Genomic DNA, 57,671 nt, shown 5'->3' with positions numbered 1-57,671 from the left:
GATGGGAACAAGGGAGGGTGTTCCGTTTCCTGCCATAATAGAAGCACTGATAATGGAAGTAGCAATCGAAATTTTGAGGGAAGCGGGTCTTCGCTTGCCTAAACCCATTGGCGCAACAATGGGAATCGTCGGTGGATTAGTCATTGGGGAAGCTGCAGTGCAAGCAGGGATTGTTAGCCCAATTATGGTGATAGTAGTTGCTTTAACTGCCATCTCTTCCTTTGCCATCCCTCAATACAGTGCAGGGATTACATTACGTATGCTTCGTTTTGGAGCTATGTTTTTCGCTACTATGTTTGGATTATACGGAGTTGTTTTATTCTTCCTCTTCCTTTGCAGCCATTTGGTGAAATTGAAGAGTTTTGGTGTACCTTATGTAAGCCCTACGGTTCCTTATCGAGCAAGTGATTGGAAAGACTTTATGGTTCGCATGCCACTTATGATGATGAAACGTCGTCCGAAGATGCTGCATACGAAAGATTCTATTCGTAAAGATTAATCACTATGAAAGGAAATAAGCCAATCATGCTAATCAGTTCAAATGACAAAATTACTACCTCCCAAGCATTAGTTATCCTCGTTAATTATATACTTGCAACTGGAATTCTGACTCTACCCCGCACATCTGTAGAGCAAGTCAAAACACCGGATGTATGGATTAGTGTATTTTTAGGAGGACTTATAGCGATGATTGTCGGGGTAATTATTGTGAAATTAAGCCAACAGTTCCCGGAAAAAACTTTTTATCAATACAGTCAAGATATCGTGGGAAAATGGATGGGAAGGGTTCTTAGTTTACTTATTATAGTTTACTTTTTTACAATTTCAGCATTTGAAGTTAGAACAATGGCGGAAGTAACAGGTCTTTTTTTACTGGAAGGCACCCCTACTTGGGCTATTATCATGCCTTTTATGTGGGTAGGACTCTATTTGATTATTGGTGGAGTAAACCCGATTGCTCGACTGTTTGAGATTATATTCCCTATTACGATTGTCATTTTTTTGATTGTAACCTTTATGAGCTTAGGAATATTTGAAATAGATAATGTCCGCCCAGTACTAGGGTTAGGCATGTTACCAGTGTTAAAGGGAATAAAGACAGCTACACTTGCATTTTTAGGCCCTGAAATTATGCTACTCATTGTAGCGTTTATGAAGAAGCCGGACAAAGCCGTGAAAGTAGTTCTAGTTGGATTATCCATCCCTTTAATATTTTACGTCATAACAGTTGTAATGGTGATAGGAGCCTTATCAATCGATGGAGTGGTTATGAAAACATGGCCGACGCTTGAACTTATGCGAAGTTTTGAAATACCCGGATTGATTTTTGAACGCTTTGAGTCTTTTTTACTTGTGATTTGGATTATGCAAATATTTGCTACCTTTACTATCACCTTCTATGCAGCTTCTTTAGGGCTGGCTCAACTCTTCAAAAAAAATATTCATCCATTTATGTATGGCTTGCTACCGATTATTTATATCATTGCTATGATTCCAAAAAATATCAATGACTTATTTAAATTTGGAGATATGATTGGTAATATCGCATTATTTTTATTTGGTGTACTACCACTAATGTTACTGCTAATTTCAAAATTGAAGGGTCGAAAAGTATGAAACTAAATTATTATAATATACGGCTCCTCCTAGGTTTGCTTTTATTTCTGATGATTCTGCCACTTACTGGATGCTGGAGCAGTAAAGAAATTGAAGATTTAGGCCTTATTGTTGGCACAGCGTTGGATATAGAAAATGATGGGGATTCTTGGGAGGAACAAGATGGCGAGTATTCTAACAGAGATCTGATAACTATCACCAATCAGTTTGTTACTTCAGAGACTATCGGTACTGGAGCAAAAGAAGGTTCAACACAACAAAAAGCTTACAAAAACGTTTCTGAAACAGGAGATGCAATACTCCCGACCTTACGAAATATGATATTGAAAATAGACAAACGTGCTTTTGCTGAACATTCAAAAGTACTAGTCATTGGAGAGGATCTTGCAAGTACTGTGAATATGCAACAGCTTTTGGATTTTTTTCTTAGAGAACTAGAGATAAGACCAAGTAGTACAATCCTAATTGCGAAAAACCGAGCGAGTGACACGCTAGAATCGAAAGAAACAGTTGAAATTCCAGCGATCCAACTCGTAGAAATTATAAAAGGTTACGAAAGAACCACAAAAATTTTGCCTCCTATGACATTTGCGAAATTAGACGGGAAATTACATTCAGGATCTAGTTTTCTTTTGCAAAACGTTGTGTCAGAGAAAGGAGAAGTGAAATTTGCAGGAGCTGCCGTAATTGAAGGAAAGACGAAGAAACTAATCGGTGTTTTAAATAATAAGGAATTAGAGGGTATAACGTGGATCACCGGGAAAGGGAAAGGCGGATTGGTTAAAAGCTTGGATGAAGAAACAGACCAACCAATTATTTACGAGGTATTATCAATGAAAAGTAAAATTATACCTCATGTAGATGGGGACAATATCTCATTTGATGTCAATATTGAATCTGAGGGAAGAATTGCTGAACACTGGGTTCTCTCAGAGAAACCATTTAATAATGAATTTCTCAAAAGGGCAGAAAAAGTTAGCGAAAAAGAAGTGGAACATTTGGTGAAGAATACATTAGATAAAATCCAAAAAGAATATCAAGTAGACGTTTCTGGATTTGGAAACAGGTTGAGAATAGAGTACCCTAAAGTATGGAAAAAAGTAAAAAAAGATTGGGATCAAATATTTAGTGAGGTTCCAATTAAGTGTAAGGTGAAATTAACCATCAAAGACTATGGGACGTCAGGTTATTAAGACCTTATAATATTGTAACATGACATTAGTCGATTATGATTAATGTATTCTGGCTTGTGGCTTGTAGCTTGATGATGAAGTGAGGTAGTAATGTGGTGACCAATTTCTCTTTATTGAAAAAGTAAGTAATTCCACTGTACTTCAATATTCTTAACTCATTTATCCGGTAGGAAAATTATTCTCAGTATAATCTCTATCTGATTCCCAATACTAAAAGTGTTTAGAGTAAAAGGAAGGAGCTTTCTTAATGAGGTTTATAACATGGTGTATAATCGGAATAGCTGTTTTTTATGTAGTTAAAGGGGTAAAGAAAGGTACTTTTCCACAAGTAACAAAAGAAAACTTTAACGAATTAAACTCACGGTACACACAAGAAGAACCAATTACTCGTATGAATCAACATTTACAAGCTGTTGCTAACAATCCCTTAACCGGTAATTTTCCAACTCAGAATGGCATTTGAATACTCAAATGCTTATTGAAATAAGCGCCTAAAAGTGAATAGGAAAATCGTTTATATAGGCATTTTATTATTTACTATTAACTAGAGAATTTAATTTATACTTGGAAATGTTAACTAGAGTTTAAAGAAGTAAAAACAATACGAATACTTGAAACAACAAAGTCTTGGTATTTAAACAAGCACAAGGAATGTCTTGGGAGCAATGAATCGATGTTGGTTGAAAGTGGACAACTTATAAAATTGTCTAGAAAAGATTAGCAATCTAAATAACCAAGGCTCATAATTTGACTGAGTCTTGGTCTTTTTTGAATTTGCCTTGGAGAATTTGTCTATGAAGCGTATTAGCTCCAATAAAGAGGGAAATAGCACCACCAATTCTCAAAACTAAATTTTTCATCATAGCATCATCGATCGTTATGCCTTTTAGTAAACTACCAAATTATCATAAACCCTATATACCTCATTATGCTGCCTCCTTATAAAAAAGCCACACCATTTATCTAGATTGGATTTTCCATTCTGTTTTTTCTTTTATGTGCAGCTCTCAAGAGGTGAGCGAACTACATCTAAATTTACCCTTAATTGTTTGTAATCCTATCAATCGCTTATTCCATCTCTTCAAAACTAGTATAGATAATGCCATTCTTGAGCGGAATGGAATACTATTGCCTAGGTTGTTATCATTACAAAAATCCTAACATAATTTCGCCTTGGTTAATATTAGAATTTAAAGAAGAATAGAATGGAAGGACGTAAGAATAAAAGGGGATGAGAATGGTTGTCAAATTATGTACAGCATGCAGTATTTGAACATAAGTTTTGGTTAGAAATATTGAAAGACCATGGTCAATTTATTCATGATTCTTTGTATCCATCAGAGGTGGAGGATATTAACACAGCAAATTCATTTATTCATCAATTTGCCCAGTTACTCGCTTTTGCAAATACACTGAATGCTTCCGATGAAGCCGTTACCTTTGCACTTACTGTTGATGAGACTGTTGAACAGTTCAAGCAATTTAAGTTTCATATTCTTAGACGCCAATTATCAGGGAAAATTGGGATACATTTAACGCCTACCTTTGTCAATCATATGGTCAATGAATTAGAGGAGTATCAAAATGTTCTCAGCTATTTGAAAAAAGGTGAAATCCCCCCTATCTTTCATGAACTACATCATCACTTACTCTGGCTTTTAGATGCATCAGGACATGCTGGTGTCATCAATGATGAGTTAGATGGAGTAGAAAAAAGACTGAAACAAAAGAGTAATACGTTTGCCCAACATTTCGAACAATTTTATTTAAAGGCAGTAGAGTTAACGGGTTATTTACGTTCAAATATCCAGTCATTTCCGGCATTAACACGCTTTAATAAAGATGTAGAGATCGAAATGACTTTATTTAAAGCCTTTTTACAGGAGTTAGAGGAAATGGACCTAAGCGCTGAAGTATTAGGAACATTCACAGCTCCAATGGCAGATCATATGTGGAGGGAGGAACAGTATTATTTAATGAAGCTTGCCCATGCAAGTGGTGGAGAAGTATAAAGTTCCAAACTTTAAAGAATTCTTTAGAATAGACTGCTTTGCAAATAAAGCATTAAAAACACAGATAGCCTTACTGTAAGTCATCAAATAACCAGGTGCTCATTTATAGTGAATCCCAGGTTATTTGATGACTGTTTGCGCGCTTTTCTCTATGTCGTTCGGGATATATCCGTGTAACCTTTCGGCAGTATCATGTGCTTACTTGTGCGTTCACAGAAATTGTGACCTGCTGTGTGCCTTTTTGAACAGTTAAAATAGCTTGACCACTTTCAATTAACACACTGCTTGAGTAAATTGCAGAGAATGCTAATTTAGTAATTCTTGGTGTTCTTTTTGACAATATTCTAACGATTTTATAGCTTTGATTTCTCTCTCGACTGTAAGTGAAACTTTAGTAATTTGATTATTGTTTTATGGTCTAATACATCTATACTAATAATTAGTAATGAAAAATGAGGTGAGAAAGTTGGACAAAGTTTCATATTTTATCGTCAATTCTTTTACTACAGAACTTTACAAGGGAAATCCAGCTGCCGTATGTTTACTAGAGTCAACAATTCCTGCGTTGACCATGCAGAAAATAGCTCAAGAGATACCTGTACCAACAACAGCTTTTATTCAAAAGGTGGATAATGTCTTTTTTCTTAGATGGTTTACGCCAGAAATGGAAATCCAAATTTGTGGACATGGAACAATAGCTGGTGCTTTTCTACTCTGGCACCAAGGAATTTTGCCAGTAGAATCTTCTATTACATTCCAGACTGTAAGTGGGTCCTTGCAGGCAAATTGGTTTAATGAAATGGTTGGAATAACGATTAAGAAGTATCAGTTAGAAGAGATTGAATGTCCCTATGAACTTGAAGAATGGCTTGGCACAAAACCGACATATGTAGGGAAAACAGACTTGGATTATATCGTGGAACTAAGTCATGAAGAATATATAGCAGATTTTCAACCTGATTTTCCTGCCATGAAACACTTTCCAGTGCGCGGCGTGTGTATTACGAGCATGTCTCAAGAGAAGGGCATCGATATTGTTTCTAGATTTTTTTCTCCAGCACAGGGCATTGATGAAGACCATGTAAATGGTTCTACTCATGGTGCGTTAGGGCCTTACTGGTGTAAGAAATTATCAAAAGAAAGTATCGTTAGCAAACAGCTCTCAAAACGTGGTGGGTTATTATATGTTACACCAAAAGTAAACGATGTAGCTATTGCAGGTTCAGCGGTTCTGATATTAGCGGGGGAAATATTAATATAAACCTTATAGTTGAAAAAGCTGTGAAAAGTCCACTACGTGATGGGGATAATTTTATTGATAGTTTTTTCGGCTCCGGCTTGCCATCAAAGTTAGTAGTTAAGCGATGAATATAATCAAATATACAAAAATATAATAATTTAACGCTCATAAAAACACTTCCAACCATGGTTAGTAGAATATAGTTAGAGCTAACATAATAACTTTCATACAACCAAATTATAACAATCTTCATGTCGGTTTTGAAGATGGATGACTCAAAAACAGTATAAGGGTTATAAAGGAGGACATTGTCTTGGCAATCGGACATTCAAATGCTGAGCGGGCAGCATTTGAATAGGCTACATCTGTTTCTAAAAATGACCTGAATTTTTAAACTAGACTAAGAACTATTAAACAAAGATATATGTAAAAAAGATCAGTACTCATTTGGGAGCCTGATCTTCCTAAACGAAAGTTATTCTTTCATTGTTATTAAAATATCTTTTTCTTATCCTTATCATCTTTTAATATTTCCACAGCTTCTCTAAAGCGTTGAGAATGTACAATTTCTCTTTCTCGTAAAAATTTCAAGCTATCATTCAAGTCGGGATCATCAGACAAATCAATTATCCACTGATACGTGGCACGAGCTTTTTCTTCTGCTGCAATATCTTCATATAAATCAGCAATTGGATCTCCTTTAGCTTGGATATAGGACGCTGTAAATGGAACACCTGCTGCATTCTGATAAAACAATGCCTTATCGTGATTGACATAATGGTCACCAAGACCAGCTTCCTTAATTTGCTGTGGTGTTGCGTCCTTTGTAAGTTTGTATATCATTGTTGCAATCATTTCAAGGTGGGAAAATTCTTCTGTAGCAATGTCAGTTAGCAGGCCAACAACTTTATCGGGGATTGTATAGCGTTGATTCATATACCTAAGAGCAGCAGCAAGTTCCCCATCTGCACCACCATATTGTTCAATTAGATATTTGGCTAGCATAGGGTTACATGTACTTACTCTCACAGGATATTGAAGCTTCTTTTCATAATACCACACTAACGATTCCTCCTATCCAGCTTTTCAAATTACTTCTCACACTTGCCACGGCCAAGGCGTATCGATCCAGTTAAAAGGGTAATTGGAAAAACTTCTCCCAAAATTCATAAGAGGTCCAAACTTTTGCTCGAAATCAATCTTTAATTTCATACTTTTTTCCGCATTTTCGTTAAATTGATTGATAGCTTCATAATCATGAGGATGTGTATCTAGATAAAGATTTAATTCCACTATTACAAAATCAATGGCCTGTATTTCCTCTAAGAGCTGATAAAACTCAGGTGGCATTTTCTTAGTCACGTTTATCCACTCCTTTATGCGGATCTGGGTAGGGGCTAAAAAGTTGTGGCCACAAAGTGCCGAACTTTAAAGCCTCCTTTGGTGAACTGAATTGTGGAAGCCCGTAAGGTTGGAATCCTAAATAAAGCTGAGGAGGCGTGGCATAACTTTTAACCTCTATAGGCTTACATGGATCATACGGGCTTATATAAGGTCTCCAATATTTATATTGAGTAAACATAGAAAATCCCCCTTTCTATTTTCAAATACATCAATTGAGTATATGAATAACATGTTTTATTCATGTCCATATTGAAAAATCGACATTGGTTCAATGAGGAAGTCGCAAAACAGGTCTTTAAAAATAAATGTTTAGTGTTCTATTAATTGGGAATATAAATAGTGAGCTAGTCAAACAGCTCAAAAAAATATTAGGAGGAATTAATAATGGCTAACAAGCAGAACAATCGCAACAGAAACAACAATGAAAACATGACTGTCAAAGAAGCGGGACGTAAAGGCGGAGAAGCTACCTCCAACAATCATGGTCGTGATTTTTATGAAGAAATTGGAAGTAAGGGTGGGGAAGCCACTTCTAAGAATCATGATCATGAATTTTATGAAGAGATTGGACGCAAGGGTGGAGAAGCGCGTGCTAATCAACGTGCAAACAATACCAATGGAAATATGACTGAAGCAGGACGAAAAGGCGGCGAGAGTCGTAATCGTCGCAGTAACGATAATAATTAAGAATTTTTAATATTGTATGAGGATGCTAGAACTATTGTAAAAAGGTGTTTGTAGTTAATAACTACAAACACCTTTTTTGCATTTTATAATACCTTATTCACTCTTGATGAAAAAGAATAAAAAAGTTGAATTTACATAAAAATTAGTATATATTAAATCAGCTTTAGTAATATTTTGTTATTTCATCACAGTATTATCAAGAGAAATGAGGAAGAAATTAAATAATGAAAAAATATACAGTGGACTGCATTTATGATTTGATATTATCTGTATTGTCTGATGTTGGCATGAATTTAACATTAAAACAAGATAATTCCGGCATAAATATGAGTTATAATTTTATTGGGGACTATGTTAGTTTTGATTCAAAAAGGCTTATCGAAGCCCATAAAGAAATATTGCTACCGCTTCCACTTGAGGTATACATTAAAACAATTACCTTGCATGAATTAGGCCATGCCATTGACCGTCAAGCATTACAAGAATCACTGATACGAACACTTGAAATATATGAGATGAAGAAGCAATATTCATTTAAAGAAATTTATAATAATGATAGACTTTTAACTATGATTTTAGAAGAACATATAATGAATATTAAATTTGAAGAAACTGCATGGGACAACGCAGAGCAGCTTAATAAAGAAGTACATCTAGTAGATATGAACGAATTTGAGGTCATAAAGGCTCATAGCCTCTCAACTTATAGAAAACTCTATCAGGAAGATCTAAATTTATATAACGAACTATTTAATCATAAAGTTTTACAGTTAGCATAATAAGCAATGCAATAGTAATTCAAATCCTGATATTCCTATTTTTGGAGAGATAGATGTTTTGGTTCGTCACTTAAACGAGCAAAAATGGAGCAATCTTTCAATAGACTAACTATATCAACAGCGGAACGATGCAGTAAGGAGATATGTCGAGAAATTACTTAGCTCTAACAGAAAAGACAGTTTCTCACTAATTGAACTACACCCCAATTGTTAGACACCACTAACCATTGAGGTGTAGTTTTTTATGACAAAATGTAAAGAGCCAAATTTTTAATTTAACTTTTCGTTTTCTGGTTCCATATGTATTAAAATATGGGCTTTATGAAAATGATGTTGAATTTTGTTTTCTATACGGTCACAGAGTTCATGAACGGTCTTTATATCCTTATTTGAGGCGACAACTAAGTGAAAATCGATATACTCCTCAGCGCCGGAGCGTCTAGTGCGGAAATCGTGATACTCAATATACTCCTCTTTATATATTTCAATAATTTGCATGATTTTTTCTTCCTCGTCAGCGGATAATCTTGCGTCCAGTAATGGGGGGAAAGATTCTTTCATTAATTTAAAAGCTTCTACCATAATAAAACATGCTAACACTATACCGATGATGGGATCTAAAATATACCATCCTGTCAAATGAACTACTAGTAGACTAAAAGCGACGCCCAAAGAAGTATAGACATCTGTCAGTAAGTGTAGTGCATTGGATTTCATGGCTACGGAATTGGTTCTTTTAGCAGTTCTATAGACAATTCTTGAAACAAAAATATTTATGATAGCTCCAAATAGCATAACAACAATACCTAGGAGCGGGAGTTTTATTGGAGAGGGTGCAAGCATCTTGTGAATACATTCATATATAATCCAAATCCCAGCTACAAATATTAATAGGGTTTCGATTGTACCAGAAATATTTTCGACTTTACCATGTCCATATGGGTGTTCTTTATCTGCCGGTTTATTGGCTATTCGAACTGAGAAAAAAGTGATTAACGAGGCCATTAAATCCAAAAATGAATGAATAGCTTCCGATAAAATAGCAACCGAACCAGTCATAAGTCCGACAATAATTTTAAGTATCACTACAAGAGAATTGCTTATAACTGATAAAAAAGCAACCTTTGAAGAATTCATAATAATTCACTCCCTAAAAAATCTAAACTTATGATAACAGGTCAATATCGTGTAGGTCTATGGCAACGTTTTTGCCTGCTCACTAGTAAATTAGGGGGGAGAAAAAGAGTTGCCCTAAGCAAAAATAGAAACCACTTAGGGAGGATTTTAGTGTGTTATTTACAGAGCGAAATGTTTGGACGTAATGGGGCAGTATTTTCTGTTGAAATGGAGCAAAAAAGCCCTATTTTAGCGAAAATAAAAATAGCTGAATCTTTACGCTATAAAAAAGAGCGCAAACTTTTGCGCTCTCTCCTACTAACGACGATGCTCTACAAGGTCAATTGCACCTAACACTATGTGGGCTAGGCCAAATCCAAAAATAGTATTGGCAAACATTTTGTTAGAACCATGTTTCTGTTTCAAAATGTACCCAGTTGCAGTAACAGCTGAACCTAATACAGTTGGGATTAAACCTTCACGAATATTCATAAAAATCCCTCCATTGTAGTTAGTAATTGGTGAAATGTCACCACACTTAATTTGGCCGGACACATAAAAAATATGCAAAGCTGTGAAAGTGTAAAATTAATATCGTGTTGAAACTTGAAAAAGCATAATAAGCTATTTCCAAGATGACATTCAATAGTGAGGGTATGTGAATAAAAGTACATCAGAAGTTGATTTTAAAAGTCCGGCTACATAATTTAATGATTTCTTCTTGTCAGTATCTTAATAAGCAAGCCAAATATACCTATTCCAAGTAATGAGCCAACTGCAAACGACCATGAAAAATAATCAAACAGGAAGAATACGATAATGAGCGCTAACACATAGCCAAAATTAAAGCTCAGCAAATATTTTTTTATGTTCATTTCATCACTCCATTTATACATCTTTTTAAATCTTCGTTATGGGCAATTTTGAGGGCTCTTAGTAAAACGTTTAGCTACAAAAGATAGCAGTATTTTTAATCGTATAGTCCAAGAAGAGAACGAATTACATAATATTAGGGAATATAATCAATCAATAGCAAAGGTAATTGTGGGTAGCTATAGTGTGAAATATTAGCTTGCGAATCTCGCTCATACAAAAATAACCGGTTATCTTCATGCTTTTGCATGAGGTACGAATGGGGATTGTTCAGTATAGTAATAGATATAGATGGCGATGGCAAAGGAGATTAGTCGATGAGGATTACCAAGGTGAAGTTATTCGCATATGATTTACCCAACATGAAAAAATTTTATTGTGAAAAATTAGGTTTGGTATTGTTAACGAGCAATGATAGTTTTTTTGAAATAGCAGTTGGCAAAAGCATTCTCACATTTGAATGGATTCCTACTGCGATTCAAAAGCAATATCACTTTGCATTTAATATTCCGAGCAATTTATTTGTGCAAGCAAAGCATTGGGTAAAGCAACGACTCGAAGTTTTACAATTAAATCAACAGGATGAAGTATATTTTGAAGCACTAAAGGCACATTCTCTTTATTTGTATGATCCAGAGGGGAATGTGGTAGAGCTTATTGCAAGATGTGAAGTAAACCCTAAAAATGATAGTGATTCATTTTCATCAGAACATTTACTTAATATTGGGGAAATAAATTTAACAACAGATTCTATACAGGCAGTCGCGGCTCGCATAATGGAATATGGTATCTTACCTTGCTTTGGTGAAGAAATTCGTACAGACGCACTTACTTTTATAGGGAATTATCAGGATGGCGCAAATATTTTATTAGGACCTAGTAAACGGAATTGGTATTTTTCAGATAAAGATGCAATTGTCAGTCCACTCACCATTGAAGTGAATAGTGCGTTGCAATTAAACATGACAGAACATGGGGAATTTATGATATTAAAACTATAATTTTAACAATGTCGTTTTCCTAACTTCTAGTCATGTTATTTTAGCCAAATTTCCTTAACTTTTTGTTGTTTTAATATATATCGAAATGTATATTTATACAAAAAGAGATGGGGAGATACTATGAAGTATGAATTATGTAAATCAAATCCTTCCTTTGAAGAGTATAAAAATTTACATCAAACAACTGGCTGGAATGTAAAAGGGCTTTATACTTTTGACCAATTGTATCAAGCAATTTGCAATAGCTGGTTTAGTGCATCAATTTACGATGGTATAACTTTAGTAGGCTATGGAAGAATTATTTCGGATGGTATTTATCAAACCTTTATCTGTGATGTTATGGTACATCCCGATTATCAACGACAAGGGATTGGCTCACAAGTAATGGAATCTTTATTGGCGCATTGCAAGCAAGAGAACATAAAATGGGTTCAATTATTTTGTGCGAAAGGCAAACAACTCTTTTATCAACAGTTTGGTTTTACTGAACGTGATCTAGATGCACCAGGGATGATGGTTTTTTATGATTAAAATGCACACATAAACTTTATAAAAGGGGTTAAACGTTTTGAAGGCAAAATGTATTAAGATTTATGAATTTGGTAGTCCTAAAAATGTACTGAAATTTGAAAACAAAACCATCAAACCGCCGCAAAATCACGAGATCCTTGTTCGTATGTTAGCACGTCCTATAAATCCTTCTGACTTGATACCGATTTGGGGTAAATATGCTCATCGCATTGCTTTACCGAATACTCCAGGTTATGAAGGAGTGGGGGTTGTAGAAGCGGTAGGCCCACTTGTTTCACAAAATTTGCTTGGACAGCGTGTGTTACCATTACGCGGTGAAGGCACTTGGCAAGAGCTTGTTCAGACAAGAGCTGAATTCGCAGTGCCTATACCTGATTCAATGGATGATTTTACGGCCGCACAGATGTACATTAACCCAATGACGGCTTGGGTGATCTGTACGGAAGTTTTAAAACTAACACCTAAGGATGTCTTATTGGTGAATGCATGTGGGTCTGCGATTGGACATATTTTTGCTCAACTAGCTAAAATAATTGGCTTTCATTTGATTGCCGTAACACGAAATCCTAAACACACGAGAGATTTATTGCAGCTTGGTGCTTCGTATGTAATAGATACCTCAACAGTGAATTTGTGTGAAACTGTTATGGAGATAACAAATGGCCAAGGTGCAGATGCAGCCATAGATTCCATTGGTGGTTCGGCGGGCAATGATCTAGCTTTTTGCGTACGCCCTAGTGGTAATTTTTTAACAATTGGTCTTTTATCGGGCGTACAAGTAAATTGGGGAAATATTGTTAATGATGCCCATGTTCGGGCAAATATGTTTCATTTACGACATTGGAATAACCAGGTATCAACAGTAAAATGGCAAGAAACGTTTCAACAGCTTATAACACTTGTGGAAGAACAGAAATTAATGATGCTGGAGATGGATGCACAATATGATCTACTAAACATTCACAAAGCTATAGATGTACTTGAATCTCCTAAAAAAACTAAGGGGAAAATATTTTTAACGAGCTATTAAGTGCTGTAGAATAACGAAGGAAGTAAATTATCTTCCTTCGTTTTTAGCATTAAAATAGATCGGTCGATAAATAGCGTAACCCCGTATCAGGAAGGATAGCAACAATACGTTTCCCTTTGTTCTCAGGCCGCTGAGCCAGTAATGTTGCTGCATATAAAGCAGCACCAGAGGACGTGCCAACTAATATACCATCTGTTTTCGCAACGGCCCGTGCTGCCTCGTAAGCTTGTGCAGTTTCCACTTCAAGCACTTCATCAATAATTTCAAGATGGACATTTGAGGGGACACGAGCTGCATCAGCATCAGAGAAACGATGAACACCTGTAATTTCAACGATATCAGGATTTTCCACCGAAGCGATGGAATTTACGGCCGGCTCTACACCAATAATTTGAATGGCTGGATTTTTGGATTTTAAGAAAGCGCCTGCACCACTAATCGTGCCACCTGTACCGATAGAGGCAACGAAAATATCAATTTGACCAGCAGTATCTTCCCAAATTTCTGGTCCAGTTGTTAGTTTGTGTATGTTTGGATTGACATCATTGTCCAATTGATTTAGAAAGACAACATTTTCTTCTTGCTCTACAACGGTTTCTCTAAAAACTTTGATTGTTTCCACAAAATCGCCTTCAGTTTCTTCAAATGCAGCTACCATTTCTGGAACATCCGAAAATGGCACTACCTCAGTACCATATGCTCTTACTACTTTTGTGCGTTCTTCGCTCACACCATCCTGCATATAAATGCGTAATTTATAGCCCTTCGCCGCTGCAATTGCTGCTAATCCAATTCCTGTATTGCCACTTGTCGTCTCGATAATTGTTTTATCTTTCGATAAAAGACCACGAGCTTCTGCATCTTCAATCATTGCTTTTGCAATACGATCCTTCACACTATTTGCAGGATTAAAATATTCCAGTTTTACGATGATTTCTGCCTCTAGCTGTTGTTCTTTTTTGTATTGATTAAGCGCTAATAGTGGCGTATGTCCCACTAATTCTGTAATCGACTGCTTAATTTTATTAGCAACAATTTGACTCATCCAACCATCCCCTTTTTAATTATCCCACTTAACGTACCTTTATAGTAAGAATTAAAGATATCTTATCATGACTAATTTGGCTGAGCAAGAAAATCCATGATAGAAAGAATAAAAAAGCTGATAGAAAAAAATTATTGCTAACAGTTAGTACTTTTGCCTGTCACAGATGGCTATCTTTTTATTGTGATGCTTCCCTGTATAAATCGGCCCAATAGGTAGCAGTAAAACATAAAAATTTAGTTAATCATTGTAAAAACCATTAGATTGGTAATTTTGGAAAACTAGCAAATAAGTTATGATAAGAGGAGTTGAGTGTATGTCGGGGATGGCAACAAATGAAGGAGACAATTGCTACAATAACGACTATAGCACAAACCAAAATTAAGATGATGAAGCAAAGACCGAGCACTTATTTACTGCAAGCCCTTTGGTGGGCTCTTTATTGGCTTTGGTATTTTACTCATCGTAACAATCGGCGGCTTATTTGAGCCATCAGGTGTACCCAGTATGAAAGTTGTGCAGGGTCTCGCATTTGGTGTGGCCCTTAGTATGGTCATGATGGCTGGAGCAAATTTGTTTACAGGAGATAACTTAGTATTGACGATTAGTACATTAGAAAAAAAGTCGTCACCATTAGAAATGATTAGTATTTGGACGTTTAGTTATCTAGGAAATTTTATCGGTTCACTGTTCGCTGCGATGTTGTTCGTATATGCGGGACTTGCGATGGGAGATACGGCAGCTTATATCGAAAAAATGGCAACGGCCAAGATGACTGCAGGATTTGTGGCGCTTTTATGCCGCGGCATTTTATGTAATCTGCTTGTTTGTTTGGCAGTATGGTGCAACTATAAATTGAAAACAGAAATCGCAAAATTAGCGATGATTTTTAGCTGTATTTTTCCATTTATTACGTTTGAGCATAGTATTGCTAATATGACACTCTTTAGCCTAGCACTTATGGTGCCACATGGGGACCTTGTATCTATGAGTGGCGCCATAGCTAATTTAATTCCAGTGACGATTGGCAATATCCTTGGCATTGTGTATTGGATGAACATAAGATGTGAAGGGGATTAAAATGTTAGCTATATTGATGTGTTTCTGTATGATAAGCTATAAAATATTGGGAAATAAGGAAAAAATAAAAAGGCTGTCGATCAAGCAAATAATCGCAATAGGAGTGCTTTATACCATTATGTTTACCGTTGCATTCTGTAACATTTAAGGTGGTGGGAAACTACTGAAACATTCTGTGCAGTGGATACTTTTAAAGTCTCTGCTTGCTGATGTAATCATTATAGTCGCTGGATGATTAGCGGTATATTATATGACAAGATAAACCCAAAACTATTACATTCAAAATAGGAACTGTATATAGTCTATAGAGGGAGTGAATGATGTGGAAAAAATAACTCAGTTAAAACAAGCTATTCAAAGGTTGAATGAAGCGGATGCAAAATCGATGCTGTTGTTATTGCTGGTAAATAGCAGTTTGAATGAAGAAAAGTTACAAGATATACGACAATCCATTTTAAAGTTCGGGGATAAGCCTAAAACGAGGGATGTGCAAACGATGCACATCGTTTTTGGTGAATCGCCAGCTGGAAGTCTAAAAGCTGCTTTTCGCAATACAGACTATACCAATACGGAAGATATTATTATGCTGCCAACAAACTTTTCAATTGGTCCATTGAAAGATTTACATAAAGTCTCTGGTATCGAGGCTCGATTTGAGTGGTTCCAAGAACGCTATAACTCTGAGGATGATGGGCTACAATTATATAAAAGTTCTATGTTCGATATTGTGGAAAAAATAAAGAATATTCCCCCGCATCAGCATATCGTTATTTGGACTTGTCAAAATGCCCATGAGCAAACGGGTTTACGCCTCGTTTTAGCAATGTTGGAAAATAAGTTAAATCCCGTGTTTGTTCTGGATACGTATACAGCATTTCATGAAATTTATACCCTCCCACATTTAGCGGAAGATAACTACCCAAGATCGTCTGGTGAAGTTAGTTCAGAGGATTTGCTAAGCTTTTACGAACAGTATGATTTACGACCATTACAGCAGGCGAAACGACAAATATTATGTGCGGAAGGCTTGCGAATGCTTGCAGATGATGACTATTTAATTCGGTCATGGGAACATCATGAGCTATGGCAAAATACAAATGAGGATTGTGATGATGCGTTTATTATTGCATGTGCAAAGCGATTAGAGAAGGAAGAGGGCAACAAGAAATTTCGAAAATCGGCCCGTTTAATTGGCGAGGTAATGGGGCATATGGAGCAATATAGAGGAGATGAGTGGATTGAATATCGATTACGCTGTTTAATCAAGCAAGGTGTTTTTATGCATAAAGGGGATTTAAAGGCCATGCGCTATTATGAAGTGAGATTGCCGGATGCTACTTGATAGATTCATTTTCTGAAGTTTTGATTTCCCTAAAAATCATAGATAGAATGACTAACAGAGTACTTTTATATAGAGATAAGGAGTGGTAACTTATGATGATGCTTTTGTTTTATTAATACGAGCTTAGCAGAATAAGCTCGTATCGATCCTAGCTATCGATACGAAATACTACATTTCGGAGGTAGCGAATATGGAACAAATATGCTTGGAATTAGAAAATATTGAAGTGACATTTTTGGAGAAAGAAATCATAGCAATAGATCGTTTAGCAGTACATCAATTTGATCGCATCGGTATTGTGGGCGATAATGGGGCCGGGAAAAGTACCTTAATGAAATTACTTGCAGGGAAGCTTCAACCAACTCGCGGACAAGTTAGGCGATACGTCAATCCAGGGTATATCGAACAAATCGAAGCACCTACAATGACAGAGGCGGATGGGACGTTGCTTAGCAAATTAGCTGTTCCAACTCAAACTAACCAACTAAGTGGTGGAGAGCAAACAAGACTAAAATTAGCACAGCTATTCACACATTACTATGAGGTATTGCTATTAGATGAGCCAACTACACATTTAGATCAACAAGGTATTGCCTTTTTACTAGACGAGCTTTGCTATTATTACGGGGCACTTGTATGTATTAGTCATGATCGAACATTTCTAGATCAGATGGTGACAACGATTTGGGAAGTCGAATCAGGAAAAGTGCGGGTTTACAAGGGCAACTATAGTGATTATAAACGACAAAAACAGTTGGAACGAGAGCAACAAGAACAGGCACACGAGCAATTTATGAAGGAAAAGGCTCGACTAGAAAAAGCGGCTCAGGAGAAAATGAAAAAGGCTGAGAAAATAGCACAGGCTGGTAAGTTGTCGCGTAAGGAATCGAAGGCGATGGCCAATCGTATGTTTGAAACAAAATCGAAAAGTACAAGTCAAAAGGCCGTCTATAAAGCAGCAAAGGCTATTGAAAAGCGTGTAGACAAGCTACAAAAGATTGAAACTGTCAAAGAGCAGAAGAAAATTGTTTTTAGACAAGTACCTGCTCTAGAATTGCACAACAAGTTTCCAATTATGGCACAGCACTTAACACTGCTAGTAGCAAATAAGGTGCTGCTACAAGATGTCAACTTCCAATTACCGCTTGGTCAAACGATTGCCATCACGGGTCCTAATGGCAGTGGTAAAAGTACATTACTTTCACATATGGCGAATCATGGAGTGGGTTTAATTATTTCACCAAAGGTTAAAATCGGTATTTTTCGTCAAATGAGTTATCGATTAGAACAACAAGAAACAGTCCTGCAATTTTTGAAGAAGCGTTCAGACTATGATGAGGGGATGCTGCGTAGTGTTCTTCATGCAATGCAATTTGTAGGAACCGATGTCCAAAAAAGTGTTCTTGCATTAAGTGGCGGAGAAGCGATTCGTTTGCAACTTTGTCAGTTGTTTTTGGGTGATTATAATTTATTATTATTAGATGAACCTACAAATTTTCTTGATATTCATGCCATTGAAGCTTTGGAACAGTTCATCATGGCGTATGAGGGCACGGTTATTATTGCATCGCACGATCAAGCAATTATTAAAAACGTTGCGGATATGCAGTTTCAACTAAGCGCTCAAAAGCTACAACGAGTATAAGCATTAATGTTACAATAAAAAGTGAGTCAATGGGATAGAAGGAGTGAAAAAGATGTTAAAAACTGAAGTTTTCGAACAACTTAAAAAGGCGATGAGAGAAAAGGACGTATTGGCAAAAGGTGTGCTAACTCTTGTGAAATCAGCGTTAGATTTGGCAGAGAAGGAAAAGGGGGAAGCCCTAACACACGATGAGGAAATTGCCATCATCAATCGTGAAGTGAAGCAAACTAATCAGGCATTGGAAGGCGCGCAAAATGCTGGTCGTGCAGACTTAATTGAGAAAGAAGAAGCGAAACTAGTGTTATTAAAATCATTCCTGCCAAAACAATTAACTGAAGAGGAAATTGCTGAAAAACTAACAGCAGCAGGAGTTATCTCAGGCATGAATATGGGAGAAGCGATGAAAATTGCTAAACCACTGTTAACGGGTCAAGCAGAAGGTGCCGTTATTTCAAAAGTTGTAAAAAGTTTAATCTAACAACTATGTGAAATATAACGCTTCACCTTAAGGGAAAGATAAAGTTTTACATTCAAACACAAGGGATAGCCAGCTACACTAGCGGGTTATCCCTTCTTCCTTCTCTAATATTTGTTTTTATAATTTAATTTGTTCGTTGTCAATTAAATGAGAAAAATTTATACTATTAATTAACCACTGGTTAGTTAGGGAGGGTATCATGTCACCACGTAAGCCATCAGCACATGAACTGACGCAAGAAATGATTGTAGAAGTAGCACATAAACAGTTTACCGAAAAAGATTTTCAACAAGTTTCCATGCGTAGTATCGCAAAAGAGCTAGGTTGTAGCCATGGGGCAATTTACTATCATTTTAAAAATAAAGCGGAATTATTTTATGTCATTATTGGTGCGTATTTTACGCAATTAAATAAAATTTTAGATGACACTGTGAATGGAACTGAAGATTATAAAACAAAACTTTATAATGTATTTGTAGGTTTTATGAAGTTTGGTTTAAATCATCAAAGCCAATATGAATTGATGTTTATGGTGAGAGATGTTGAAATAGACGGTCTATCACAAGAGGCTGCAAATCTTAGCTATGAAAAATTTGCGCAATCTCTACAAGCTCTAGCTACAAATAAATTATTGGTTTCAGATATTCATTCTGTCTTTATTGCGTTACATGGTTTTGTTTCACATTATCGACATTATGTGAAGGACTATGAGGAAGCAAGAGAAGCTGTAAATGTACATGCTAAATTTCTTGTCAAAGCATTAACATAAGGAATGTAGGCTCTAGAATATGTGAATTTGGAGTTTGCTTTTAGCATTATTTGACCGGTGGTTAATTAAAGGGGGAATGAAATGTGAAGAAAGCATTAGTAGTAGGGGCGTCCGGTGGAATGGGCTATGCACTTGTTAACGAATTAGCTGCGAGAGGTATAGAGGTGGTGGCTTTCGCTAGGGGTAAAGAGAAGTTGGTAGCCCTTTTTCAACAGCAACCGAACGTGACAATTTATTCAGGCGATGTATTCAATGTAGAACAGCTAGAGAAGGCTTCCCTTGGGGTAGAGGTTATTTTTCATGCAATTAGCTTTCCCTATCAAGAATGGGAAGAAAAGCATATACGGTGCTTAAATATCCTAATTAGGGTTGCACAGGCACAACAGGCGAAAATCGTACTTGTAGATAATATATATGCATATGGAGAGCCAACTACAAGCGTTGTTACAGAAGACACAATGAAAGACCCGCAAACGAAAAAAGGAAAAATTCGCTTAGCTATGGAACGTACATTAATGGACAGTAATATACCATCATTAATTGTTCATCTGCCTGATTTATATGGTCCAAATGCTGAAAATACAATTTTATACGGAATGTTAAAAAGCGTTGTAAAAGATAAAAAGGCAAATTATGTGGGGAACATGCAAGTGGCGAGAGAATTCCTTTATACATTTGATGGAGCGAAAGCAATGGTTGAACTTGCTCTACGGACAGACACATATAATCAAAATTGGCATGTGCCAGCTGTTCACACAATTACTGGAGAACAACTAGTGTCGATTTTACGAGACATTACTGGCTACAAGAGAGAGGTTCGTTCAGTTTCGAAAGCAATGATTGGACTGTTAGCCATCTTTTCACCATTTATGAAGGAAATGAAGGAAATGATGTATTTAACAGAGCAGCCTGTCATATTGAGTGGGGAAAAATATGAAAAAGCTATAGGTACTTTACCACAAACGCCGTATAAGAAAGGGCTTCAAGAGACATTGTTATGGTTGAAGGAGAGGGAGCAATAACAAATCAATCTTCAATAGAAATACATTGAAAACAAAAAAATGACTTTGGCAGATGCGCTCAAAGTCATTTTATTTGCTATAGCTTAAATTTTTGTATGATATTGCGTAACTGTTGTGCCATTTCAGCTAAATTATTCGAAGAAGCAGTAATTTCCTCGATACTAGCTGACTGTTCCTCTGAAGCGGCAGCAACGCTTTGAATATTTCCAGATGCTTGAACAGCTACAACACCAACTTGCTCTACAGAACTAGCAATACTGCTAACCCCGTTATTTATATTGGAGATGATGTTGTTAACATGGTCCATATCTTGGGTAAGTGCTGTAATATGAGAAAAAATTTCTCCAAAGGCTTCGCCTGAAGCATTAAAGGAAGTAGAACTTTCTTCAAGATTACTGCTACTAATCGCCATGGATTTCACAGCTTGAGTAGACTCCTCTTTAATCGTATCAATCCGTGAGCGAATACTATTAGCAGCTTCTAGAGATTGGTCAGCTAGTTTACGGACTTCTTCAGCTACAACAGCAAAACCTTTACCGTGTTCACCAGCACGTGCTGCCTCTATCGATGCATTCAATGCAAGTAAATTCGTTTGGTCTGTAATTTGAGTAATTAATGCTACTATATCGCCGATCTCATTCGTGTATGAACTTAAACGCTTCACAACATCTGAAGTCGCATGAATTGCATCGGATGTTTCATCCATCTTCTGTGTAGCACTTTGAATCGTTGTATTGCCCTTTTCTGCAATAGAGGATGCACTAAATGCCTTAGTCGTTACATCATTGACGCTGGATACAACCTCTGACATTTTTGTGGAGATGGCTGTAATATGATTTTCAACCTCTTCAATGGAAGTTGTTTGCACTTCTGAGCCACCTGCTACCTCCTGCATAGAAGAGGTAATTTGTTGAATGGATGCGCTTGTTTGCTCCGAGCTAGCAGATAATTCTTCTGACATTGCAGCTACCTGCTCAGCATTTTCACCAATTTGGTAGATAAGAGAACGTAAATCCTCGGTCATATTTTGAATACCGTTAGAAAGTTGTGCAATTTCATTTGAGCCACTGATTTGCAAGGGCTGAACAGATAAGTCACCTTGTGCCACTTTACCAACATAACCAGTCATATTTTTGATTGGTTTTGTAATGCCAATGCTAATGAAATAAGCCACAATGATACCAAATATCACAAAAATAACAGTCATAATAATACATAACCAAAGAGTCTGAGTTTGAAGTTTAGAAATGAATGAGGCATCCATATCTAAACCAAACAGAATATTCGTATCTTTAAAAGGAATAAAAATCGATTTATGGATACCAAATTCATCTTCATAAATATCACTAACTTGAATGTTACCTTTGTCTAAAGCAGTATGCATTTTATCATCAAAAACATAATCTGCTTTGTAACTATCTTGATTACTTAAAGCTACAATATGTTCCTTGCCTTCTGCACGGGAAAGCACATAAGCATTTTCTATATCATACTTTTTGATTGTTCTATTTAAATCATCTAATACTTTTTGATATTTTTCCTGACTGCCATTATCTGCTGCTATGACATCAGTTTTTTCTATATCATCAAAAATCGTACCAGATACAACCTCTAAGGAAGATTCAAACTGCGTAATAACAAAATCATCAATTATTCTATAGGAAACAGCAAATAATACAACGCTAAATATTACTGATATTATAGCGATTGGAATGGTAAAACTTGCAATATATTTATAGAGTAACGAACTCTTTAATTTAGTGACTATACTCAATTTGTGATGCCTCCAATACTTTTACCTTTTGTTGCAAGAAATGGATGATGTTGCTTATATGTTCCGTCTTAGTATAAGGAGAAATTGAAAAGAATTTTGCTGCAGCAACCGGTATTTGTTGTTTAGTATCACTAGCGCTAACAGTACATACACGTGTTGTATCACCGAAAAATACTTCGTCGCGGCCTTCTCCTAAAATTTCAAATAAAGAAGCGTTTATAGCATTTATATATTCTAGCTGATCTTGTGTATAGCTACCTGCTTGTTCAGAGGCCCAATTAAAGTCTTTAGGATACAAACGATAGGCTGTTACAGGACCAATATTTGCTTCATTGACTACTTGTATCATAGGAAGTTTTTCAGCTAATTGCTTACGGAAGGCTAAATTTACACGCACATAATTAGCTAAGATTTGTTGGTAGCCTTCTTTTCCGAATGCTTGCAAAGCAGCATAGATCGCAATGGAGCTGCCCATTCGAGAACACTCTAATGTATAACCTGTATGATATGAACCATAGCCTCGATTGCCTACATATGGTGTATCAAAGTCATCGATGTCCAGTAATCGTAAATTTTTACCTTCTTTTATTAAGAATAAGCTTGTTAAATAAGGAGTTTGTCCAAGCTTTTGGAAGTCAAAGCAAAGGCTATCGGCAATGGCAAGATGTTGCATACGCTCATGAATTTGTAGTAGACCTTGTAAGACATCCTCTTCAAAATGAAGCGGATTTTTCTTGAAATCGTAATCATTGAAGAAGGCATAGAAGCCACCTAGTGCTGAATCAGCATGTATATGTATAGATTGTAAGTCGTACTTTTTCTCAAGGTTTGTCGTAACTTCTTTGATTGCTTGTACATCATCAATGCCGAATTGATCTGTAGCACCTGTAGTAGCAACTACATAAACAGGGATGCCACCATTTTCAATAACCTCTGTCATGCGAGCTTGCAAATCTTGAACATCCATTGAATGATCTTTCCCAGCCTTCACACGAATTAAATGCTTGCTACCAATACCAACTGCTTCAATCGATTTTAATAAGCTGTAATGAGCATTTTCTGAGGCAAAGCAATATAAATTATTTGGCACACCCTCTTCTTTGGCCTGAGGGAATTGTTTAGCAATAGCAAGTCGTAGCCCGCTGAATACAGCACCTTGTCCGCCCCAAGTTGTATAACCGAAGCTTTGTGTAAAGTCATAACCTACTAACTTCGACATCATCGCAACAACCTTAACCTCACATTCTGCTGCAGCTGGCCCGTAAACATCCCACAGATTGTTCCCGTTTAGTAAGGCATTTGTAAACTGACCTAATACGCCAGGAATGCTTGCCATTGGTAAAACATTCGTAACAAAGTTGCGTGTATGGTAAGGATGTCCTTGCATCAGTTGTGTTAAATCGTCAACGACTTGATCAAGGCCTACTCCTGATGTTGGTACTTGGTTGTCCTGCATCAATTCTTGATAGAAATTGGCAGAGCGCTCTTTCATCGGGCCAAGTGTTGTTTTTTGGGGATTCTTTAAGTTATCTAATGAGGTTACAATTTTCTCTAATAGTGAAAGAAAATTCTCTCTTTGTTCGATATTTCCATCTTCACTCTGGAAAAGTTGCTGAATTTGTTTCATTTTCATCATCCTTTATAGTTCATATTTCGCTAGTGTGTCTGGGATAATAGGACATTTTGCTAAAATTATAATAACATATTATTTAAGAAAATATATTAATGTTTGCCTGAAATATTAAATTTTGACATTTCTTAATAATCTAACTAATTAGAGAAGGATGATTTAGAAAGAACAGTAATGATGATAAAAAATTTTTTAGTATGAGGGAGTAGCGGTTTTACTTAAAAAGGGGAGGGCGACGACTTACACTTACTTCAGATACCTTTATTCTAAACCAACGATAAGTTTTAAACTCAAAGTTGATTACAATAATTTTATTGAGAATATTATTATCTGATTATTAACTAAAATCATATGAAGCCTATTTACTAATGAGGTTTTTATTATTTACATAACATGGCTTTGAATGAAAAAAGGCTGTCCCTGTTTGAAATTAATAATTGGGATGGCCTTTTTAATTACTATCACAAAAAGTAATATCTTGGAACGTAGTTGATGCTACTAATCTTCTATACTTACAAAATTTTTGAGCTCATTCACTGTCACAAATCTATAACCATCTTTAGTGAGTGCTTGTAAAATACCCTCTACGGCTTGTAGTTCATTACCAGTGTCATCATACATGGGATGCATCAAAATAATGGACCCTGGTTGGATATTCTCCATTACATAATTAATCTTTTCTTTAGCTGTCGAATAGTACGTATCTGGCTCCAAATTCCACGTGATGGTGTCCCGCTTATTTTTATTTAAGTAATAAGGGAAACCAATTAATTTTTTGCAATAAGGTGGTCGAATAGCAATTTCATCAGTATAACCGATGCTTTGAATCAGTTGATCGGTTTTTTCAATTTCTTCTTTTATAAAAGAGTTACTTTTGAACACCATTGGTTTATGTGAGTAAGTGTGATTACCGATTTGGTGACCTGCCCTGACGATTTTTTGTGCTGCTTCTGGATTCTCCTCTATCTCGCTTCCAATAAGAAAGAATGTTGCCTTCGCATGGTATTGGTCTAATATAGGCAGCAGTTCATTGACGTTTTCTGTGGGCCATCATCAAATGTTAAAGCGACAACTTTTTCATTTGTATCTATATGTGCCGTTATTTCTCCAAACAGTTGATATGTTCGAGCATTCATTAGTTTGTATGTGCCTAATACTAAAATAATAGAGAACAACACACCAATAGATATATAGAAGATTTTCTTTTTCATTTATGCAACCAACCTTTCTAACGGTATTGTTATTTCTTATGCAAGGTTCAACCTGTTTTATTACGTTAGTCAATGAGGTCTTTGTTCACTAGATAAGTTAGCTAGTTTGTTGCTGTCCTAAGCTTTGATTCGTGTGACAAAGTTTGCTGGTGCGCTGCTGTATTTTTTTGCAGTGGATGATTGGTTATATAATACTCAATTCGTTATTACAATGAATCATAACAATATATTGCCATGTAAGAACAAGGGGGGGTTTATGTTGTCCAGTGATTATAGTTTATCTGAAGACCAGCCTAAGAAAAAACGAGTACGCAAAAAATGGTTTGTTATTGCTTTGTGTATAGTAGTAGTCAGTTGTGTAATAATTACTAATTTGCCTGTCGTAGCCTCGTTCTTAGATAAATCTAAGGAGCCTGATTTTAGTGTCTACAAAACATTTGTTGGTCAAACAATTGAAAACGATTTCGGGCGTTTGACATTAAATGAGGTGATGATGGATGATAATCAAATATTACTTAATGCAACCTTTGAGCCAGTAGAGGATTTAGATTTCGACTATCAAGTTTTTTTCATTCCACAAGTATTGGTGAATGGTCAGAATTTTACAGTTCGGAATGGTGGTCAGACCATTGCACAAACTGATTCAATCTATACGATATATAACAGTGTAAAGATGAGTGAGTTACCGCAAAATGAAAAGCTAAAACTTGAAATACGCTATAACGATTGGAATTGGGAAAAGCCGATTGATAAACCGTGGGTATTTAAAATAGAGGCTTTACAAGAGCAATTGCTAGAAGATAGAATAATTTTTTCTGTGGACAAAGCAATTACGCTAAATGATGGTCAAGTAATTAAGGTAGAAAAGGTTGTTTCAACACCGATTTCTACTACCATATACTTTCAGTCAACACAAAGCTTACAAGAATCTATTGCATTTAACATTTTATCTGAGTCTGGAAAAACATGGCGTTATGATTCTTCTTATCCTTTAAATGAAGAGCATACACAGTGGGGAATCCGTTTCGATGCGCTGTATTTGAAGGATAAAATGTATGAGTTAATACCTGTTGAAACAGGTGATAGAGATAAAGAACTTGGTCCAATAATTAAAATTGGTGAGAAATAACTATGAGAATTTACGTTTAACAGTGGAATCTTGACTTACAGAGAAAATTTACAATATCTTAATCTAACCTAATAAATATTCCATGTACTATTACTATATATGACATGGAAAGTAGTTGAAACATTTGCGAAAGATAGTGGAGATTTTTCTCGTTTCCTTTAAATTAGGTTGTACTTCTTTTGGTGGTCCAACTGCACATTTAGGATATTTTCAACATGAATATGTGCAAAATCGACAATGGTTAACTGACAAAGAATATAGTAATTTGGTTGCGCTTAGTCAATTTTTACCAGGTCCTGCATCGAGTCAGGTGGGAATGGGGATAGGCCTACTACGGGGTGGGTTACTAGGGAGTATTGCTTCTTTTATTGGATTTACCTTGCCCTCTGTGCTTCTATTAATGGTTTGCGCTTATTTTTATGCACACAAAGAAATAGAGATGAACTGGATCCATGGCTTAAAATTAGTGGCTGTTGCAATTGTTGCACAAGCGGTTTGGGATATGTCAAAGAAGTTAATTCCCAGCCTTCGACACTTTTTAATCGCCTTCTTGGCACTAGTAGTATTGCTTTTATGGATGCATCCATTTGCTCAAGTGGTTGTTATTTTTGCCTCAGCTTTAGTGGGCTTTAAATTATTTAAAGAAAGCACGACAAACAGAGACTCGGAGGGCATTAGATTGCCAATCTCAAAATCAATAGGGATGCGTTTTTTATTACTATTTATAATTTTACTCATCGGGTTACCTGTAGCTAGTTCACTATTTAACTATGAATGGCTCCAGATAATAGAAAAATTTTATGTCTCAGGAGCTTTAGTTTTTGGTGGGGGTCATGTTGTACTACCACTACTAGAGGTACAGTTTGTGCAAAGTGGCTTATTAAGTTCATCTGATTTTATAACTGGTTATGGCATTACACAGGCTATGCCCGGACCATTATTCACATTTGCTTCTTATATAGGCATGATTATTGGTGGAATTCCTGGCGCACTTGTCGCCACAATTGCCATTTTTCTTCCGGCATTTTTACTAATAATTGGTGTCCTCCCGTTTTGGTTTACAATTAGTCGTACAACAGGAATGAAAGGTGCGATGGCTGGTGCCAATGCAGCAGTAGTCGGCATATTAGCGGCTGCATTTATACAGCCGATCGTAACGCAAACAATCCAAGGTGGCCTGGACGTATTTATTGTTATAGGTTTTTTAGTACTCTTAATTCGTTGGAAGATCCAGCCGTATTTACTTGTACTATTAGGGATTGGCGTAGGGGTTGTTTTTTATTAGGCACTATAAAGGGGATTTTTAATTTATACATTTTTTCACAAAAATCAAAGCCACTACATTTCTAATGGTTTTGATTTTTTTGCATGTCATTAAATCAACAGTGTAAAGATTATCTCATAATTCTATCTAGATGGATTCATAGCGTTCTCCTTAACGATTGTTTATAATGGGGAAATGGAAAAGGACTTAACAAGAAAGAAGGGATAGTCATGGCACGGGGTGTTTACATTCATATTCCTTTTTGTCATCAAATCTGCAATTATTGCGATTTCAATAAATTTTACTTTAAAAATCAACCAGTAGATGAATATATAGAAGCACTTGGCAAGGAAATGGCCCTTGCGACTAAAAAGCATCCTAATAGTTTTAACCAGATAGAAACGATTTTTCTTGGCGGTGGGACGCCTACTGCATTGTCATCTGAGCAATTAGAGAGACTACTCAATCTCATTCGCACGTATATTCCGATGCACAGTGTGACAGAATTTACATCAGAGGCCAATCCCGATGAACTGTCTGAGGCTAAAATGCGAGCACTGTATAAAGGCGGTGTTAATCGCTTAAGTATGGGTGTGCAGTCATTTGATCAAAACTTACTAAAAAAAATTGGTCGCACACATAGCAATGTACATGTCTATGAAACGATAGCATTAGCTAAAGAGGTTGGTTTTCAAAACATTAGTATTGATTTAATGTATGGCTTGCCTGGCCAAACGATGGCGCAATGGACGGACTCATTAGAAAAAGCATTTGCGCTCGATTTACCCCATTTTTCAGCCTACTCACTTATAGTGGAACCAAAAACGATTTTTTATAACCAGTATGCAAAAGGTAAGCTGAACTTACCGACAGAAGATTTAGAAGCGGAAATGTACGATGTGCTTATGCAAGAAATGGAGGCGCATGGTCTTCAGCAATATGAAATTAGCAATTTCGCACAACCTGGTTTTGCTTCAACACATAACAACATTTATTGGGAAAACGACGAATATGCTGGTTTTGGGGCAGGAGCACATGGCTATTTGGGTGGTTTACGCTATTCCAATCATGGACCATTAAAAAAATATATGGATGCAGTAGACGCTGGAGAATTACCTATTGTGCACGAACATGCCGTAACAGATGCTGAAAAACGTGAAGAGCAAATGTTTTTAGGGCTACGTAAAACGGCTGGCATTTCTCATAATATATATGAAGAGAAATTTAAAGAGACTATGCAAATGCATTATGGGCCAGTCATTGAAAAGTTAGTTTTAGACAACCTATTGGAACATGATGATGTCGGAATTCGTCTTACGCGAAAAGGCCGTTTTGTAGGAAATGAAGTTTTTCAACAATTTTTATTAGAAGATTGAGCGATTCCATTGACAGAAAATGTGGGATTTGATAACTTAATAATAGTATTAGCACTCCTCTTAGTCGAGTGCTAACAGAGGTGATAATCATGCTTACAAATCGGCAATTACAGATATTACAAGTCATCGTAGACGACTTTATTACGTCTGCACAGCCGGTAGGTTCTCGCCAAATCTCAAAAAAACAAGAGATTACATTTAGTCCAGCCACAATTCGAAACGAAATGGCGGATTTAGAGGAATTAGGTTTTTTGGAAAAAACACACACTTCCTCTGGTCGAGTGCCTTCGGAAAAGGGGTATAGATTTTATGTAGATCATTTGTTGAATCCTCAAGGTATAAACTCTAAGGATATTCAACAAATTCAATCAATTTTCAATGAACGTTTAGTAGAAGTCGAGCAAATTATCCGAAAGTCTGCCAATATTTTATCGGAGCTGACATCGTATACGTCGATACTATTAGGACCTGATGTACAAAGACATCGAGTGAAACGCTTTTCCATCGTACCACTTTCAAGTGATACAGCAGTAGCGATTATCGTTACGAATAACGGGCATGTTGAAAATCGCATGTTTAGTTTACCACCTCATATTACCGCTTCTGAGCTTGAGAAGATGGTTAATATCTTAAATGAGCGCTTAGTCGGCGCGTCACTAGATGAAATCCAAAAAAAACTTGAAGCTGAAGTACTTGCTGTGTTACAGCAGCATATACAATCAGCCGATGATTTTATTCATTCCCTTGTATCAGCAACGATGCATAATTCGGAAAGTAAGATTTTTTATGGCGGTAAAACAAATATGTTCAACCAACCGGAATTCCACGATTTAAATAAAGTCCGTATGATTATGGATTTGATGGAAAGGACCAGCCAAGTGCAGTCGCTCTTCCATCCGAATGAATCAGGTATTCATATACGTATAGGCTCAGAAAATAAGCAGTTGGAGATGGAGAACTGTAGTGTCATTACGACCACTTATTCAATTGGTGAAGAACAGCAGGGTGCCATCGCTATTATTGGCCCGACCCGTATGGATTATAAGCGTGTTGTTGCTTTACTAGACGTAATACGCATGGATTTATCACAGGCCTTTACGAAGAATCGTAGTGATTATTAAGGAGGATTCAAGTGACTGAAAAAACCGAAAACAAAGAACTTGTACAAGAAGATGTACAAGTTGAAAACGAATCAACAGAAACAGAAGCTCAAGCAGTAGTAGAAGAGCAGGTAGAACTAACGATTGAAGAGCAATATGAAGCAAAGCTAGCAGAATTACAAGCAAAATTAGATGACGAAGAAAATCGTCACTTACGTTTACGTGCAGACTTCGACAACATACGTCGTCGTCAGCAAGTTGAACGTGAGGCAGCTGAAAAGTACCGTGCGCAAAATTTATTAACAGATTTATTGCCGGTATTAGATAATTTTGAGCGTGCTCTACAAATCGAACCTACTTCTGATGAAGCTGCATCAATCGTGAAAGGCATTGAAATGGTGTACCGTTCACTTATCGAGGCAACTGAAAAAGAAGGATTACAGGTCATTAAAGCAGAAGGTGAGCAGTTTGACCCAAATGTTCACCAAGCTGTTATGCAAGAACAAGATAGTGAAAAAGAGACGGGTGTTGTCGTACGTGAACTTCAAAAAGGCTATATTTTGAAAGATCGTGTATTACGCCCAACCATGGTATCTGTTAACGAATAGTCATAGCACTATTTAATAAATTAAATTAGTTAACGAACGCACCAACGCGTTTAAATATTAGGAGGAAATTTTACTATGAGCAAAATTATCGGTATTGACTTAGGAACAACGAACTCTTGTGTATCTGTACTTGAAGGTGGAGAACCAAAAGTAATTCCAAATCCAGAAGGTAACCGTACAACACCATCTGTCGTTGCGTTTAAAAATGGTGAACGTCAAGTTGGTGAAGTGGCGAAACGTCAATCAGTAACAAACCCTAACACAATTATTTCTATTAAATCTAAAATGGGTACTGCTGAAAAAGTTAAAGTGGAAGATACAGAGTATACACCACAAGAAGTATCAGCAATGATTCTTCAATACTTAAAAGGCTATGCTGAAGATTACTTAGGTGAAAAAGTTACAAAAGCTGTTATTACTGTTCCTGCATACTTTAATGATGCACAACGTCAAGCAACAAAAGACGCTGGTAAAATCGCAGGTCTTGAAGTAGAACGTATTATCAACGAGCCAACAGCTGCTGCACTAGCATATGGTTTAGATAAACAAGATCAAGATCAAAAAGTATTAGTATTTGACCTTGGTGGTGGTACATTCGACGTATCGATCCTTGAATTAGGTGATGGTGTATTTGAGGTACTAGCAACTGCTGGTGATAACAAGCTTGGTGGGGATGACTTCGATGACGCAGTGATCGAGTACCTAGTAGCTGAATTCAAAAAAGATAATGGTATTGATCTTTCTAAAGATAAAATGGCAATGCAACGTCTAAAAGATGCAGCTGAAAAAGCGAAAAAAGATTTATCAGGCGTAACTTCTACACAAATTTCATTACCATTCATCACTGCTGGTGCTGAAGGTCCACTTCACTTAGAAGTATCTTTAACACGTACTAAATTTGATGAAATTACTTTAAGCTTAGTAAACCGTACAGTTGGTCCAGTACGTCAAGCTTTATCTGACGCTGGTCTTTCTGCTTCAGAACTTGACCAAGTAATCCTTGTTGGTGGTTCTACTCGTATTCCTGCAGTACAAGAAGCAGTACGTAAAGAAACTGGTAAAGAGCCTCACCGTGGTGTAAACCCTGACGAAGTAGTAGCAATGGGTGCAGCGGTACAAGGTGGCGTATTAACTGGAGATGTAAAAGACGTAGTATTACTAGACGTAACACCACTTTCACTTGGTATTGAAACAATGGGCGGCGTGTTCACAAAATTAATCGACCGAAACACAACAATCCCAACGTCTAAATCACAAGTGTTCTCAACTGCGGCTGATAATCAACCAGCAGTAGATATTCACGTATTACAAGGTGAACGCTCAATGGCAGCGGATAACAAAACATTAGGTCGCTTCCAATTAGCGGATATTCCACCAGCACCACGTGGTATTCCACAAATCGAAGTTACATTTGATATTGACAAAAACGGTATCGTTTCTGTTAAAGCGAAAGATCTTGGTACAAATAAAGAACAAACAATTGTCATCCAATCTGATTCAGGTTTATCAGAGGACGAAATTGAACGCATGGTTAAAGATGCTGAAGCAAACGCTGAAGCAGATACAAAACGTAAAGAAGAGGCAGACCTTCGTAACGAAGCAGACCAATTAGTATTCCAAGTGGATAAAACAATCACAGACTTAGGTGAACAAATCACTGAAGACGAGAAAAAATCTGTAGAAGATGCTCGTGATGAATTGAAAAAAGCACTTGAAGCTGGTGAATTAGAAGGTATTAAAACTTCTAAAGAAAAATTAGAAGGCGTATTACAACCACTAGTAATGAAAGTATACGAACAAGCGGCTGCAGCTGCACAAGCGGCTCAAGGTGGCGAAGCAGGACCAGATGCTGGCGCTGGTAACAAAGATGAAGATATCGTAGATGCTGATTTTGAAGAAGTAAAAGACGATAAATAATTTCAAATAACACAGTAAAGTGAAAAAGCCAAAGACCGCTTGCGGCTTTGGCTTTTCTCTTTACAAGATAAAAAATAAAAACAGAGTCAAAGTATTCAAGCCACTACTTTTAGATGCTCTAATACTAGAAGAGTGCGGAGCGGCATGAATTAGCTTTTCATATGATGAAAAAATAGAAGCAGTTTTTATAACTGCATGTTACAATAGATTTTATGCAAAAAGAGCGGAGTGTGAATCATGGAGAAACGCGATTACTACGAGGTGCTTGGTTTAACAAAATCGGCTTCAAAAGATGACATTAAAAAAGCATACCGTAAACTATCAAAGCAATACCATCCTGATCTTAACAAAGAACCAGGTGCAGATGAAAAATTCAAAGAAATCGCTGAAGCTTATGAAGTTCTAAGTGATGAACAAAAGAAAGCGCGCTATGACCAATTTGGCCACGAAGATCCAAATGCAGGTTTTGGTGGTGGCTTCGGTGGCGGAGGCGGCTTTGGCGGCTTCGAGGATATTTTCAGCTCATTCTTTGGCGGAGGTGGCCGTCGTCAAGATCCGAATGCACCACGCAAAGGCGATGACCTACAATATCGTATGAACATTAAATTTGAGGAAGCAATTTTTGGTAAAGAAACAGAAATTGAAATTCCAAAAGATGAAACATGCGATACATGTCATGGTTCTGGAGCTAAACCTGGTACGACACCTGAGACATGTTCAACATGTAATGGAGCAGGGCAAGTGAATCAAGCAGTAGACACACCTTTCGGTCGTATGATGAATCGTCGTGCTTGTTCGACATGTCATGGTACAGGTAAAATCATAAAAGAAAAATGTTCAACTTGTCGTGGGGAAGGTAAAGTCCAAAAACGTAAAAAAATCAAAGTTACAATCCCAGCAGGTGTTGATGATGGTCAACAAATCCGTGTTTCTGGGCAAGGTGAACCAGGTATCAACGGTGGTCCAGCAGGTGACTTATATATTATGTTCCGCGTACAAGGGCACAACGAATTTGAACGTGATGGGGACGATATTTATTACGAATTAAAACTAACATTCCCACAAGCAGCTCTTGGAGATGAAATTGAGGTTCCGACTGTCCACGGTAAAGTGAAATTACGTATTCCTGTAGGGACACAATCAGGTGCTCAATTCCGCCTAAAAGATAAAGGTGTGAAGAATGTACATGGCTATGGCACAGGTAACCAATATGTGACAGTCAAAGTTATCACGCCAGAAAAATTAACTGAAAAACAAAAGCAATTATTACGTGAATTTGCAGAAATTAGTGGCGATATTCCAGAAGAACAAGGAAGCTCACTGTTTGATAAAATCAAGAAAAAATTCCAAGGTGAATAATTAGAGGAGCTGAAGAGCTACGTGAAGTGGTCAGAATTATCGATTCATACGAAAGATGAAGCGGTGGAAGCAATTTCAAATATTTTGCATGAAGCAGGGGCTAGTGGTGTTGTAATTGAGGATTCTGCTGAATATGCGAAGCCACGCGAAGATCAGTTTGGTGAGATTTATGCGCTAAACGAGGATGATTTCCCAAAAGAGGGGGTTATCGTTAAGGCTTACTTATCGGAGTCTAGTTTTTTAAATGAAACTGTCGAAGAAATTAAAGCAGCTATTACAAATTTAACAAATTTCAATATCGATATTGGTCAAAATGTTGTATCCATTGTTGAAGTGAACGAGGAAGATTGGGCAACAGCGTGGAAACAATATTATCACCCTGTAAAAATTTCTGAACGCTTTACAATTGTACCAACATGGGAAGACTATACACCTGTTTCTACGGATGAATTGATTATTGAATTAGACCCTGGTATGGCATTTGGTACAGGTACGCACCCAACAACTGTCATGTGTTTACAAGGACTTGAAAAGGTCGTTAAAGAGGGTGATAAGGTTGTCGATATTGGTACTGGTTCAGGCGTTCTTTCAATCGGCGCAGCAATGCTTGGTGCTAAAAGCGTTCATGCGCTTGATTTAGACGAGGTAGCTGTACGTTCAGCACAGGAAAATGTTGCGTTAAACAAAGTAGACGATAAAGTGACGGTCTTCCATGGCAACTTACTGGATACGGTAAAAGAACCTGCTGATGTCGTTGTGGCTAATATTTTAGCGGAAATTATTATGTCCTTTACAGACGATGCATTCACGATAGTCAAACCAGGTGGACTATATGTCACTTCAGGCATCATTGGCGCTAAACGTGATGATGTGAAAGCTGCACTCGAAGCTTCTGGCTTTGTGATTGAAGAAGTATTACTGATGGAAGATTGGGTAGCCATTATCGCCCGTCGTCCGCAATAAATTGACGGAGGAAGCGCCAAATCGTGAGCCGAGTGCTTACGGTATGGCGTTTTCTTCATGTGAAGGAGCGAGCAATATGCAACGTTATTTTATTGAAACTGGCATTGAAACTGCGCGCATTACTGGAGAAGATGCACGCCATATTGGACGCGTGATGCGTATGAAGGAAGGCGAAGAAATCGTAGTTGTTGCTGAACATACAGCCTATATTTGTACCATTACTGCATTCGAAGGTGATGACGTGCTTGTTCAATCAACTGGCCGTACAATCACTTCACCAGAGTTGCCAGTTCATGTGACAGTGGCTTGCGGTCTACCGAAGGGAGATAAACTTGAGCTCATTACACAAAAAGCGACAGAGCTGGGCATGTATGCGCTATTACCATTTGAAGCCGAACGCTCCATTGTAAAATGGGACACAAAAAAGGGAGCAAAAAAGCAGGAGCGTCTGCAAAAAATTGCAAAAGAGGCTGCAGAGCAGTCCCATCGAACACATATACCTGTCATTTTCGAGCCAATAAGTTTTAAGCAACTAGTTGCGCAATTAGGAAAATTTGACGCTATTTTTATTGCGGATGAAGAGGATGCAAAGGTTGAAAAGCGCACAAGGTTTGCCGAGAAGCTGAAAAATGTTTATGATAAGAAGTCGAAATCAATCCTTATTATCTTCGGTCCAGAGGGTGGCATTGCGCGCAAGGAATCACAGGCGTTGCTTGAAGCGGGCGCACAAACGATGTCTCTAGGACCAAGAATTTTACGAGCAGAAACAGCGCCACTTTATGCACTGTCTGCAATATCTTATGAATTTGAATGAAAGAGGTGTTTAGCCTTGTCGAAAGTGGCTTTTCACACGCTTGGCTGTGCGTGAGTAAACTATATTATGATTGCGTACAAACTCAATAACGACAAGGCTTGAATGCTTGGGCAAAAACCACTTAAAATGAACATTTTTAAGTGGTTTTTTCACTTAAATAGTATCTTCGGGCAACTGAATTGCCTCGTTTCTCAATTAAATTTTTCTCCATCAATTCATGTAATAGAGCAAGTGTGCTACTACGTTTCATGTTGGTTAGGTTCTCTATTCAGTTCGATTTGCAGAACCATGTTCTCTAAGGTGATTCAAAACAATTTCTTCATAAGACTGATATAAGAATTTTTCACGATTATTAGCTTTGCGCTCCTGTACAGGTTTGTAAGCAAAATTATGAATGATACCATTTTTAAATGTGACGGATGTAATTTTTTTATCAGTCACAGTAATTTTACTAATAACGGATTGTATGAAATCTGTAAGCAATTCTTTTCCCACAATATCAAGTAATGCTCTATAGTCTATATCTCGACTATGGAACAACTCTTGTGTGATAAAAAAATGCTTGGCGTTATTTAAAAATGATTTGTCCATTCCGCTGGTATTAGTGGATTGATAGAAGTTGCTAAGTCCCTCATTTATTTTCTCCACTTTACTAATCAATTCGCGCTTTTTAAAAATGTAATCTTTTTCACTCATTGCCTCTTCACCAAATAAAAATAAATCTTCGAGGCGGCCAAGTGCTTTCTCGAATTTTTGCTTTTCCTTTTTTAGCTGATCCAGGGCAAAAGTGTTGTTGCTCGCTTCATTCTCCGATTCAATCGTGTATGGTTGCTCATTAAACCCGTCAATAAACATTAAGCGAGTATCTTGTAACGCTTCACGATCTATTCCCAAAACGTCTACAAATGCACTACCGCGTAATAGCATTCTTTCAATGTCTTTCAAGGCATGTTTAGGTGTCACTTTATCCTGAAGTCTAATTAGATTAGACACATAATTTAGTACGAAGGGTATAAGTGTAATATCACTCACAAAATTATTGCAGCTATTTGTGTTCTCTGTGAGTTTATTTGTCGAGCAAGTATAGCGAGAAGGGCGATAACCGTCTTTGCGTGCAGCATCTAATCCAGAAGTAAGTAACATACCGCATTTCCCACAATAGAGCATTTTGGAAAAGACATGCATGTGTATATTTGCTCGCTGGGCATCTCCCACACCTTTATAATTGTAGTCGAAGATAACCACTCACCAATCATTTCAAAAGAACAATATCATCGCGTTAACAAGATGATGACGGATATTCCATTCCTCTTTATTTTTTAAGCGCCTACTGCCTTCGCTTTGCCGCATATTATAACGATATGTTCCAATGTAAAAGGGATTGCGTAGTATATCTCTGACTGTTTTTGCAGTCCATTTCCCACCGCGCTTTGTTTTAACCATTTCGCTATTCAAACGAAAAGCAACCTTAGATGTAGAAGCGGATTTTTCGTACTGAACGTAAATGTAACGAACAACATTTGCTTCCTCTTGATCCACAACAGGAAACTTTGCTTCATCCGACCATACGTAACCAAGAGGAACAGTAGCGCCATTCCACAGTCCTTTACTAGCACGATCAAGCATAATAGTGAAAACACGTTCAGCTGTTATCTTACGTTCTAATTCGGCGAAGACTAGGATGATTTTTAACATCGCCTCACCCATAGCAGAAGAGGTGTCGAATTGCTCATTCTTTGACACAAAAGTAACGTTGTGTTTTTTGATCTCATCATACATTTCTGTAAAGTCTTTTAAGTTACGGGATATGCGGTCGATTTTCCAAACTAGCAAATGCGTAAATTCCCCTTGGCGTATGCGCTCCATCATTTGTTGATACTTTGGCCTGTCCGTATTTTTCGCAGAATATCCCGCATCCTCAAATATTTCGCATTGATCTATACCAAGTACATACTTCGCATAATTCATTAATTCTTGACGTTGAAAAGGTAAGGAATCCTTATCTATTTGGTGTAATGTACTTACACGTCATAGAGTGCTGCTTTTTTCACTACCACTATCACCTTTCATTCATAAGAAAAGAGCGAGACGTATATAAGCCTGCTCTTTTCACTTGTTATTCATTTGCAGATTAATCAATCCTACTTATGGTAAGAATCTCTCCTTATCCTGATTTCCCTTTTAGCTCTTCTGAAGCTGATAATGTTACCCCTTTTAATTCAGCCAATACTTCAAGGCGGTAGTTTTCAGCTTCTTCCTCTGCAATTTGCGCTGGTGTAGGTTCTAAAGAAGCGGCAGTTTCCGAATGCTTACCATAAATTGAACCAAACAATGCCATAAGCTCATTGCGTGTGGCAGCGGGCAACTCCATATAGCCCATCATAATATCAATCTCTAGTGCGGATAGATTGTACCTTCGAGCTTTCTCATCTAAAGAAAATGTCTCTTTTTCTACAAACATCGAACCCTCACCAGTACGAAGCCAATTCTCATTTGCATTGAATTCTGAATGAAGCAATTTGATATGTTGATCAGTTACATTCCGTATTCCGTTTTCAATATTAAAGTACATGAAATTATTCAAACTTATAGCCGATGTGACGGTGGCAACGTTAATTCTTTTTGAAAGGGGGCGGGGCAGTGAATATGATTTATGACATTAAAGATGAAGTGGTGTTCGATGGCATGGTGACTAAGTTAGGCGAAATGACGGAGCAGGAGCAGCAGGGTTTTATGATTTTGCTCCAAGAGTACCTACGCCAGTGAAGATTCTAGAAGTGATAGGGAATGTGGTGAAGGGTAATTTAGAACGCCCTACGTGGGTAGATTATAGCGGAGTTTTTAAGGGGCAAGCTATTGTATTTGATGCTAAAGAAACCAAGATTAAAAATTTCCCTTTGAAAAATCTAACGAAAGGTCAGTACGAGTTACTTAGGTCTTGGCATTACAAGGGAGCGAACGCATTTTTAATAGTCTGTTTTCGGATTGAGGGGAAAAACGAACCGGAGATTTATTACCTCAAATTCGAGCAGTTAGAAGTGGCTTGGATAGGTCAAAACAATGATGGTGCTAAATCTATACCGCTTCAATTTTTCAGAGATCATTGCGTCCGAATCAAATCGGGCATATATGCGGTGCATTATTTAGAAGCGGTAGGGGGTGCGTGATGACTGAACCTTATTGGAATGCTAAACATGGTGGGTATCTCAAGTGTCCTGTAAAGGAATGTAATCATATAGGTATCGTTATTACGAAAGCGCATTGTCGTTTAGTGCATGGAATGACTCGCGAAGAAGTACACAAGCAATATGGACTTCCTAAAGGTGTGTCAAAGCTCAATCGTAAACAAATTGAAAAAATGAAAAGGGTGTAAGGGGGAAATTAGCTAATGATAGATATTACAAGCAAGAAAGTCGTAACAACACGAAAGGAACATCAATGTTTTGGTTGTGTGGAGGCAATAAACAAAGGTGCAAGCGCAGTCTATGTTATAGCAAAAGAAGATGAGCAGCGCACACGGTTTATTCAAAAAAATACTATTGTAATGGACGTGCCTGACACTTTTAGATTTTCTACAAAAATCGAAGTTTATAGTAACGGAGAGGGCATTTGCGATTTAATTATGTCACAAATTTTAACAAGAGGTCCTGAATTGTGGGAAATGGGAGATGCTTTTTATCGCATCGGCTTCAACGATGAAGGTAACACAGAGCAACAATTACGAAATTTATGCGATGAGTTAATAAATCGTGGATTAGTTGATTGGGTTAAATAGGCATAATGAAATTCGTTTCAGAAAGATTTTATTCAGTAAAGGAGTGTGAAAAATGAACATTGAAGCGATATATCAAAATGCAGAGATTACAAGCACATCGGTATGCGGTAGGCACTTCAATCGTGTAGCAATAAGTTATGACGAATTTGCATTTTTAACAGAATTAACAGGTGCAGGAAATCCGTATAAGGGTTACGGGGATGATTTTATAGAGATGGATTATCACGGTGAATTTATACCATTAATTGAAAATGCACGTGATGCAGCTTTCCACAGAGAAGAACAAAAACTAATTGAGCAAGATGAAATAACAGCATGGAAAGCAATGAATGGCTTATTAGAGGATGAAGATGAAAATTACTATCATGGTTAAATTATCAAATTTTTATATGGTTATCAGCTGATAATTGCAATATTTTTACTAAATAATTGTTCGGGAGAGAAAATGATGAAAAGACAGTATGCATTAGTCAGTGTTGTGGGAATTTCAGAAGATAAATTTCAAGAGTATTTAGCTGAATTCATCAATAAGATGAGCCAAGAAAATAAATCTAACTTTGGTGCAACTGTATTTGGACTAGATGAAAAATACGGTAGAGAAATCGAAGAAAGCAACTGAACAATATGAAAGGTAAATGACAATGTATAAAAAATAAATAGTGGCCTAAATTCTTACAATTATTGACGAATGAATATTTAAGCTCGTTTTGGATAATGATACGAATAAAATCCTGGTACCTACACAATAAATTTAAATTTGGAGGGATTGTATGTTAGAGGTTGAACTAGATATATTTTCAGGAAGAACCAATCCAAAATGGGTTTTATCAGAGGAAGAAGAGAAGGAACTGCTTAATATAATACTTTCTGATCCAACAGAAATTTCACCGGTGTATACGCCCGAAGAGCAGTTTGGCCTTGGCTATCGTGGGTTGATTGTCCGAGAAATCAAAAGTGATGAGGGTATTTGGAACAAGACCAATCGAGCCTTGGAGAACACAATACCTAATGAGTTCCGGGTTGGGAGTAAACCATCTAAGCAAACTGCTGCTGAGTGGCTTTTGAAAACGTATGAAAAACAGAGAAGTATAGTATCAGATGAACTCCTGGAATTGGTTTCGGAGGGAGTTGTTTTATTACCAACACCTAAGAAAATTATTGGGACAACTGATGATGATGAAATTTCTCGATCCATTAGATGGGAGACTTGCCATTCTAATTATTTTAGTGGTAGGGATCATTCTATTTTTAATAATAGACACAACGTAAGACATAGTAATTGCTATGCCTATGCAGCGAATAACCCTGGTACTGGTCGCTATACGCTTCCGGGGCTACAAGGAGGCCGCCCAATTATAAACCCTTCTCGTAGTGAAATGAATGGGGCTCTATTTGCCGATGGTTGGACTCACCACAGTTGTTGGCCAAGTGCACAAAAAGTATTGATTATTGCAGCTGTGATTAAGCCAAGCGCACCTTGGGATTTTCACTTCTATCGATGTACCCAAAATGGGCCTGATTGGGAGTGGGGACACAAACCAGGAGCAACTTTGGCTACGGATTTAGATAATAGTAGGAGGCGTATAAGTAATCCTGAAACATGTAATAGAGGGTTATATACGGACTTCTGTGGTTATTTTTATCATAATGGTCCAACGGTAACCGTCAAATGTGACACTCAATGCTATCCATGATTTTGGTTAACAAATAATTTGGTGGGAAACTTCATTTAAATTAAAGGAGGTTTATTAGTTAAATCTCCTTTTTAGAGAATTTTCTAGTCGATTACCCCATTTTCACTAAAAATAATTGTTACACCCAAGTTTTCTGAAATGAGAGGTTAGCAGTGACAATAAAATCATTAAAAATAAGTTGTTATCTTACGCAAGCAACAGGCTTAATTTTTACAAAAGGTGCTTAGAAGTGAGATTTCAAAAAAGAACATGAACAAGTCTTTTTGCTGTGATGTGGAGAGATCTTATGTTGCATATAATAGATAGTATTTAGTTGCTGAACAATATGAGAATCGTGTCTGAAATATATTGTTCAGTGTGCGAAACGTTTCCCTATAAATGTTTATTCATGAAATGGGAGGGCTGTTATTACAGCCACAACTGATTAACCGAAATTCGGAATGAAAGCCGTCATGTTGAGCTGAAACGAATTATCTGATACTCCTACATGCATGAACTGGTAATAGACAGGATGTGTATGAAGCTAGGTAAAGTCGGCTGAAGAGTACCTAAGTTGCTAAGAAAGGATAAGGTACTTAATAGGTCGGGATGCTATAAAATATCTATGGTGAGAATGCCCATTAGGGCTGACGAACTTGCGAATGTAAGGGTCTAGACAATAACTATGATTGAAAAACATAGTCTGATTTATTCAGAGTTAAACACCGAAAAGTAAGATTACTGAATATGAACTTCGGGATATTCGACAAGGAGAATATAGTTTAACAGGCTTATAGCAAGACCTAAGGATATATGGAAAGCTAGGTTAATCGGAACGTTGTAAGCAAGGAACATCCATTTAACGACTATTATCGGGATGGTGGACATAAGGCATATGCCGAAATTTCTTTATCCTTGTGAAAGTAGGGGCACAGTACCAATGAAGCGAGTAATGACCGTGGAGGGATAGCCCCAAGTCTTGTTCTTTGAAAACTAAATCAACTAAATGAAACTCACAAGGTCGAGTAAGATGATGGGACTTTTCTTATGAAAGGGGCAACACACCATCGGTGAGTACAAACTACGACATGCAGAATATTATGATATGCAAAGTATATTTGATGACTTTTACGAAAGAAGTAAGAATAATGCAACCAAAGGTTTAAATTTATACGAACATATTATATCTAAAAATAATATTCTACTAGCTTATCGGAATATTAAGGCTAACACAGGTTCAAAAACAGCTGGTACAGATGGTATCACCATAGAGCAATATAAAATAGAAGATGTTGAAACATTTGTGGACGAAATAAGAACAACATTAAAGAACTACAAACCTCAAACGGTCAGAAGAGTAGAAATACCAAAACCAAATGGGAAAACCAGACCACTAGGGATTCCGACCATGAGAGATAGACTTATACAACAAATGTTTAAACAAATACTAGAGCCAATCTGTGAAGCTAGATTTTACAACCATTCGTATGGCTTTAGACCAAATAGGTCAACTCATCATGCAATGGGGAGATGTCAATTCCTTGCTAATATTGCATTAAATCAACATGTAGTAGACATAGATATAAAAGGTTTCTTTGATAATGTCAGTCACTCAAAACTGTTAAAACAAATGTACAGTATAGGAATTTGTGACAAAAGGGTATTAAGTGTAGTATCAAAAATGCTAAAAGCCCCTATAAAAGGTATAGGAATCCCAACAAAAGGAACTCCGCAAGGAGGGATTCTCTCACCTCTTCTATCCAATGTTGTATTGAACGATTTAGATTGGTGGATAAGCAATCAATGGGAAAATATGAAAACCAATTCCAATTATAAAGAAAGAAAAAATAAAGTTTACATGATAAAAAGAACTACGACCTTAAAGGAAATGTATATCGTGAGGTATGCAGATGACTTTAAGATATTCACAACATCCCATAAAAATGCTACCAAAATCTATCATGCAGTTAAAGGTTATCTCAAGAATTACTTACATCTTGACATTTCCAATGAAAAATCAAAGATCACCAACTTACGGAGAAGAGCATCCGAATTTCTTGGATTCTCACTCAAAGTAATCAAAAAAGGAAAGCGATATGTAGCCAATACACACGTTATGGATGATAAAGTGAAAACAATTCTGCAAAAAGCCAGAAAGTTAATTCATGAAATCCGAAAAAATCCAACAGCTAAAATGGCTATGAATTATAACGCATATGTTCTTGGAATAAAAAACTACTACAAGATAGCAACGCATGTGAATACTGACTTCTCTGAAATAGCCTATCGGCTTTCTCGAACCTTATACAATCGACTCAAATCTATTGGGAAATATGGAATACCAATTAAACCCTCAGGAACATATAAAAGGTTTAACAAAAATAATTATAAGACATTTGAAATAGAGGGAATACACCTTTTCCCTTTAGCGGATATAAAAACTGTGAACAGTAGAAATTTTAGTCAAGACTTATGCAACTATACAAAAGAAGGAAGATTACAGCTACATAAACAGTTAAAAAGTGACGTAGCTATTGAAATAAATAAACTACTAAAAAGAATTCCTTATAGCGATAATCTTGAATATGTAGATAATCGAATTTCAAGATACTCTATGCAATCAGGTAAATGTGCGATAACAGGAGAATTCTTAGTGGCTGAAGAAGTTCATTGTCATCACAGAATCCCTCGACATATGGGTGGTACTGATGAATTCAAGAACCTCGTAATAGTGCATAGAAATGTTCACAAATTAATCCACGCTACAGAAACAGAGACGATTGAACGATATAAGAGCCTTCTCCGATTGGATGGTAAACAATTGGAGAAATTAAACCAATTTCGTAAGAAATGTAATTTAGTTGCTTTAGTCTAAAAGGATAAGATGGAACGCCTAATGCGGTGAAAGCTGCACGTTGGGTGTGGAGCAGGGGAAAAGATGGAGATAACTTCAAAATCTTACCTATTGCTATAAAGGAAGCGTGCATAAATATGAAAAGAAAAAAGGAGTAATTCCTGCGCAAAAGGTTAATCACTCCTAACTACGAAATCTATTTTTTTGAAGTTTTGAAACAAAGAGAGTCTTTATATCTCTAGACAATTGGACTTAACATTTTAAGGATAATAGAAGCATTTACGTTAGTTTGTGTGCCTCCTGCCAAAGTTTGAAGGATTACTGCTGCAGCGGAGGAATGATTTCTAAGTGTAAGTATACCGCCGGATGGTATAGCAATTATTGCCTGGCCAGTATTTTGTTGAGTACCAGCCCCTGAACCATAGACTGTTTCTGGAATCGGTACACCATTTAAAAATAATGTGAATTGGTTAGGTTCAACACCTGATACGCTGAAAGTAACCTCGTAGATTCCTGGTCTAGTAACAAAAATTTGAGAGGTTCCTGGAGCATGCGTAATTCCCGGAGTAACTATACCTGTTGAATCAAAAATAATATCTGCTTCTACAGCTACAGTTTCAGGACCTAGATTATATATATATCCATATTCGCAAAGACCACTACATGCTGTTGGTGTTGCAGGGGGAATAGCGCCAGTAATTCCACAGAGATCAACGGCTGTGAATGGTCCTATTTGGCTTCCACATAAACAGGAACGTTTATTACAGTTACTACAGTTATCCATTTTTTCACCTCCATTTGTAGTATTTTATTCGAATGAAATATGGAGTAAAGGGCAATAGGCTAACTATCAACTAATAATTTAAAAAGTTCATTATTGATTTTTTATTTAAAAGGAAGTTGGTTTACATGATTAAAATTAATTTATATAAATGTGAAGTTACTGCACATTTTGAGGTTTTTGTAAAAAAAGGATCACTTCCGTTTCAGAAAGTGATCAAATGTTAAGATTGTTATAATCAAGAAACATTAGGAGTATAGATTCTCAAGGAGTAATAGGAGTAACGGAAAACATTTCGACAGGTCACTTTCATTATATGTACTAAATAGAGATTAAGTTAGGCGTTACTCCATTTTAAATTAAAAAAGCTGCAGTGGGGAAATCTCTGCAGCCTTGAGGTAGTGTGAGAACACTATAGACAATCTCATTTTGTCCAGATTTTAGTTTATTTATACTCAAAACAGTGTGTAACGATAAAACGTAACGGTCATTGGGGTTAAATGAACATTTCATTGACTAGAAATTGTTCGAAAATGAATTTAATTACTGAACATTTTGAAGATCAATCGAAAGATTTGGAATGGTGGGATAGCAAAAAGCAATTACAGTATGGGGCGATGCAAAAGCAGCTATCCCGAAACTAATATATGTAATGGGGTTTAATACCATTCCAACTGTATGAAAAGAATTTCTAAGAGACAAATGGGATTACTAAACAATTATTAAAGGGTCACTCGTAGGAAAGTGACCCAAACCAACAAATCCGAAGGTGCCAAGTTAAGCGAAATTAGCTTAACACTACTATTTATATGAATGGATAACTAGGTTTGTATAGTTCATTGCCTTTGAAATAGATTTATAAAGTAAAAAACTGCGGCGTTATTAAACACTACGGTAAACAAGGGTCACATAGGGGAGTGGCCCACACATGTACGAATGGTTGAAGGATTATCGCAAGCTTGAGGAAGAAATAGCATACCTTGATTTTAATCTTAGTAAAACCAAACGTGAATTAAACCGCTGGGAGAACGTAAAAGACTTAGGTAAGTATAAGTTAGAAGCCAAGTCACTCGGGGCGAATGTAGAAGAAAAAATAGAAGCAATCGAATATGAAATGGCTCATAAAATTAACGACCTACATGATTTAAAGAAGCTCATTTGTACATTTAATGGGCTTGAATATAAAATCCTTTATCGTAAGCATGTGGAAGGCAAGACACTTGAAACAATTGCAAATGAATCAAATTACAGTACAAATTACATCAAGATTAAGCACGCAAACATCATGCGTATGATGGAGTATGCTCAAAAAGTTTCATCAAAGTAAGGTATTAAAATAGTACCTTACTAAGTAGAGGCTGAAACTATTGGAAAACCATTATATGATAGTAATATCAAAAAGCGTACGGAAATGAGTACACAAAATTTCCTTACAATAATAAGCACGTTCACTTGTACGTGTATTCTGGAAACAAGCATAGGAGACTACTAAATTGGGTAGTGACCCCTTAAAGTTAGAGTTTTATTTATGCAGCTAATCGGCTGGCATGAGTTCGGTATTTTACCGGGCTCATGCCGGCCAATTTTTGTTTTATTCGATTGTTATTAAAGTAATCGATATACTTCTCTATTTTCTTCTTTAATGCTTCATAGGAGATTAATTCTTCTCCGTAATACATTTCTTGTTTGAGTAAGCCAAAGAAGTTCTCCATGGTCGCATTGTCTGCACAGGTTGCTTTACGAGACATGCTTTGGAAAATCTTGTTTCGCTTTAATGTTATCACCCATAAATGATGTTGATAGTGCCAGCCCTGATCCGAGTGAATCGTTGTACGGTATTGGGCATGTTCTTGAATAATTGGGAGTGCTTGTTTCAATGAGTCTATTACGAAATCAAGTGTAGGGCGTTTAGACATACTAAAGCCCAGTATTTCACCGTTATATAAATCCATAATCGGACTTAATAGAGTTTTTCGTTGTTTGTACATTTGAATTCTGTTACGTCTGTCACAAGTTTTTGTAGGAAGTACGTTGTATGGAAACGGCGGTTTAATCTATTCTTCGCGACTTTCCCTACAGTACCTTTATACGATTTATAGCGAGATTTACGCACGAATTTCACGCATTTTAAATTCAATTCACTCATAATTCGCTGTACTTTTTTATGATTGATTTTATGTCCTTGTCCCTTTAATTCCGCATGAATGCGACGATATCCATATCGCCCTTCATGTTGCTCAAAAGTCTCTAAAATCAACGTTTTCCACTCTTGATCTGGATTTTCATTCTTCATTTGCTTGATGTGATAGTGATACGTTGCTTCTGGAATATCGACTTGTTTAAAGATGTCTTTTAATCTGAACCCTTCTTCTTTGAGTTCAAAGGCGATTGCTGCTTGTGCTTTTCGAGGAAGGCATCCGGGTTCTCTCGAAAAGCCTTCAACTTTTTTAAATACGCAACCTCTAGACGAAGTCGTTCATTTTCACGTTCTAACTGCTCCTCACGAGACATTGGTTTTTCTGCTTTTGTCAATGTAGCTTTTGTTTTTTTAGACATAGATGGCCTTCCCTTCGCATGTTTCAGGCCTTCTACTCCTTCTTTTAAAAACTTACTGTTCCAAGTTGCGATTAAACTAGGTTGATTCAATGTTAAATCGAATTGCTGGTATCTTGGTAAGAAGCACCTGTTTGTTTCATAAAGTTTAATACATCTAATTTGAATTGAACAGGATATTCTTCATGGTTTGTTTTCCGTTGTAAACCTTTTTCTCCAAAAGCTTTATGTAGTGAACCCCAAAAGATAGACTTTAACCAGAATGATTTTCTCCATTCTGGTTTTTCTTTTATGCAGCCAATCTTTCACGATAGGTGACTGGACTACATCCAAATTTACTCTTTATTCGCTTGTAATTATAGTAGTAAATATATTGATTAATTGCTTGTTTTAGTTCTTCAAAACTAGTATAGATAACTCCGTGATACATTTCTTGTTTTAATAAGCCGAAGAAGTTTTCCATTGGCGAATTGTCTAAGCAGTTTCCTTTTCGAGACATGCTTTGGAATATTTGATTGTGCTTCAGTAGATTGGCGTATTGTTTCATCTGATAGGCCCATCCCTGATCTGAATGAATTTATTGTCTTAATAGTAGAGGGAAATCTTTATACAATATTAATACCCGCACTTGCAGTACCTTCAACTGAGATATTCAATGCAGGAGGATTTATTATTGATGAAATGTAAAATACCATTAATAAACGATCCCCAACCGATACTGGTACAGGCTCAATATTTGCTGAACCAAAAGTTATTCCTGCTAGAACTCCAGCGACAGGAGGAGCTAAATCAACACGTGCATTTGTAGCAGTGAAGATGTTACTTCCTACAGGAGCACGATAGATTTGAGCTGTTATAGTAGTAAGCCCTCCTCGGTTAAAATTTAAAAAGTAATTATATGCTGCGGAAATAGCAGTAATATTACCATTGCGTGGAACTGAGAAAGCTTCGCTTAAAAGTCCAGTTAAGTCTATTGTATTGTCTAAAATAGGCACACCATTAATAGCAGTACCGAATCCTATAAGACTAGCCGTTAATCCAAAGGCAGGCCCTATAGTAACTACAGATGTTGAACTTCCCGAGGAAAAAGGGATTATTGAACCGCTGTCGTTTTCTTCGCCACTTTCAATTTCAAAGTTTATACAGTTTATATTTTTTGCCACAAAGGGTCCAAAATTTTCACATTCTATTTGTGGTGATAAACAATTACAACTTCCATTATTTATGCACACAATTTTCCCTCCTTTCATCTTATGCTATGTGGAAGAAAGTAAGTGGGGGAGGGTTATTAACTCAATGGATTGTTATTTATTTGGTGGAGTTCTATAACTGGTTAAAAGAACGTGATGGCCTTCCACAATCAATAGTGCATGTTGAACCATCGTTAGGGAATTGGTTGGAGTGGTGATTTCTTAACGCAATTTTTTATGGTTTTTGCGTTAACTTCTTTTTGAATAGATATGTGAGTGGAGATAAAGAAAAGACCACTCATCATGGGCGGTTTTCTTATATGTTTTTTCATGTTCCTATTATCATTACAAGTCATGCTGTTTTAGGTGGGAAAATTGAGTTGTGAATTGAGGTATCATGAGCGTCTCGCTTAATTATACAATTTGCGATTAATCTATGTTAGTCAAATAGGTGGAAGCCCGTCCCAACAACAACTATTAGAATAGAATAATACAGTTGGAGGTGAGAAATTGAATTTTTATAACTACTATAATCGTAGATGTCGTAAATGTTGTAAATGTAATATAGATGTTTGCTCTTGCAGTAAAGTTTGCAGACTACCTAGAGTACACATAGGACCAATCAAGGCTATCGAATCTAAGGTGCTATTATCAGTAAATCATATTTATGTAGCAAATTTTAATGAAAATACAGTTTCTGTAATTGATGGAGCAACCAATACAGTAGTTGCTACCATTCCAGTTGGAGTCAATCCAGCAGGGGTAGGTGTCAATCCTTTAACCAACCGAATTTATGTGGGGAATTTGAATAGTGATGATGTTTCAGTAATTGATGGTAAAACTAATACATTGATTACTACTGTTCCTGCTGGGGATGGAGCAAGTGCGGTCGCGGTCAATACCGCTACAAATACCATATATGTAGCAAATTTTAATGATAGTACAGTTTCCGTGATTGATGGAGCAACCAATACAGTAGTTGCTACCATTATTCCTGTCGGAGGTTTGTCACTTCCAACTGGAGTAGGTGTCAATCCTTTAACCAACCGAATTTATGTAGCAAATTTTAATTTTGATATCGTTTCAGTAATTGATGGGTTTACTAATGCCGTGATAACTCAGATTCCAGTCGGAGTGAATCCGTTCAGAATAGGGGTCAATCCAAATACTAATCGTATTTATATATCAAATTTCACTAGTAACACTGTTTCCGTAATTGATGGAACAACCAATACAGTGATTGCTACTGTTCCTGTCGGGACTACTCCAGGTGAAGTGGCAGTTAATATAGCTACGAATAATATTTACGTACCAAATCGTGATAGTGATAATGTTTCCGCAATTAGTGGATTAACAAATACTGTGTTTGCTACCATTCCAGTTGGAGATAATCCAAATGGTATAGGAGTTAATCCATTAACTAATATAATTTATGTTACAAACCAGAATGATAATACAGTTTCAGTAATTAATGGCGTAACTAACACGGTGATTACTACGATTTCAGTCGGAGCTCGTCCATTTTCAGTAGGTGTCAATCCGTAAGGCGAGTTTACTTGTTCAATTCTTTGCGTTTGAAGAAAATAACACATTTACACTCCAATTAAATTATTCAGAAAAGCTTTTAATCCTTTGAGTATAAGGAAATGTGACTTTTTTAAAGACATGGTTCTAGATTTTTTAGAGGAAAAACCGATAAAACAAAACGATGATGTTAGAACAATCCAATAGAAGAAATAACTAATTAAAACTATTTCTTCTTCAACTAAACCAGCTAATAGATTGTCAATAAAAATCTTTTAAATTAAAAAACACTTCATGCTATACTAAAAAGCGCAACCCAAATAACCCTCCGAATTCGATTTGGAAGGTTTTTGTTGTATTTGAAAATGCTGTCACTACATGGTTTCTTGGAATGGTGTTTTCGTTTTTAAAATCGCATAAATCCAATGTAAAAGCTTATTTGCACAAGCAATAATGGCTACTTTATATGGCTTTCCTTCCTCACGTTTTAAATCGTAGAAGGCTCGTAATCGCTTATTTCGTGCGATAGTTTCAGGTGTTGTTTTCTTTTTCCGACTATCTCGAATAGAACAACGAACAGCTGTATAAAGCATGTGGCGAAGCATAGCCGAGCCGCGTTTAGTAATGTGATTTTTCGTGCCTTTAAAGCGACCTGATTCAAACACACTGGGATCTAGTCCTGCAAAGGCTACTAACTTTTTCGGATGATTAAACCGATCAATTTCTCCGATTTCTGAAATAATCGTTGCAGCGATTTTTTCACCAATACCGGGAATTGATTGGAGTAATTCATATTCTTCAAGTTGTGCCGCTAACTCATCAATCTCACGCTCCAACGTAGAAAGTTGTTGGTGGTACACTTGAAGTAAATCAATATACATATTCAAACTGACTAGAAGACTTTGATAAAGAGTTGATTGAAATGGATTGCGTTCTGCAGCTCCGATTAATTTTTCCGATCTTTCAAGCGCCCAATTAAACGAACGTGCTTTGCAATGTGTATCAATGAATTGTGCGATCTCTTCTACCCCTGCTTCTTTAACTGATTCAGAAGTAGGGTAAGCTTGTAAAGTTTTTATGGAAATCTCAGCGTATAAATCGCCAAAAACTCCTTTGTACTCAGGGAATATTTGATCTAATACGGCTTGAAATTGAAGCTTTGTTTGAATCATAATTCCCGTCATATTTTCATGTTGCCTTGTTAGATGCCGAAGGTTTAATAACTGTACACCACGCTTTTTCTGAGGCGCTAAATCCTCTTTGTAATACAGTTCGCCTAAGTGATAAGCATCAATGGCATCTGTTTTGGTTTTTCGCAAGCTAGAACTTTTTGCTCGGTAAGATACCAGTGGATTTACGATAATGACAATGTATTCTCTTGCTTCTAAAAACTGTACAACTGGGGCATGATAGTGACCTGTTGATTCCAAAACAACAGGTGGCTTCATTCCTGTTTGACGCTCTAAATCTAATAAATAAGAGTGTAACTCTTCCAATCCATCCACCGTATGATCAACTTTCACGCTGCTTTTATAGGGCATTTTTTTATCCAAGAACATTTGAACCTGACTTTCACCTTTTGCGACATCCAGACCAACTACTGGATTCATAGTTTATCTCCTCCTAAGGTAGTGTATTGACCGGTAACCTCTATCTAGCTTGTTATTCATATCTTCGCTTGTTATACGAGATCGTAATGTCCCAACCAGCCTAATCATGTGTTAACAAGTAGAGGGCGAACAGTTTAGTTGTCGGGATCTAGTCCCACGGGTGCTTCCGTTCGACCCCGGCTACTATCAATCTATAAATTGAATAAAAAATAGTCAACCAGATTACTCTGGCTGACCTTATAATACGAAGCGGGGCTTTAGTTGAAGAAGCCTTTCTTACTTAAAAAATGTAAATTAAGACCACTCCGTGATGGGTGGTTATTTTTTTGTCTTTAAGAGAGTAATTGTATATAGAAGAAAGACCGCCTTTTTAGGGGCAGCCTTAGAAAAAAACAGGCGACTTTGGGCGACCAAAAAGCGACCAACTTAATGAAAAAATCTAATTTAGATTACTTTTAGATGTAGTATAATGAAATATAGAAAAGCTAAAACGCAGTAAAATCAACGCTTTTAGAAGTATTTAGAGTTCCGTAGACCTTAATTTTAAAAACTATTCCTTTTTTCATCCAATTCCATGTCCAATGTATAAAGCTGACTATTGGAGAGATGTTTTTTCTAGCATAAATACTTAGAGTTATATAAAAATTAATTTAGAAAATGTAATATTCAACATTTAGATAACCGTTGTTAGAATAGTTCCTATCCGACGAATAATTTTTGTGCCAAAGCTTTAACTATCACGTTCCTCTAACCAGTTATAAAAAGGCACTGGGCGTTCCTTAGACGGTGTTTCTTCTATAGATGATGAATTATCGACTTCTTATCTAAACGCTCAACAGCCCTACTATATGCCCCTACAAATACGGCTCTTAATGTACTAGCAACTGTCAGTACACCTTCTTTAATATGCATAGCAATTTAGATTTAATGTAAGGATAGAATTTATGTTTGTAGTAGACCAGGTAATTTAGATAATTGGTTAGAATGGTAATCGCTAAGAGTGAGGGGTTTCTGATGAAAAAACGGTTTTAGTCAAACAGATGTACTCATAGCGATTCCCCCTTACGGTTTAGTATTCACTCAATAAGTTTAATCTATACAATTATTTAGTTTAAAAAGAGATATGTAATAACTCAAGATACAAAATAATAATCCAAATAATGTGCAGTATAGTATTAGCTTGATTTCCAATACTAAACCTGTTTCAAAAATCTTAGGAAGGAGGTTTTCATAAGTGAAATTTCTTACATGGGGTGCGATTGGAGCTGCTATTTTTGGTGTAGCTAGAGGATTGCAAAATGGTACTCTTCAACAGTTCACAAAAAATATTTCGAACAAATTAAATCTACAAAATGCACAACAAATGATGCAACCATTACAACAAATGACTCAGCCGTTACAACAGATGAACCAATCTTCTCAACAGACGAAACAACCCCAACAACAAACAAATCAATTTTCACAACAAATGACTCAACCATTACAAGCTGTAACTAATAATTTAACTGGTAATTCATCAAAATAATAAGTTATAAGTTCAATTCTTTTTCTATAGACCTGAACAAATATTGTTTTAGTCTATAGGTTATTACATAAATTAAAAAGGACCAATCGCTATGCCTTTGAGGGAGACTTGTGAGAGTTCGACAGGGAACTTCATAACGATTGGTAATACAAAATTAAGTATTTACATTGTATGTTTTATTTAGACTCGCAAAATATTTCATTTTTACGATGAAACTTTTGAATAAAAGTTTTAAGGGTGATTTTTTTAAAATCTAACTTTTTTGCCGCTTAAGAAATATCGTATGCATAAAAATAATTTGGACAATAATAAGAGAATAAAATTTCCTTAAATGGGGTGAATTACAAATGTTTGAAAAGGTTAAATATATGTTATCTATTTTCAGTATTATTATTATGTTTTTCACTTTTGAAGATGTGTATGCAAATTCTCAACTGCCTACTTTTGAGGAAAAATTCACTGAGGGTGGATATAAATCCGTAGAAGAAGCGGTTAAAGAATTCGAAATCATTTTAATTGTGAAGTAAAGCTACCGACAATTTTGCCTTCTATTCCTTTTACGCATAATTTCGGGAAATTTGCTGAGGATGATAAATATAATATGAATGATAGCTTAGAAATAAGGTTTGTTAATAAAGATATCAGGGAAAATATATTTAAAATTGATATTCGCTCATTAAAAAATAAATTGGAATTTGAAGGTGAGAAGTATACACTTCAAGATGGGAACAAAGGGATTTATATTGAACACCAATTGTTTAGTTTTTTTGTCTTTGAAAAAAACAATTTGCAGTATATGGTCGGAATTCATAAAAAAGTAGCCAACTCTGCAACACCTGAAATATTAGTTGAAATTGCAAATTCAATTTAATATGGTTTTTAAAATAAAGTTGTTTAAAATGAGCATAAATCTTCATTGCCATTTTAAACAACTTTATTTTAATTGTTAACGTATAAAGAGATACATTCGCTAAAGCATTAAAAAATAATTTTTCCCTAAATGTCCCTGCTCTGCTATTCTTCCATTTTAGGGAAATGAGATTTAGACGTACATAACAAAAGTAATTAGTTATCTGTTAATTTTAATTATTAGTGAATCGTTTCACAAAAAACTTAAAAGTACTGATTTTAAAAGGTTTATGTTATCATAAATCACGTATCTAAAATAACGGATCAATAAATAAAATGTTAAGTTACAAAGTGTAATGTGAAATTGAAAGGATGAAATAATTATGAGCAAAGGGCGTACGAAAACCGTAGCTCTGAATACGTTAGGTTGTAAAGTAAATCACTACGAAACAGAGGCAATTTGGCAGTTATTTAAAGATGATGGTTATGAACGAACTGAGTTTGATCGTCAAGCTGACGTTTATGTCATTAATACATGTACAGTAACAAATACGGGTGATAAAAAATCGCGTCAAGTGATTCGTCGAGCAATTCGCCAAAACCCAGATGCAGTTATTTGTGTTACAGGTTGTTATGCCCAAACGTCTCCTGCGGAAATTATGGCGATTCCTGGCGTAGATATTGTTGTAGGAACACAGGACCGCACGAAAATGCTTGGCTATATTGAACAATATCGCGATGAACGCCAACCGATTAATGCAGTACGTAACATCATGAAAAATCGTGTGTACGAAGAATTAGACGTACCTGCGTTTACTGACCGCACACGAGCATCACTAAAAATCCAAGAAGGTTGTAACAACTTCTGCACTTTTTGTATTATTCCATGGGCACGTGGCTTAATGCGATCTAGAGATCCTCAAGAGGTACTTCATCAGGCTCAGCAATTAGTAGATGCTGGTTATCTTGAAATTGTACTAACAGGAATTCATACAGGGGGCTATGGTCAAGATTTAAAAGACTACAACCTTGCACAATTGCTGCGTGACTTAGAGATAAATGTTAAAGGGTTAAAACGCTTACGTATTTCTTCAATTGAAGCAAGTCAGTTAACAGATGAAGTGATTGATGTGTTACGTGAGTCAAATATTGTTGTTAATCATTTACACATTCCGATTCAATCGGGCTCAGATACTGTATTGAAACGTATGCGTCGTAAATATACAATGGAATTTTTCGGTGAACGTTTAACAAAATTACACGAAGCACTGCCAGATTTAGCAGTTACTTCTGACGTAATTGTTGGATTCCCAGGTGAGACAGAGCAAGAATTTATGGAAACATATAACTTTATTCGCGACCATAAATTCTCTGAACTACATGTCTTTCCATTCTCACCACGAACAGGTACTCCAGCTGCACGAATGGAGGACCAAATCGATGAGGACATTAAAAATGACCGTGTTCACCGCTTAATCGCATTAAACGATCAACTCGCAAAAGAATATGCTTCACGCTTCGAAAGTGAAGTGTTAGAAGTAATTCCAGAAGAATATGTACATGATGGTAGCGACGCAGAAGGTCTATTAACGGGTTATACAGATAATTATTTAAAAGTAGTTTTTGAAGGCCCTGAAAGCCTTATTGGTCAGCTAGTGAAGGTGAAAATTATACAAGCGGGCTACCCTCATTCCAAAGGGCAGTTTGTACGTGTATTGGAAACTGTAAAATAAAAAGACAAAGGATTGCCTATCTTTAAACAATAGGACAATCCTTTTTTTTGATATTGAAATCCATTTTTTGCATATAGTATGTAGATTTATAATTAATAGCCGACAACCACTAAATAGTAAGAAATTAGACGGCGACGTGAAAAAATGGTATCATTTCAGAGAGGTACGTACAACTAAGATAGAAGGAGTGTTATACATTGAAAATAAATTATGCAAGTATGATTGATCATACCTTATTAAAAGCTGAGGCAACAAAGGCTCAAATTGAAAAACTCTGTGCGGAGGCGAAACAATTTGGTTTTGCATCTGTTTGTGTAAATCCGACTTGGGTAAAATATAGTAGTGAGCTATTACAAGACTCAAATGTCTTAGTATGTACAGTAATAGGCTTCCCTCTCGGCGCTAATACACCTGCTGTAAAAGCTTTTGAGGCAAAGGATGCCATTGCAAATGGTGCAAAAGAAGTGGACACGGTCATCAATATTGGCGCGCTGAAGGATCAAAACTTTGACCTTGTACAAGCGGATATTGCTGCGGTGGTAGAAGCTGCAAAGGGTAGTGCTATCGTTAAAGTTATTATTGAAGCATGTTTACTTACAGATGAGGAAAAAGTAAAAGCATGTGAGCTTGCAGTTGCGGCTGGGGCTGATTACGTAAAAACGTCGACAGGCTTTTCAACAGGTGGAGCAACAGCAGAAGATATTGCATTAATGCGTAAAACAGTTGGTCCAGAACTAGGTGTTAAGGCATCTGGCGGTGTACGTAGCTTGGAAGATATGCAAAGCATGATTGATGCAGGGGCAACACGAATCGGTGCAAGTTCAGGTGTCGCTATTATGAATGGATTAATTGCAGATTCTAATTATTAATAGTAATGATAATCCTTATATAGTAATGGATACGGGGCTGTTCTTCACGAACTAGCCCCACTTTTAGCCCCAATTTCTTTTAAACTTTGACTAAATGCTACTACTGATGCCTCTTCCATTTCCTTAAGAACATGACCATATATTTCGTAAATCATTTTAGGAGTGTTTCCTAAACGTTCTGCTATGACCTTCACATTCAGCCCACGATTCAATAAAATTGTACAATGCGTGTGTCTTAAACCATGTAAAGTTATTTTTGGAAGCCTGGTTCTTTGAATAATCTTATACATGATTTTAGCTGTGTTGTTTGGTGTGATAGGATCTCCTGATAAATGTGAGATAAAAACAAATGTATCATCATTCTCGTATTCATCTTCATCCTTCAGTTTTTGACCATATGACAACAATTTTTGCTTACACCATTTTTTATAGGTTTCTAATTGCTTCATAACAGCCTCTTCCACTAGAATGGTTCTATAACTGTTAAGTGTTTTAGGCGTATGTGTGCCACCATAATCCCTGGAACGTTCAATTGTTATTGTATTCTCTTTAAAATTAATATTTTTCCACTGTAATCCACATGCTTCGCCGCAACGCATCCCTGTATATGCAATTACGAGTAAAAAAGTGTAATTTGTGATGTTTTCATTTTTTTTAGCATCATTCAAAAACGTCACTAATTCAGCAGGAGTGAGATAATTTTCTTGTTTCTTACCGGTCTCATCC

The 57,671-nt window shown here is 36.5% G+C and carries 60 protein-coding genes and 3 pseudogenes (2 of these 63 only partly in view); 41 read left to right on the top strand and 22 right to left on the bottom strand.

Going from position 1 to position 57,671, the window contains the following annotated elements; translation table 11 throughout:
• The 6 genes from C9J31_RS15845 to C9J31_RS15820 form a co-directional block, all read left to right on the top strand.
• Positions 1 to 499, top strand: partial view of a spore germination protein gene (locus C9J31_RS15845; protein WP_193767190.1) — the 3' portion only. It extends 1,082 nt beyond the left edge of the window; the window shows 499 of its 1,581 coding nt (coding positions 1,083-1,581); its start codon lies off the left edge, out of view; it ends in the stop codon at positions 497 to 499.
• 26 nt (positions 500 to 525) lie between these two features.
• The gene (locus tag C9J31_RS15840; protein WP_107926081.1) at positions 526 to 1,617 is read left to right on the top strand and encodes a spore germination protein; all 1,092 of its coding nucleotides are present in this window, start codon (positions 526 to 528) and stop codon (positions 1,615 to 1,617) included.
• Complete coding sequence (locus C9J31_RS15835; protein WP_107951522.1) at positions 1,614 to 2,810, top strand: Ger(x)C family spore germination protein; 1,197 nt, start codon at positions 1,614 to 1,616, stop codon at positions 2,808 to 2,810. The genes C9J31_RS15840 and C9J31_RS15835 overlap by 4 nt, the downstream gene beginning before the upstream one ends.
• A gap of 247 nt (positions 2,811 to 3,057) precedes the next feature.
• The gene (locus C9J31_RS15830) at positions 3,058 to 3,273 is read left to right on the top strand and encodes a hypothetical protein (protein WP_054768534.1); all 216 of its coding nucleotides are present in this window, start codon (positions 3,058 to 3,060) and stop codon (positions 3,271 to 3,273) included.
• Between the two features lie 778 nt (positions 3,274 to 4,051).
• Positions 4,052 to 4,822, top strand: a complete 771-nt coding sequence (locus C9J31_RS15825) for a DUF2935 domain-containing protein (protein WP_107951523.1) — start codon at positions 4,052 to 4,054, stop codon at positions 4,820 to 4,822.
• 466 nt (positions 4,823 to 5,288) lie between these two features.
• Positions 5,289 to 6,083 carry a PhzF family phenazine biosynthesis protein gene (locus C9J31_RS15820; protein WP_107951524.1) on the top strand — a complete coding sequence of 265 codons (795 nt, stop codon included), beginning with the start codon at positions 5,289 to 5,291 and terminating at the stop codon, positions 6,081 to 6,083.
• Between the two features lie 471 nt (positions 6,084 to 6,554).
• Here the strand turns inward: C9J31_RS15820 and C9J31_RS15815 are convergent, their stop codons facing one another.
• Genes C9J31_RS15815 through C9J31_RS15805 form a run of 3 tightly spaced genes read right to left on the bottom strand, consistent with a single transcriptional unit; the run spans position 6,555 to position 7,644 of the window.
• Positions 6,555 to 7,124 carry a manganese catalase family protein gene (locus C9J31_RS15815; protein ID WP_054768533.1) on the bottom strand — a complete coding sequence of 190 codons (570 nt, stop codon included), beginning with the start codon at positions 7,122 to 7,124 and terminating at the stop codon, positions 6,555 to 6,557.
• A 36-nt stretch (positions 7,125 to 7,160) separates the two neighbouring features.
• Positions 7,161 to 7,424 carry a spore coat protein CotJB gene (locus C9J31_RS15810; protein WP_107926087.1) on the bottom strand — a complete coding sequence of 88 codons (264 nt, stop codon included), beginning with the start codon at positions 7,422 to 7,424 and terminating at the stop codon, positions 7,161 to 7,163.
• Positions 7,417 to 7,644, bottom strand: a complete 228-nt coding sequence (locus tag C9J31_RS15805) for a spore coat associated protein CotJA (protein ID WP_054768532.1) — start codon at positions 7,642 to 7,644, stop codon at positions 7,417 to 7,419. The genes C9J31_RS15810 and C9J31_RS15805 overlap by 8 nt, the downstream gene beginning before the upstream one ends.
• Positions 7,645 to 7,850: 206 nt before the next feature.
• Here C9J31_RS15805 and C9J31_RS15800 point away from each other — a divergent pair, with 206 nt between their 5' ends.
• Both C9J31_RS15800 and C9J31_RS15795 read left to right on the top strand, forming a co-directional pair.
• A complete protein-coding gene (locus tag C9J31_RS15800) occupies positions 7,851 to 8,153 on the top strand; it encodes a KGG domain-containing protein (RefSeq protein WP_107951525.1) in 303 nt (100 codons plus the stop codon).
• A gap of 224 nt (positions 8,154 to 8,377) precedes the next feature.
• Positions 8,378 to 8,932 carry an integrase gene (locus C9J31_RS15795; RefSeq protein WP_107951526.1) on the top strand — a complete coding sequence of 185 codons (555 nt, stop codon included), beginning with the start codon at positions 8,378 to 8,380 and terminating at the stop codon, positions 8,930 to 8,932.
• A gap of 270 nt (positions 8,933 to 9,202) precedes the next feature.
• On the opposite strand, the gene C9J31_RS15790 is transcribed toward C9J31_RS15795, so the two are convergent.
• The 3 genes from C9J31_RS15790 to C9J31_RS15780 form a co-directional block, all read right to left on the bottom strand.
• Entirely contained in the window at positions 9,203 to 10,069 is an 867-nt protein-coding gene (locus C9J31_RS15790) for a cation diffusion facilitator family transporter (protein WP_107951527.1), read from the bottom strand.
• Between the two features lie 297 nt (positions 10,070 to 10,366).
• Complete coding sequence (locus C9J31_RS15785) at positions 10,367 to 10,540, bottom strand: hypothetical protein (protein WP_010861235.1); 174 nt, start codon at positions 10,538 to 10,540, stop codon at positions 10,367 to 10,369.
• Positions 10,541 to 10,755: 215 nt separating this feature from the next.
• A complete protein-coding gene (locus C9J31_RS15780) occupies positions 10,756 to 10,923 on the bottom strand; it encodes a hypothetical protein (protein WP_167396013.1) in 168 nt (55 codons plus the stop codon).
• A 315-nt stretch (positions 10,924 to 11,238) separates the two neighbouring features.
• Between C9J31_RS15780 and C9J31_RS15775 the strand changes: the two genes are divergently transcribed.
• The 3 genes from C9J31_RS15775 (at position 11,239) to C9J31_RS15765 (ending at position 13,483) form a co-directional block, all read left to right on the top strand.
• The gene (locus C9J31_RS15775) at positions 11,239 to 11,922 is read left to right on the top strand and encodes a hypothetical protein (RefSeq protein ID WP_107951528.1); all 684 of its coding nucleotides are present in this window, start codon (positions 11,239 to 11,241) and stop codon (positions 11,920 to 11,922) included.
• Positions 11,923 to 12,042: 120 nt separating this feature from the next.
• Positions 12,043 to 12,453, top strand: coding sequence for a GNAT family N-acetyltransferase (locus C9J31_RS15770; protein WP_107951529.1), 411 nt, complete (start codon positions 12,043 to 12,045; stop codon positions 12,451 to 12,453).
• Between the two features lie 37 nt (positions 12,454 to 12,490).
• Positions 12,491 to 13,483: a zinc-dependent alcohol dehydrogenase family protein gene (locus C9J31_RS15765; RefSeq protein WP_107951530.1), complete on the top strand. Its 993-nt coding sequence runs from the start codon at positions 12,491 to 12,493 to the stop codon at positions 13,481 to 13,483.
• A 49-nt stretch (positions 13,484 to 13,532) separates the two neighbouring features.
• Here the strand turns inward: C9J31_RS15765 and C9J31_RS15760 are convergent, their stop codons facing one another.
• Positions 13,533 to 14,528, bottom strand: a complete 996-nt coding sequence (locus C9J31_RS15760; protein ID WP_107951531.1) for a PLP-dependent cysteine synthase family protein — start codon at positions 14,526 to 14,528, stop codon at positions 13,533 to 13,535.
• A gap of 411 nt (positions 14,529 to 14,939) precedes the next feature.
• Here C9J31_RS15760 and C9J31_RS15755 point away from each other — a divergent pair, with 411 nt between their 5' ends.
• The 6 genes from C9J31_RS15755 to C9J31_RS15730 all read left to right on the top strand — a co-directional run bounded on the left by C9J31_RS15755 (position 14,940) and on the right by C9J31_RS15730 (position 20,864).
• Positions 14,940 to 15,608 carry a formate/nitrite transporter family protein gene (locus C9J31_RS15755; protein ID WP_202973822.1) on the top strand — a complete coding sequence of 223 codons (669 nt, stop codon included), beginning with the start codon at positions 14,940 to 14,942 and terminating at the stop codon, positions 15,606 to 15,608.
• 322 nt (positions 15,609 to 15,930) lie between these two features.
• Entirely contained in the window at positions 15,931 to 16,950 is a 1,020-nt protein-coding gene (locus C9J31_RS15750; RefSeq protein WP_107951532.1) for a DUF1835 domain-containing protein, read from the top strand.
• A gap of 190 nt (positions 16,951 to 17,140) precedes the next feature.
• Positions 17,141 to 18,595: an Msr family ABC-F type ribosomal protection protein gene (locus C9J31_RS15745; RefSeq protein ID WP_107951533.1), complete on the top strand. Its 1,455-nt coding sequence runs from the start codon at positions 17,141 to 17,143 to the stop codon at positions 18,593 to 18,595.
• Positions 18,596 to 18,647: 52 nt separating this feature from the next.
• Positions 18,648 to 19,073 carry a GatB/YqeY domain-containing protein gene (locus C9J31_RS15740; protein WP_107951534.1) on the top strand — a complete coding sequence of 142 codons (426 nt, stop codon included), beginning with the start codon at positions 18,648 to 18,650 and terminating at the stop codon, positions 19,071 to 19,073.
• A 199-nt stretch (positions 19,074 to 19,272) separates the two neighbouring features.
• Positions 19,273 to 19,842, top strand: coding sequence for a TetR/AcrR family transcriptional regulator (locus C9J31_RS15735; RefSeq protein ID WP_107951535.1), 570 nt, complete (start codon positions 19,273 to 19,275; stop codon positions 19,840 to 19,842).
• An 83-nt stretch (positions 19,843 to 19,925) separates the two neighbouring features.
• A complete protein-coding gene (locus C9J31_RS15730; protein WP_107951536.1) occupies positions 19,926 to 20,864 on the top strand; it encodes an SDR family NAD(P)-dependent oxidoreductase in 939 nt (312 codons plus the stop codon).
• A gap of 76 nt (positions 20,865 to 20,940) precedes the next feature.
• Here C9J31_RS15730 and C9J31_RS15725 read toward each other — a convergent pair whose 3' ends face one another.
• The 3 genes and pseudogenes from C9J31_RS15725 to C9J31_RS15715 all read right to left on the bottom strand — a co-directional run bounded on the left by C9J31_RS15725 (position 20,941) and on the right by C9J31_RS15715 (position 25,479).
• Positions 20,941 to 22,638 (bottom strand): methyl-accepting chemotaxis protein, encoded by a 1,698-nt coding sequence (locus tag C9J31_RS15725; protein WP_107951537.1) that lies wholly within the window; start codon positions 22,636 to 22,638, stop codon positions 20,941 to 20,943.
• Entirely contained in the window at positions 22,622 to 24,265 is a 1,644-nt protein-coding gene (locus C9J31_RS15720) for a pyridoxal phosphate-dependent decarboxylase family protein (RefSeq protein WP_107951538.1), read from the bottom strand. Before C9J31_RS15720 ends, C9J31_RS15725 begins: the two co-directional genes overlap by 17 nt.
• Positions 24,266 to 24,766: 501 nt before the next feature.
• Positions 24,767 to 25,479, bottom strand: a pseudogene (locus C9J31_RS15715) (polysaccharide deacetylase family protein).
• 256 nt (positions 25,480 to 25,735) lie between these two features.
• On the opposite strand from C9J31_RS15715, the gene C9J31_RS15710 reads away from it, so the two are divergent.
• From C9J31_RS15710 to C9J31_RS15670, 9 genes are all read left to right on the top strand, one after another.
• A complete protein-coding gene (locus tag C9J31_RS15710; RefSeq protein ID WP_107951539.1) occupies positions 25,736 to 26,608 on the top strand; it encodes a DUF4179 domain-containing protein in 873 nt (290 codons plus the stop codon).
• A gap of 124 nt (positions 26,609 to 26,732) precedes the next feature.
• Positions 26,733 to 27,893 (top strand): chromate efflux transporter, encoded by a 1,161-nt coding sequence (gene chrA, locus C9J31_RS15705; RefSeq protein ID WP_107951540.1) that lies wholly within the window; start codon positions 26,733 to 26,735, stop codon positions 27,891 to 27,893.
• A 209-nt stretch (positions 27,894 to 28,102) separates the two neighbouring features.
• Complete coding sequence (gene hemW, locus C9J31_RS15700; protein WP_107951541.1) at positions 28,103 to 29,248, top strand: radical SAM family heme chaperone HemW; 1,146 nt, start codon at positions 28,103 to 28,105, stop codon at positions 29,246 to 29,248.
• An 89-nt stretch (positions 29,249 to 29,337) separates the two neighbouring features.
• Entirely contained in the window at positions 29,338 to 30,369 is a 1,032-nt protein-coding gene (gene hrcA / locus C9J31_RS15695) for a heat-inducible transcriptional repressor HrcA (protein WP_107926118.1), read from the top strand.
• 11 nt (positions 30,370 to 30,380) lie between these two features.
• The gene (grpE, locus tag C9J31_RS15690; RefSeq protein ID WP_107926120.1) at positions 30,381 to 30,956 is read left to right on the top strand and encodes a nucleotide exchange factor GrpE; all 576 of its coding nucleotides are present in this window, start codon (positions 30,381 to 30,383) and stop codon (positions 30,954 to 30,956) included.
• Positions 30,957 to 31,031: 75 nt separating this feature from the next.
• Positions 31,032 to 32,873: a molecular chaperone DnaK gene (gene dnaK, locus C9J31_RS15685; RefSeq protein ID WP_107926122.1), complete on the top strand. Its 1,842-nt coding sequence runs from the start codon at positions 31,032 to 31,034 to the stop codon at positions 32,871 to 32,873.
• Between the two features lie 237 nt (positions 32,874 to 33,110).
• On the top strand, positions 33,111 to 34,232 hold the full coding sequence (gene dnaJ / locus C9J31_RS15680; RefSeq protein ID WP_107951542.1) for a molecular chaperone DnaJ: 1,122 nt from the start codon (positions 33,111 to 33,113) through the stop codon (positions 34,230 to 34,232).
• Between the two features lie 21 nt (positions 34,233 to 34,253).
• A complete protein-coding gene (gene prmA / locus C9J31_RS15675) occupies positions 34,254 to 35,195 on the top strand; it encodes a 50S ribosomal protein L11 methyltransferase (RefSeq protein WP_107926126.1) in 942 nt (313 codons plus the stop codon).
• A gap of 76 nt (positions 35,196 to 35,271) precedes the next feature.
• Entirely contained in the window at positions 35,272 to 36,009 is a 738-nt protein-coding gene (locus tag C9J31_RS15670; RefSeq protein ID WP_107926128.1) for a 16S rRNA (uracil(1498)-N(3))-methyltransferase, read from the top strand.
• A 264-nt stretch (positions 36,010 to 36,273) separates the two neighbouring features.
• On the opposite strand, the gene C9J31_RS15665 is transcribed toward C9J31_RS15670, so the two are convergent.
• The 4 genes and pseudogenes from C9J31_RS15665 to C9J31_RS15655 all read right to left on the bottom strand — a co-directional run bounded on the left by C9J31_RS15665 (position 36,274) and on the right by C9J31_RS15655 (position 38,470).
• On the bottom strand, positions 36,274 to 37,041 hold the full coding sequence (locus C9J31_RS15665) for a hypothetical protein (RefSeq protein ID WP_244854808.1): 768 nt from the start codon (positions 37,039 to 37,041) through the stop codon (positions 36,274 to 36,276).
• A 21-nt stretch (positions 37,042 to 37,062) separates the two neighbouring features.
• Positions 37,063 to 37,152: pseudogene (locus C9J31_RS24145) on the bottom strand (hypothetical protein); the annotation flags it as partial.
• Between the two features lie 114 nt (positions 37,153 to 37,266).
• Positions 37,267 to 37,977 carry a recombinase family protein gene (locus tag C9J31_RS15660; protein ID WP_202973821.1) on the bottom strand — a complete coding sequence of 237 codons (711 nt, stop codon included), beginning with the start codon at positions 37,975 to 37,977 and terminating at the stop codon, positions 37,267 to 37,269.
• Positions 37,978 to 38,173: 196 nt separating this feature from the next.
• Entirely contained in the window at positions 38,174 to 38,470 is a 297-nt protein-coding gene (locus C9J31_RS15655) for a hypothetical protein (RefSeq protein WP_153062548.1), read from the bottom strand.
• 179 nt (positions 38,471 to 38,649) lie between these two features.
• On the opposite strand from C9J31_RS15655, the gene C9J31_RS24015 reads away from it, so the two are divergent.
• The 8 genes from C9J31_RS24015 (at position 38,650) to ltrA (ending at position 44,332) form a co-directional block, all read left to right on the top strand.
• Positions 38,650 to 38,775, top strand: coding sequence for a hypothetical protein (locus C9J31_RS24015; RefSeq protein WP_274520209.1), 126 nt, complete (start codon positions 38,650 to 38,652; stop codon positions 38,773 to 38,775).
• The gene (locus C9J31_RS15650) at positions 38,772 to 39,176 is read left to right on the top strand and encodes a Holliday junction resolvase RecU (RefSeq protein ID WP_107951544.1); all 405 of its coding nucleotides are present in this window, start codon (positions 38,772 to 38,774) and stop codon (positions 39,174 to 39,176) included. The genes C9J31_RS24015 and C9J31_RS15650 overlap by 4 nt, the downstream gene beginning before the upstream one ends.
• The gene (locus tag C9J31_RS15645; protein ID WP_107951545.1) at positions 39,176 to 39,382 is read left to right on the top strand and encodes a hypothetical protein; all 207 of its coding nucleotides are present in this window, start codon (positions 39,176 to 39,178) and stop codon (positions 39,380 to 39,382) included. Before C9J31_RS15650 ends, C9J31_RS15645 begins: the two co-directional genes overlap by 1 nt.
• A 15-nt stretch (positions 39,383 to 39,397) precedes the next feature.
• The gene (locus C9J31_RS15640; protein WP_107951546.1) at positions 39,398 to 39,784 is read left to right on the top strand and encodes a hypothetical protein; all 387 of its coding nucleotides are present in this window, start codon (positions 39,398 to 39,400) and stop codon (positions 39,782 to 39,784) included.
• A 52-nt stretch (positions 39,785 to 39,836) separates the two neighbouring features.
• Entirely contained in the window at positions 39,837 to 40,157 is a 321-nt protein-coding gene (locus C9J31_RS15635; protein ID WP_107951547.1) for a hypothetical protein, read from the top strand.
• A 72-nt stretch (positions 40,158 to 40,229) separates the two neighbouring features.
• A complete protein-coding gene (locus C9J31_RS15630) occupies positions 40,230 to 40,403 on the top strand; it encodes a hypothetical protein (protein WP_193767194.1) in 174 nt (57 codons plus the stop codon).
• Between the two features lie 151 nt (positions 40,404 to 40,554).
• Positions 40,555 to 41,478, top strand: a complete 924-nt coding sequence (locus C9J31_RS15625) for a hypothetical protein (protein WP_107951548.1) — start codon at positions 40,555 to 40,557, stop codon at positions 41,476 to 41,478.
• A 1,084-nt stretch (positions 41,479 to 42,562) separates the two neighbouring features.
• Positions 42,563 to 44,332, top strand: coding sequence for a group II intron reverse transcriptase/maturase (ltrA, locus tag C9J31_RS15620; protein ID WP_107951743.1), 1,770 nt, complete (start codon positions 42,563 to 42,565; stop codon positions 44,330 to 44,332).
• Between the two features lie 217 nt (positions 44,333 to 44,549).
• On the opposite strand, the gene C9J31_RS15615 is transcribed toward ltrA, so the two are convergent.
• Positions 44,550 to 45,095, bottom strand: a complete 546-nt coding sequence (locus C9J31_RS15615; RefSeq protein ID WP_107951709.1) for a hypothetical protein — start codon at positions 45,093 to 45,095, stop codon at positions 44,550 to 44,552.
• Positions 45,096 to 46,020: 925 nt separating this feature from the next.
• On the opposite strand from C9J31_RS15615, the gene C9J31_RS15610 reads away from it, so the two are divergent.
• The gene (locus tag C9J31_RS15610; protein ID WP_107951710.1) at positions 46,021 to 46,419 is read left to right on the top strand and encodes a hypothetical protein; all 399 of its coding nucleotides are present in this window, start codon (positions 46,021 to 46,023) and stop codon (positions 46,417 to 46,419) included.
• A gap of 199 nt (positions 46,420 to 46,618) precedes the next feature.
• Here the strand turns inward: C9J31_RS15610 and C9J31_RS15605 are convergent, their stop codons facing one another.
• The 5 genes and pseudogenes from C9J31_RS15605 to C9J31_RS15585 all read right to left on the bottom strand — a co-directional run bounded on the left by C9J31_RS15605 (position 46,619) and on the right by C9J31_RS15585 (position 48,877).
• On the bottom strand, positions 46,619 to 47,080 hold the full coding sequence (locus C9J31_RS15605) for an IS3 family transposase (protein ID WP_107951711.1): 462 nt from the start codon (positions 47,078 to 47,080) through the stop codon (positions 46,619 to 46,621).
• Positions 47,053 to 47,349, bottom strand: coding sequence for an IS3 family transposase (locus C9J31_RS15600; RefSeq protein WP_193767240.1), 297 nt, complete (start codon positions 47,347 to 47,349; stop codon positions 47,053 to 47,055). Before C9J31_RS15600 ends, C9J31_RS15605 begins: the two co-directional genes overlap by 28 nt.
• 95 nt (positions 47,350 to 47,444) lie before the next feature.
• On the bottom strand, positions 47,445 to 47,648 hold the full coding sequence (locus C9J31_RS15595; protein WP_107951713.1) for a transposase: 204 nt from the start codon (positions 47,646 to 47,648) through the stop codon (positions 47,445 to 47,447).
• A 286-nt stretch (positions 47,649 to 47,934) separates the two neighbouring features.
• A pseudogene (locus C9J31_RS15590) lies at positions 47,935 to 48,219 on the bottom strand (IS3 family transposase); the annotation flags it as partial.
• A gap of 31 nt (positions 48,220 to 48,250) precedes the next feature.
• Positions 48,251 to 48,877 carry a hypothetical protein gene (locus C9J31_RS15585; protein ID WP_238602241.1) on the bottom strand — a complete coding sequence of 209 codons (627 nt, stop codon included), beginning with the start codon at positions 48,875 to 48,877 and terminating at the stop codon, positions 48,251 to 48,253.
• A 468-nt stretch (positions 48,878 to 49,345) separates the two neighbouring features.
• Here C9J31_RS15585 and C9J31_RS15580 point away from each other — a divergent pair, with 468 nt between their 5' ends.
• Positions 49,346 to 50,380 (top strand): beta-propeller fold lactonase family protein, encoded by a 1,035-nt coding sequence (locus tag C9J31_RS15580; protein ID WP_107951715.1) that lies wholly within the window; start codon positions 49,346 to 49,348, stop codon positions 50,378 to 50,380.
• 353 nt (positions 50,381 to 50,733) lie between these two features.
• On the opposite strand, the gene C9J31_RS15575 is transcribed toward C9J31_RS15580, so the two are convergent.
• Positions 50,734 to 51,969, bottom strand: coding sequence for an IS110 family RNA-guided transposase (locus C9J31_RS15575; RefSeq protein ID WP_107951746.1), 1,236 nt, complete (start codon positions 51,967 to 51,969; stop codon positions 50,734 to 50,736).
• A 1,234-nt stretch (positions 51,970 to 53,203) separates the two neighbouring features.
• Between C9J31_RS15575 and C9J31_RS15570 the strand changes: the two genes are divergently transcribed.
• From C9J31_RS15570 to deoC, 5 genes are all read left to right on the top strand, one after another.
• Positions 53,204 to 53,494 (top strand): hypothetical protein, encoded by a 291-nt coding sequence (locus tag C9J31_RS15570; protein WP_107950303.1) that lies wholly within the window; start codon positions 53,204 to 53,206, stop codon positions 53,492 to 53,494.
• A gap of 347 nt (positions 53,495 to 53,841) precedes the next feature.
• Positions 53,842 to 54,021, top strand: coding sequence for a hypothetical protein (locus tag C9J31_RS23765; protein ID WP_238602125.1), 180 nt, complete (start codon positions 53,842 to 53,844; stop codon positions 54,019 to 54,021).
• 74 nt (positions 54,022 to 54,095) lie between these two features.
• Positions 54,096 to 54,365, top strand: coding sequence for a hypothetical protein (locus C9J31_RS23760; protein ID WP_238602126.1), 270 nt, complete (start codon positions 54,096 to 54,098; stop codon positions 54,363 to 54,365).
• 361 nt (positions 54,366 to 54,726) lie between these two features.
• Positions 54,727 to 56,076, top strand: coding sequence for a tRNA (N(6)-L-threonylcarbamoyladenosine(37)-C(2))-methylthiotransferase MtaB (gene mtaB / locus C9J31_RS15560; RefSeq protein WP_107950301.1), 1,350 nt, complete (start codon positions 54,727 to 54,729; stop codon positions 56,074 to 56,076).
• 218 nt (positions 56,077 to 56,294) lie between these two features.
• Positions 56,295 to 56,945, top strand: coding sequence for a deoxyribose-phosphate aldolase (gene deoC, locus C9J31_RS15555; RefSeq protein WP_420798423.1), 651 nt, complete (start codon positions 56,295 to 56,297; stop codon positions 56,943 to 56,945).
• 44 nt (positions 56,946 to 56,989) lie between these two features.
• On the opposite strand, the gene C9J31_RS15550 is transcribed toward deoC, so the two are convergent.
• Positions 56,990 to 57,671 carry the 3' portion of a site-specific integrase gene (locus C9J31_RS15550; protein WP_476638794.1) on the bottom strand. Its footprint extends 539 nt past the window's final position, so 682 of the gene's 1,221 nt are visible here — the last part of the coding sequence; its start codon lies beyond the right edge, outside the window; the stop codon is at positions 56,990 to 56,992.

This window comes from Lysinibacillus parviboronicapiens, from assembly GCF_003049605.2.
Taxonomy (GTDB): domain Bacteria; phylum Bacillota; class Bacilli; order Bacillales_A; family Planococcaceae; genus Lysinibacillus; species Lysinibacillus parviboronicapiens.
This window is presented reverse-complemented; position numbering and strand designations above follow the sequence as displayed.

Excerpts from the sequence above, each read along its gene's own strand:
- C9J31_RS15840 (WP_107926081.1), top strand. The coding sequence starts at position 526 with ATGCTAATCAGTTCAAATGACAAAATTACTACCTCCCAAGCATTAGTT.
- C9J31_RS15835 (WP_107951522.1), top strand. The coding sequence starts at position 1,614 with ATGAAACTAAATTATTATAATATACGGCTCCTCCTAGGTTTGCTTTTA.
- C9J31_RS15830 (WP_054768534.1), top strand. The coding sequence starts at position 3,058 with ATGAGGTTTATAACATGGTGTATAATCGGAATAGCTGTTTTTTATGTA.
- C9J31_RS15805 (WP_054768532.1), bottom strand. The coding sequence starts at position 7,644 with ATGTTTACTCAATATAAATATTGGAGACCTTATATAAGCCCGTATGAT.
- C9J31_RS15800 (WP_107951525.1), top strand. The coding sequence starts at position 7,851 with ATGGCTAACAAGCAGAACAATCGCAACAGAAACAACAATGAAAACATG.
- C9J31_RS15795 (WP_107951526.1), top strand. The coding sequence starts at position 8,378 with ATGAAAAAATATACAGTGGACTGCATTTATGATTTGATATTATCTGTA.
- C9J31_RS15790 (WP_107951527.1), bottom strand. The coding sequence starts at position 10,069 with ATGAATTCTTCAAAGGTTGCTTTTTTATCAGTTATAAGCAATTCTCTT.
- C9J31_RS15785 (WP_010861235.1), bottom strand. The coding sequence starts at position 10,540 with ATGAATATTCGTGAAGGTTTAATCCCAACTGTATTAGGTTCAGCTGTT.
- C9J31_RS15780 (WP_167396013.1), bottom strand. The coding sequence starts at position 10,923 with ATGAACATAAAAAAATATTTGCTGAGCTTTAATTTTGGCTATGTGTTA.
- C9J31_RS15775 (WP_107951528.1), top strand. The coding sequence starts at position 11,239 with ATGAGGATTACCAAGGTGAAGTTATTCGCATATGATTTACCCAACATG.
- C9J31_RS15770 (WP_107951529.1), top strand. The coding sequence starts at position 12,043 with ATGAAGTATGAATTATGTAAATCAAATCCTTCCTTTGAAGAGTATAAA.
- C9J31_RS15760 (WP_107951531.1), bottom strand. The coding sequence starts at position 14,528 with ATGAGTCAAATTGTTGCTAATAAAATTAAGCAGTCGATTACAGAATTA.
- C9J31_RS15745 (WP_107951533.1), top strand. The coding sequence starts at position 17,141 with ATGGAACAAATATGCTTGGAATTAGAAAATATTGAAGTGACATTTTTG.
- C9J31_RS15740 (WP_107951534.1), top strand. The coding sequence starts at position 18,648 with ATGTTAAAAACTGAAGTTTTCGAACAACTTAAAAAGGCGATGAGAGAA.
- C9J31_RS15735 (WP_107951535.1), top strand. The coding sequence starts at position 19,273 with ATGTCACCACGTAAGCCATCAGCACATGAACTGACGCAAGAAATGATT.
- C9J31_RS15720 (WP_107951538.1), bottom strand. The coding sequence starts at position 24,265 with ATGAAACAAATTCAGCAACTTTTCCAGAGTGAAGATGGAAATATCGAA.
- C9J31_RS15710 (WP_107951539.1), top strand. The coding sequence starts at position 25,736 with ATGTTGTCCAGTGATTATAGTTTATCTGAAGACCAGCCTAAGAAAAAA.
- hemW (WP_107951541.1), top strand. The coding sequence starts at position 28,103 with ATGGCACGGGGTGTTTACATTCATATTCCTTTTTGTCATCAAATCTGC.
- hrcA (WP_107926118.1), top strand. The coding sequence starts at position 29,338 with ATGCTTACAAATCGGCAATTACAGATATTACAAGTCATCGTAGACGAC.
- dnaK (WP_107926122.1), top strand. The coding sequence starts at position 31,032 with ATGAGCAAAATTATCGGTATTGACTTAGGAACAACGAACTCTTGTGTA.
- dnaJ (WP_107951542.1), top strand. The coding sequence starts at position 33,111 with ATGGAGAAACGCGATTACTACGAGGTGCTTGGTTTAACAAAATCGGCT.
- C9J31_RS15670 (WP_107926128.1), top strand. The coding sequence starts at position 35,272 with ATGCAACGTTATTTTATTGAAACTGGCATTGAAACTGCGCGCATTACT.
- C9J31_RS15660 (WP_202973821.1), bottom strand. The coding sequence starts at position 37,977 with ATGAATTATGCGAAGTATGTACTTGGTATAGATCAATGCGAAATATTT.
- C9J31_RS15655 (WP_153062548.1), bottom strand. The coding sequence starts at position 38,470 with ATGTTTGTAGAAAAAGAGACATTTTCTTTAGATGAGAAAGCTCGAAGG.
- C9J31_RS15645 (WP_107951545.1), top strand. The coding sequence starts at position 39,176 with ATGACTGAACCTTATTGGAATGCTAAACATGGTGGGTATCTCAAGTGT.
- C9J31_RS15640 (WP_107951546.1), top strand. The coding sequence starts at position 39,398 with ATGATAGATATTACAAGCAAGAAAGTCGTAACAACACGAAAGGAACAT.
- C9J31_RS15635 (WP_107951547.1), top strand. The coding sequence starts at position 39,837 with ATGAACATTGAAGCGATATATCAAAATGCAGAGATTACAAGCACATCG.
- C9J31_RS15630 (WP_193767194.1), top strand. The coding sequence starts at position 40,230 with ATGATGAAAAGACAGTATGCATTAGTCAGTGTTGTGGGAATTTCAGAA.
- C9J31_RS15625 (WP_107951548.1), top strand. The coding sequence starts at position 40,555 with ATGTTAGAGGTTGAACTAGATATATTTTCAGGAAGAACCAATCCAAAA.
- ltrA (WP_107951743.1), top strand. The coding sequence starts at position 42,563 with ATGCAAAGTATATTTGATGACTTTTACGAAAGAAGTAAGAATAATGCA.
- C9J31_RS15615 (WP_107951709.1), bottom strand. The coding sequence starts at position 45,095 with ATGGATAACTGTAGTAACTGTAATAAACGTTCCTGTTTATGTGGAAGC.
- C9J31_RS15610 (WP_107951710.1), top strand. The coding sequence starts at position 46,021 with ATGTACGAATGGTTGAAGGATTATCGCAAGCTTGAGGAAGAAATAGCA.
- C9J31_RS15605 (WP_107951711.1), bottom strand. The coding sequence starts at position 47,080 with ATGTACAAACAACGAAAAACTCTATTAAGTCCGATTATGGATTTATAT.
- C9J31_RS15595 (WP_107951713.1), bottom strand. The coding sequence starts at position 47,648 with ATGTCTAAAAAAACAAAAGCTACATTGACAAAAGCAGAAAAACCAATG.
- C9J31_RS15575 (WP_107951746.1), bottom strand. The coding sequence starts at position 51,969 with ATGAATCCAGTAGTTGGTCTGGATGTCGCAAAAGGTGAAAGTCAGGTT.
- C9J31_RS23765 (WP_238602125.1), top strand. The coding sequence starts at position 53,842 with ATGTTTGAAAAGGTTAAATATATGTTATCTATTTTCAGTATTATTATT.
- C9J31_RS23760 (WP_238602126.1), top strand. The coding sequence starts at position 54,096 with ATGAATGATAGCTTAGAAATAAGGTTTGTTAATAAAGATATCAGGGAA.
- mtaB (WP_107950301.1), top strand. The coding sequence starts at position 54,727 with ATGAGCAAAGGGCGTACGAAAACCGTAGCTCTGAATACGTTAGGTTGT.
- deoC (WP_420798423.1), top strand. The coding sequence starts at position 56,295 with ATGATTGATCATACCTTATTAAAAGCTGAGGCAACAAAGGCTCAAATT.